General features: G+C 71.6%; 64 protein-coding genes (1 of these 64 running past the window's edge). 47 read left to right on the top strand and 17 right to left on the bottom strand.

Annotation, left to right across the window (positions count from 1 at the left end; all coding sequences use genetic code 11):
• The 10 genes from ACWEJX_RS20835 to ACWEJX_RS20790 all read right to left on the bottom strand — a co-directional run.
• Window positions 1-102, bottom strand: partial view of a DUF6247 family protein gene (locus ACWEJX_RS20835; protein ID WP_401639830.1) — the start only. The gene continues 204 nt to the left of window position 1, outside the view; the window shows 102 of its 306 coding nt (coding positions 1-102); the start codon lies at window positions 100-102; its stop codon lies off the left edge, out of view.
• Between the two features lie 77 nt (window positions 103-179).
• The gene (locus ACWEJX_RS20830) at window positions 180-746 is read right to left on the bottom strand and encodes a hypothetical protein (protein ID WP_451608890.1); all 567 of its coding nucleotides are present in this window, start codon (window positions 744-746) and stop codon (window positions 180-182) included.
• 14 nt (window positions 747-760) lie between these two features.
• Complete coding sequence (gene tpg, locus ACWEJX_RS20825; protein WP_451608889.1) at window positions 761-1,318, bottom strand: telomere-protecting terminal protein Tpg; 558 nt, start codon at window positions 1,316-1,318, stop codon at window positions 761-763.
• A 3-nt stretch (window positions 1,319-1,321) separates the two neighbouring features.
• Entirely contained in the window at window positions 1,322-3,448 is a 2,127-nt protein-coding gene (gene tap, locus ACWEJX_RS20820; RefSeq protein WP_451608888.1) for a telomere-associated protein Tap, read from the bottom strand.
• Window positions 3,449-3,647: 199 nt separating this feature from the next.
• The gene (locus ACWEJX_RS20815; protein WP_451608887.1) at window positions 3,648-4,466 is read right to left on the bottom strand and encodes a DUF721 domain-containing protein; all 819 of its coding nucleotides are present in this window, start codon (window positions 4,464-4,466) and stop codon (window positions 3,648-3,650) included.
• Window positions 4,463-7,096 carry a hypothetical protein gene (locus ACWEJX_RS20810; RefSeq protein WP_451608886.1) on the bottom strand — a complete coding sequence of 878 codons (2,634 nt, stop codon included), beginning with the start codon at window positions 7,094-7,096 and terminating at the stop codon, window positions 4,463-4,465. Before ACWEJX_RS20810 ends, ACWEJX_RS20815 begins: the two co-directional genes overlap by 4 nt.
• Window positions 7,097-8,103: 1,007 nt before the next feature.
• Window positions 8,104-8,565: a deaminase gene (locus ACWEJX_RS20805; RefSeq protein WP_386807564.1), complete on the bottom strand. Its 462-nt coding sequence runs from the start codon at window positions 8,563-8,565 to the stop codon at window positions 8,104-8,106.
• A complete protein-coding gene (locus tag ACWEJX_RS20800) occupies window positions 8,565-9,257 on the bottom strand; it encodes a RibD family protein (RefSeq protein ID WP_386807565.1) in 693 nt (230 codons plus the stop codon). Before ACWEJX_RS20800 ends, ACWEJX_RS20805 begins: the two co-directional genes overlap by 1 nt.
• Window positions 9,250-10,683, bottom strand: a complete 1,434-nt coding sequence (locus ACWEJX_RS20795; protein ID WP_386807566.1) for a helix-turn-helix domain-containing protein — start codon at window positions 10,681-10,683, stop codon at window positions 9,250-9,252. The genes ACWEJX_RS20800 and ACWEJX_RS20795 overlap by 8 nt, the downstream gene beginning before the upstream one ends.
• A 121-nt stretch (window positions 10,684-10,804) precedes the next feature.
• A complete protein-coding gene (locus ACWEJX_RS20790; RefSeq protein WP_386807567.1) occupies window positions 10,805-12,124 on the bottom strand; it encodes a GNAT family N-acetyltransferase in 1,320 nt (439 codons plus the stop codon).
• A 344-nt stretch (window positions 12,125-12,468) separates the two neighbouring features.
• On the opposite strand from ACWEJX_RS20790, the gene ACWEJX_RS20785 reads away from it, so the two are divergent.
• The 30 genes from ACWEJX_RS20785 to ACWEJX_RS20640 all read left to right on the top strand — a co-directional run bounded on the left by ACWEJX_RS20785 (window position 12,469) and on the right by ACWEJX_RS20640 (window position 34,712).
• On the top strand, window positions 12,469-13,287 hold the full coding sequence (locus ACWEJX_RS20785) for a hypothetical protein (RefSeq protein ID WP_386807568.1): 819 nt from the start codon (window positions 12,469-12,471) through the stop codon (window positions 13,285-13,287).
• A 144-nt stretch (window positions 13,288-13,431) separates the two neighbouring features.
• Window positions 13,432-13,608 carry a hypothetical protein gene (locus tag ACWEJX_RS20780; protein WP_386807569.1) on the top strand — a complete coding sequence of 59 codons (177 nt, stop codon included), beginning with the start codon at window positions 13,432-13,434 and terminating at the stop codon, window positions 13,606-13,608.
• A gap of 271 nt (window positions 13,609-13,879) precedes the next feature.
• Window positions 13,880-14,179 (top strand): WhiB family transcriptional regulator, encoded by a 300-nt coding sequence (locus ACWEJX_RS20775; protein ID WP_386807571.1) that lies wholly within the window; start codon window positions 13,880-13,882, stop codon window positions 14,177-14,179.
• 148 nt (window positions 14,180-14,327) lie between these two features.
• Window positions 14,328-14,525, top strand: a complete 198-nt coding sequence (locus ACWEJX_RS20770; protein ID WP_239225703.1) for a hypothetical protein — start codon at window positions 14,328-14,330, stop codon at window positions 14,523-14,525.
• A 207-nt stretch (window positions 14,526-14,732) separates the two neighbouring features.
• Window positions 14,733-14,993 (top strand): hypothetical protein, encoded by a 261-nt coding sequence (locus tag ACWEJX_RS20765; protein WP_239225702.1) that lies wholly within the window; start codon window positions 14,733-14,735, stop codon window positions 14,991-14,993.
• Complete coding sequence (locus ACWEJX_RS20760) at window positions 14,990-16,753, top strand: DUF2637 domain-containing protein (protein ID WP_386807573.1); 1,764 nt, start codon at window positions 14,990-14,992, stop codon at window positions 16,751-16,753. The genes ACWEJX_RS20765 and ACWEJX_RS20760 overlap by 4 nt, the downstream gene beginning before the upstream one ends.
• 356 nt (window positions 16,754-17,109) lie before the next feature.
• Window positions 17,110-19,218, top strand: a complete 2,109-nt coding sequence (locus ACWEJX_RS20755) for a hypothetical protein (RefSeq protein WP_386807575.1) — start codon at window positions 17,110-17,112, stop codon at window positions 19,216-19,218.
• A 143-nt stretch (window positions 19,219-19,361) separates the two neighbouring features.
• Window positions 19,362-21,788 (top strand): DNA translocase FtsK, encoded by a 2,427-nt coding sequence (locus ACWEJX_RS20750; RefSeq protein ID WP_386807577.1) that lies wholly within the window; start codon window positions 19,362-19,364, stop codon window positions 21,786-21,788.
• Window positions 21,789-21,790: 2 nt separating this feature from the next.
• Complete coding sequence (locus ACWEJX_RS20745; RefSeq protein ID WP_386807579.1) at window positions 21,791-22,093, top strand: hypothetical protein; 303 nt, start codon at window positions 21,791-21,793, stop codon at window positions 22,091-22,093.
• Between the two features lie 114 nt (window positions 22,094-22,207).
• Window positions 22,208-22,846: a hypothetical protein gene (locus tag ACWEJX_RS20740; RefSeq protein WP_386807580.1), complete on the top strand. Its 639-nt coding sequence runs from the start codon at window positions 22,208-22,210 to the stop codon at window positions 22,844-22,846.
• Between the two features lie 105 nt (window positions 22,847-22,951).
• Window positions 22,952-23,698, top strand: coding sequence for a hypothetical protein (locus tag ACWEJX_RS20735; protein WP_451608885.1), 747 nt, complete (start codon window positions 22,952-22,954; stop codon window positions 23,696-23,698).
• 275 nt (window positions 23,699-23,973) lie between these two features.
• Window positions 23,974-24,402, top strand: coding sequence for an RRQRL motif-containing zinc-binding protein (locus tag ACWEJX_RS20730; RefSeq protein WP_111339996.1), 429 nt, complete (start codon window positions 23,974-23,976; stop codon window positions 24,400-24,402).
• A 19-nt stretch (window positions 24,403-24,421) separates the two neighbouring features.
• The gene (locus tag ACWEJX_RS20725; RefSeq protein WP_111339995.1) at window positions 24,422-24,667 is read left to right on the top strand and encodes a hypothetical protein; all 246 of its coding nucleotides are present in this window, start codon (window positions 24,422-24,424) and stop codon (window positions 24,665-24,667) included.
• Entirely contained in the window at window positions 24,664-24,954 is a 291-nt protein-coding gene (locus ACWEJX_RS20720) for a hypothetical protein (protein WP_386807583.1), read from the top strand. Before ACWEJX_RS20725 ends, ACWEJX_RS20720 begins: the two co-directional genes overlap by 4 nt.
• A 122-nt stretch (window positions 24,955-25,076) precedes the next feature.
• The gene (locus ACWEJX_RS20715) at window positions 25,077-25,694 is read left to right on the top strand and encodes a hypothetical protein (protein ID WP_111339988.1); all 618 of its coding nucleotides are present in this window, start codon (window positions 25,077-25,079) and stop codon (window positions 25,692-25,694) included.
• A complete protein-coding gene (locus ACWEJX_RS20710; protein ID WP_111339987.1) occupies window positions 25,691-26,044 on the top strand; it encodes a hypothetical protein in 354 nt (117 codons plus the stop codon). Before ACWEJX_RS20715 ends, ACWEJX_RS20710 begins: the two co-directional genes overlap by 4 nt.
• Window positions 26,041-27,042, top strand: coding sequence for an AAA family ATPase (locus ACWEJX_RS20705; RefSeq protein WP_451608884.1), 1,002 nt, complete (start codon window positions 26,041-26,043; stop codon window positions 27,040-27,042). Before ACWEJX_RS20710 ends, ACWEJX_RS20705 begins: the two co-directional genes overlap by 4 nt.
• Window positions 27,039-27,233 carry a hypothetical protein gene (locus ACWEJX_RS20700; protein ID WP_030423206.1) on the top strand — a complete coding sequence of 65 codons (195 nt, stop codon included), beginning with the start codon at window positions 27,039-27,041 and terminating at the stop codon, window positions 27,231-27,233. The genes ACWEJX_RS20705 and ACWEJX_RS20700 overlap by 4 nt, the downstream gene beginning before the upstream one ends.
• Before the next feature lie 37 nt (window positions 27,234-27,270).
• Complete coding sequence (locus tag ACWEJX_RS20695) at window positions 27,271-28,044, top strand: hypothetical protein (RefSeq protein WP_451608883.1); 774 nt, start codon at window positions 27,271-27,273, stop codon at window positions 28,042-28,044.
• 122 nt (window positions 28,045-28,166) lie between these two features.
• Window positions 28,167-29,024 carry a DUF4097 family beta strand repeat-containing protein gene (locus ACWEJX_RS20690; RefSeq protein WP_451608882.1) on the top strand — a complete coding sequence of 286 codons (858 nt, stop codon included), beginning with the start codon at window positions 28,167-28,169 and terminating at the stop codon, window positions 29,022-29,024.
• Between the two features lie 121 nt (window positions 29,025-29,145).
• A complete protein-coding gene (locus tag ACWEJX_RS20685; RefSeq protein ID WP_111339983.1) occupies window positions 29,146-29,391 on the top strand; it encodes a hypothetical protein in 246 nt (81 codons plus the stop codon).
• A gap of 164 nt (window positions 29,392-29,555) precedes the next feature.
• A complete protein-coding gene (locus tag ACWEJX_RS20680; RefSeq protein ID WP_111339982.1) occupies window positions 29,556-29,861 on the top strand; it encodes a hypothetical protein in 306 nt (101 codons plus the stop codon).
• A 92-nt stretch (window positions 29,862-29,953) separates the two neighbouring features.
• Entirely contained in the window at window positions 29,954-30,637 is a 684-nt protein-coding gene (locus ACWEJX_RS20675) for a GGDEF domain-containing protein (RefSeq protein WP_451608881.1), read from the top strand.
• Entirely contained in the window at window positions 30,634-31,074 is a 441-nt protein-coding gene (locus ACWEJX_RS20670; RefSeq protein WP_451608880.1) for a hypothetical protein, read from the top strand. The genes ACWEJX_RS20675 and ACWEJX_RS20670 overlap by 4 nt, the downstream gene beginning before the upstream one ends.
• Window positions 31,075-31,128: 54 nt before the next feature.
• A complete protein-coding gene (locus ACWEJX_RS20665; RefSeq protein WP_451608879.1) occupies window positions 31,129-31,335 on the top strand; it encodes a hypothetical protein in 207 nt (68 codons plus the stop codon).
• Window positions 31,332-31,817 carry a hypothetical protein gene (locus ACWEJX_RS20660; RefSeq protein ID WP_451608878.1) on the top strand — a complete coding sequence of 162 codons (486 nt, stop codon included), beginning with the start codon at window positions 31,332-31,334 and terminating at the stop codon, window positions 31,815-31,817. Before ACWEJX_RS20665 ends, ACWEJX_RS20660 begins: the two co-directional genes overlap by 4 nt.
• Window positions 31,814-31,999, top strand: a complete 186-nt coding sequence (locus tag ACWEJX_RS20655) for a hypothetical protein (protein ID WP_111339977.1) — start codon at window positions 31,814-31,816, stop codon at window positions 31,997-31,999. Before ACWEJX_RS20660 ends, ACWEJX_RS20655 begins: the two co-directional genes overlap by 4 nt.
• Before the next feature lie 82 nt (window positions 32,000-32,081).
• Entirely contained in the window at window positions 32,082-32,318 is a 237-nt protein-coding gene (locus tag ACWEJX_RS20650) for a hypothetical protein (RefSeq protein WP_111339976.1), read from the top strand.
• A 388-nt stretch (window positions 32,319-32,706) separates the two neighbouring features.
• A complete protein-coding gene (locus ACWEJX_RS20645) occupies window positions 32,707-33,639 on the top strand; it encodes a ParA family protein (protein WP_451608877.1) in 933 nt (310 codons plus the stop codon).
• Complete coding sequence (locus ACWEJX_RS20640) at window positions 33,639-34,712, top strand: hypothetical protein (protein WP_451608876.1); 1,074 nt, start codon at window positions 33,639-33,641, stop codon at window positions 34,710-34,712. The genes ACWEJX_RS20645 and ACWEJX_RS20640 overlap by 1 nt, the downstream gene beginning before the upstream one ends.
• A gap of 104 nt (window positions 34,713-34,816) precedes the next feature.
• On the opposite strand, the gene ACWEJX_RS20635 is transcribed toward ACWEJX_RS20640, so the two are convergent.
• On the bottom strand, window positions 34,817-35,122 hold the full coding sequence (locus ACWEJX_RS20635; protein WP_451608875.1) for a hypothetical protein: 306 nt from the start codon (window positions 35,120-35,122) through the stop codon (window positions 34,817-34,819).
• A 407-nt stretch (window positions 35,123-35,529) separates the two neighbouring features.
• On the opposite strand from ACWEJX_RS20635, the gene mobF reads away from it, so the two are divergent.
• From mobF to ACWEJX_RS20590, 9 genes are all read left to right on the top strand, one after another.
• Window positions 35,530-37,371, top strand: a complete 1,842-nt coding sequence (gene mobF / locus ACWEJX_RS20630) for a MobF family relaxase (protein WP_451608874.1) — start codon at window positions 35,530-35,532, stop codon at window positions 37,369-37,371.
• Window positions 37,372-37,475: 104 nt separating this feature from the next.
• The gene (locus ACWEJX_RS20625) at window positions 37,476-38,060 is read left to right on the top strand and encodes a hypothetical protein (RefSeq protein ID WP_451608873.1); all 585 of its coding nucleotides are present in this window, start codon (window positions 37,476-37,478) and stop codon (window positions 38,058-38,060) included.
• A 55-nt stretch (window positions 38,061-38,115) separates the two neighbouring features.
• Window positions 38,116-38,847: a hypothetical protein gene (locus ACWEJX_RS20620; RefSeq protein ID WP_451608872.1), complete on the top strand. Its 732-nt coding sequence runs from the start codon at window positions 38,116-38,118 to the stop codon at window positions 38,845-38,847.
• Window positions 38,848-39,043: 196 nt separating this feature from the next.
• The gene (locus tag ACWEJX_RS20615; protein WP_386807621.1) at window positions 39,044-39,241 is read left to right on the top strand and encodes a hypothetical protein; all 198 of its coding nucleotides are present in this window, start codon (window positions 39,044-39,046) and stop codon (window positions 39,239-39,241) included.
• 811 nt (window positions 39,242-40,052) lie between these two features.
• A complete protein-coding gene (locus ACWEJX_RS20610; protein WP_451608871.1) occupies window positions 40,053-40,481 on the top strand; it encodes a hypothetical protein in 429 nt (142 codons plus the stop codon).
• A gap of 457 nt (window positions 40,482-40,938) precedes the next feature.
• The gene (locus ACWEJX_RS20605; RefSeq protein WP_451608870.1) at window positions 40,939-42,168 is read left to right on the top strand and encodes a replication-relaxation family protein; all 1,230 of its coding nucleotides are present in this window, start codon (window positions 40,939-40,941) and stop codon (window positions 42,166-42,168) included.
• 50 nt (window positions 42,169-42,218) lie between these two features.
• Window positions 42,219-42,848: a hypothetical protein gene (locus ACWEJX_RS20600; RefSeq protein ID WP_451608869.1), complete on the top strand. Its 630-nt coding sequence runs from the start codon at window positions 42,219-42,221 to the stop codon at window positions 42,846-42,848.
• 81 nt (window positions 42,849-42,929) lie between these two features.
• A complete protein-coding gene (locus ACWEJX_RS20595) occupies window positions 42,930-43,457 on the top strand; it encodes a hypothetical protein (protein ID WP_386807629.1) in 528 nt (175 codons plus the stop codon).
• 94 nt (window positions 43,458-43,551) lie between these two features.
• Window positions 43,552-43,848, top strand: coding sequence for a hypothetical protein (locus ACWEJX_RS20590; RefSeq protein WP_386807631.1), 297 nt, complete (start codon window positions 43,552-43,554; stop codon window positions 43,846-43,848).
• Here ACWEJX_RS20590 and ACWEJX_RS20585 read toward each other — a convergent pair.
• Window positions 43,827-44,093 carry a hypothetical protein gene (locus ACWEJX_RS20585; RefSeq protein ID WP_451608868.1) on the bottom strand — a complete coding sequence of 89 codons (267 nt, stop codon included), beginning with the start codon at window positions 44,091-44,093 and terminating at the stop codon, window positions 43,827-43,829. The two genes, ACWEJX_RS20590 and ACWEJX_RS20585, sit on opposite strands and share 22 nt — an antisense overlap.
• Before the next feature lie 132 nt (window positions 44,094-44,225).
• Between ACWEJX_RS20585 and ACWEJX_RS20580 the strand changes: the two genes are divergently transcribed.
• Entirely contained in the window at window positions 44,226-44,633 is a 408-nt protein-coding gene (locus tag ACWEJX_RS20580; protein ID WP_323452020.1) for a hypothetical protein, read from the top strand.
• A gap of 3 nt (window positions 44,634-44,636) precedes the next feature.
• On the opposite strand, the gene ACWEJX_RS20575 is transcribed toward ACWEJX_RS20580, so the two are convergent.
• Both ACWEJX_RS20575 and ACWEJX_RS20570 read right to left on the bottom strand, forming a co-directional pair.
• Complete coding sequence (locus tag ACWEJX_RS20575) at window positions 44,637-44,918, bottom strand: hypothetical protein (RefSeq protein ID WP_111339965.1); 282 nt, start codon at window positions 44,916-44,918, stop codon at window positions 44,637-44,639.
• Between the two features lie 104 nt (window positions 44,919-45,022).
• Window positions 45,023-45,283: a hypothetical protein gene (locus ACWEJX_RS20570; RefSeq protein WP_158564905.1), complete on the bottom strand. Its 261-nt coding sequence runs from the start codon at window positions 45,281-45,283 to the stop codon at window positions 45,023-45,025.
• A gap of 210 nt (window positions 45,284-45,493) precedes the next feature.
• Between ACWEJX_RS20570 and ACWEJX_RS20565 the strand changes: the two genes are divergently transcribed.
• Together ACWEJX_RS20565 and ACWEJX_RS20560 are read left to right on the top strand one after the other, a co-directional pair.
• Complete coding sequence (locus tag ACWEJX_RS20565) at window positions 45,494-47,422, top strand: pRL2-11 (RefSeq protein ID WP_451608867.1); 1,929 nt, start codon at window positions 45,494-45,496, stop codon at window positions 47,420-47,422.
• A gap of 135 nt (window positions 47,423-47,557) precedes the next feature.
• Window positions 47,558-48,370, top strand: coding sequence for a hypothetical protein (locus ACWEJX_RS20560; RefSeq protein WP_451608866.1), 813 nt, complete (start codon window positions 47,558-47,560; stop codon window positions 48,368-48,370).
• A 99-nt stretch (window positions 48,371-48,469) separates the two neighbouring features.
• Here the strand turns inward: ACWEJX_RS20560 and ACWEJX_RS20555 are convergent, their stop codons facing one another.
• Entirely contained in the window at window positions 48,470-49,036 is a 567-nt protein-coding gene (locus ACWEJX_RS20555; protein ID WP_451608865.1) for a hypothetical protein, read from the bottom strand.
• A 191-nt stretch (window positions 49,037-49,227) separates the two neighbouring features.
• On the opposite strand from ACWEJX_RS20555, the gene ACWEJX_RS20550 reads away from it, so the two are divergent.
• From ACWEJX_RS20550 to ACWEJX_RS20530, 5 genes are all read left to right on the top strand, one after another.
• Window positions 49,228-49,506 carry a hypothetical protein gene (locus ACWEJX_RS20550; protein ID WP_030699965.1) on the top strand — a complete coding sequence of 93 codons (279 nt, stop codon included), beginning with the start codon at window positions 49,228-49,230 and terminating at the stop codon, window positions 49,504-49,506.
• Entirely contained in the window at window positions 49,463-50,017 is a 555-nt protein-coding gene (locus ACWEJX_RS20545) for a DUF6879 family protein (protein ID WP_451608864.1), read from the top strand. The genes ACWEJX_RS20550 and ACWEJX_RS20545 overlap by 44 nt, the downstream gene beginning before the upstream one ends.
• A gap of 10 nt (window positions 50,018-50,027) precedes the next feature.
• Window positions 50,028-50,876 (top strand): helix-turn-helix domain-containing protein, encoded by an 849-nt coding sequence (locus ACWEJX_RS20540; protein WP_451608863.1) that lies wholly within the window; start codon window positions 50,028-50,030, stop codon window positions 50,874-50,876.
• Between the two features lie 98 nt (window positions 50,877-50,974).
• The gene (locus ACWEJX_RS20535) at window positions 50,975-51,163 is read left to right on the top strand and encodes a hypothetical protein (protein WP_451608862.1); all 189 of its coding nucleotides are present in this window, start codon (window positions 50,975-50,977) and stop codon (window positions 51,161-51,163) included.
• The gene (locus tag ACWEJX_RS20530) at window positions 51,160-51,546 is read left to right on the top strand and encodes a restriction endonuclease (RefSeq protein WP_451608861.1); all 387 of its coding nucleotides are present in this window, start codon (window positions 51,160-51,162) and stop codon (window positions 51,544-51,546) included. The genes ACWEJX_RS20535 and ACWEJX_RS20530 overlap by 4 nt, the downstream gene beginning before the upstream one ends.
• A gap of 188 nt (window positions 51,547-51,734) precedes the next feature.
• On the opposite strand, the gene ACWEJX_RS20525 is transcribed toward ACWEJX_RS20530, so the two are convergent.
• Window positions 51,735-52,121: a hypothetical protein gene (locus ACWEJX_RS20525; protein ID WP_451608860.1), complete on the bottom strand. Its 387-nt coding sequence runs from the start codon at window positions 52,119-52,121 to the stop codon at window positions 51,735-51,737.
• Window positions 52,121-54,532 (bottom strand): Helicase associated domain protein, encoded by a 2,412-nt coding sequence (locus ACWEJX_RS20520; protein ID WP_451608859.1) that lies wholly within the window; start codon window positions 54,530-54,532, stop codon window positions 52,121-52,123. The genes ACWEJX_RS20525 and ACWEJX_RS20520 overlap by 1 nt, the downstream gene beginning before the upstream one ends.
• Between the last annotated feature and the right edge of the window lie 619 nt (window positions 54,533-55,151).

Genomic DNA, 55,151 nt, shown 5'->3' with positions numbered 1-55,151 from the left:
GTCCGCGCGCTTGTCGGCGCGCAGCTGGGCGAGGAGTTCGGCCGGCGCCCCGGGCGCGGGGGCGTAGGCGGTGACGGGTGCGTGGTCGGGCTGCGCGCTCATCGTGTCCTCCTGGCGGGTCCTCCCCTCACCGTACGCGCGCCGGGTGGCCGTGGATGCGGTCATGGGCGGATCCCCTTCTACCGGGTCAGGGTGCGGGCGACGGCCTGGGCGTGCTCGCGCAGCGGCAGGTCCTGCTTGCCCCAGGTGGCGGCCACGTAGTTGAGGAGTTCGGCCGTGGCGCGCTCGGAGTCGCTCGGGTCGCTGGTGAGCAGCTTGTCGGCGGCGAAGGCGACGTCGACGGCCGGGGTGGACAGGTCCTCCGGGGCGAGGGCGTTGCCGCGGTCGACGTCCAGGACCAGGAGGTGGCGCACCTGGTTGCGGGACTGGATGGTGATGGTGTCCTCGCGCGGCGAGTCCGCGTCCGCGACGGTGAAGCCGGGGTGGTTGAGGATCGCCGCGGCGATGGCCTCGGTGAGCACCGGCTCGGGCAGCAGGTCGTTGTCGGTGGGCTCCGCCTCCTTGAAGGTCAGCGTGTAGTTGATGCCGGCCTCGGTGGTGAACCACACCGTGTCGCCGCCCGGGTCGGCGTCCGCGGCCGCGAAGTGCGGGCTGCGGCGCAGCGCGTCGGCGACCCGGACCGGGTCGTGGTCGGCGTCGAACAGCGGGCTCTTGTCGCGGTCGATGGGCGGAAAATTGGCGGTCACGTATTCGCTCCTAGTCAGTAATCCAGATCGAGGTAATCGATGTCGTTGATTTCCACGTCCGACAGTCCCATAGCGCGACCGCCGCCGTCCTGGAAATACACTTCCTTAAACCCTTCGGCGATGATTCCGCGCATCTGCTGGTCGCTGGCCCCCGCGTCGCGGGCGTCGAAGAGGCGCTGCGCGTACTCCGGGGGGAGGTGCACGGTGAGTCGCCGGAACCGGCCGTCGTCGGTCGTGCCGACCGGTGCGGTGTAGCCGAACCGGGCCCGGGTCTCCACCGTGATCCCGCCCGTGGTGGCGGCCTGCTTCTGCCGGCGCTTGCGCACCAGCGGCTGCCACCGCTGCCGTACGGCGTCGTCGATCTTCGCGGCGACGTCGGCGCGGGCGTGCTTGCGGGCGCCGCGCCGGTAGCGGTTGACGGAGTCGGCGGTGACCCCGAGCTCCTGGGCGACGGCCTTCGCGCTGCCGAACTGTTTGATCAGGAACCCGACCTGCCCCTTGAGGGTCTTGGGCGGGTCCTTGGTGAACGCCTCGCGGTCGGCCCGCTCGATCGCGTCGTCGATCTCCCCCACCGGCTACTCCCCTTCGTCCAGGACGGCGTCGCCGCCCTTGATGTGGCGGGCCGGGTTGAGGCCCTTCTCCATGAGGTCGACCGCCCACAGCATCTGCTGGACGCCCTCCAGCTTCGCCAGGCCGGGCGTGGGCCCGAGGCGGAATCCGCCGGGCTGCGGCTTGCCGGACGCGGCGTAGGGGAGGAAGTCGAGCGGGGAGGTCCCCGGGCTCGGGTAGACGACGCAGTCGGACAGCACGGCCAGCGGGTACAGGCCGGTCATGTCCGCCATGTTGCGGAGCTTGCGGTGCATGTTGACCCGGGCCTTGCTGATGACGGCGGCCCGGATGTCGGGGCGCCAGGTCGGCCGGGAGAGGGCCGGCCACGTCTCGCCCTCCTTGTAGTGCTTGCCCTGGGGGCGCTCGCGGAGCTTGCCGACGCCGCCCTTGACCGTGGCCTTGATCGCGGAGAGGACGGCGGCCAGGCCCGGGTCCTTCTCCTTGTGGTGCTCCATCGCCGCGAGGAACTCGGTGTCGGACAGGTCCCGGGTGACGCCCATGTCGGCGAGGGTGTCGACGTAGGCGTTCTTGAGGCGGTCGTGCCACGGGTCGAGGTACGCGCCGGTTTCGCGGCGCAGGTACGCCTCGATCGGGTGCACGTCGTAGCCGAGCTCCTGGGCGTAGGCGAGGGTGTGCGTCTGATACCAGGCCGGGCCGATCGGCCGGGAGCCGTCCGGCGTGAACGGGCTGGGCAGGCGCGGGTCCAGCTCGATGTGGGAGAGGTCGGCCAGCCAGCTTCCTGGGATCTTGGGGTTGAACTTCGGGGCGTGGAAGTGGTCAGGGGCGGAGAGGCCGACGACCAGGCGGGCCGCGGCGGCGAGGAACGCCGTGTTCAGGTCGAGGCCGACCGCCCACGGCAGGGTGCACTCCTCATCCGAGAGCGTGTCCACGTCCCGCACCCACTGGTACGCCTCCTCGTTGAGGAAGCCGCCGGTCCAGCCGGAGTTCACGACGACGGGGTGCTCCGGGGTGGCCTCCGGCGGTGCCGGGTCCATCGGCTCGGTGCCGAGGCTGCCCGCGTTGTGGCCGGACACCCAGTTCCCGGTCGCCGGGTCCTGCACGGCCTTGGTCGGCGGGCGCAGCGCGGTCATCAGCTCCAGGCCGGAGACGGCGGTGGAGCCGCGCGGGGTGATGACCCGCTGGGCGTACACGCCGAGGACGCGGGCGATGTCGGCCGGCTCCATGTCGGCGACGCCGGGCCAGGACCGCTCATCGAGGGCGTCCCAGGACAGGATCGCCAGCTGCACGCACTGGCGGTCGCGGCCCTGCGCCTTGCGGTAGATCCGCGCCCACGGTCCGAAGCCCCGCTGGGTGAGCTGCCACTTGGCCTTCGCGACCTGCTTGACGACCGGGTGGTCCTCCGGCAGGCGCAGCGAGCGGCGCTGCTCGTGGCCCTCCAGGCGCTCGGGCAGCCCCAGCTTCACGGCGGCCGCGGCGGTGAGGACGATCAGCGGGTCGCTGTCGTTGCCGTACCGGTTGAGCTTGGCGGCGCCGAGACCGGACTCGCGCAGCGTCCACTCCACCAGCTCCGGCACGGTGGTCGCCGGGCAGTCCAGCACGACGCCGCCCGCCGCGTACGCGGAGCCGTCGCCGTCCAGGACGGCCAGCGGGCCGTGCGGGAAGCGAGGGTCGACCGCGGGCTTCGCGGCCTTCTTCGCGGCCGGACGCCGGGACGACGTCGCCGGGCGCGCGGCCGGACGGGCAGGACGCTCGGGTACCGGCTTCACCGCAACGCCGATGTCGGGCTCAGCCTCGTCCTGCTCCACGGTGGGCACGCGGGTGAACGTCTGCGGCACCTCGGGCTGAGGCGCGACGGCCGGGGCCGGGGCGGCGGGAGCCGCGTGGGCGGGGTACTTCGCCGCCCATCCCTTGAGGAGCCGCTGGTACGCCTCCAGGCGCGGCGACTTCGGCTCGGAGCGGCCGTTCTCGTAGTTCTTGACCGTCTGCACGGTCGACTTCAGCGCGGTCGCGAGGCGGGCCTGGGTGATGCCGGCGGCCTCGCGAAGGCGGGCGCGCTCCGCCGGGGGCGGGAGCTGCGGCTCCTCCTCCAGCAGCGCGTCGATGTTCGCGAACAGCTCCTCTTCGGATGCCATGTCGATCTCCTTTCGTGCCCTCACCCTAGCACTGTTTACCCTAGCCTTTAACCCACTTTTTTAACCCGTTCGGATTCATTGATCGGGCGGGAAATGGACGGCTCGAAGGGTCTGCCGCAGGCCCTGGCTCACACCTGACAGCCTCATCGCGCACCGCCTCCACCTGGGGAAACGCCGTGTGAGGCTGACAGCCGGAGTGTCATGCTGTCTGCTCCAGGGGGCGCGGTACGTCCACGGTGCGCCCGGCCTTCTCGGCTCGGGCCCGGCGCAGCGCGGCGGCCTCGGTCGCGGCGGCCTGGCGGCGGCGCTGGAGGCGGGCCTGCTCGATCGGGGCCGGAGCATCGTCGGCGGCGACGTCGGGCTCGGGGAACGCCCGGCGCGACAGCTCGCGCATCGCGGCGGTCTGCCGCTCCACCGCCTCCGCGATCCCCGGGTCCACCCGGGACGGCGGCGCGGCCTGGCGGTGCGCCTCGATCGCGCGCCGGTACCCGTCCGGCGGCGGTCGGCGCTCCACCGGGACGGCGGGCAGGTCGGGCGCGGCCGGGGCGGCGGCCGCCGTGATGGTGGCGGTCCTCGCGGGCGCGGGCGCCAGGACGTGCAGGGCGCGGACGTTCGCGCCGGGCACCCGCTCGTTGGCCGCCGCGATCAGCTTCGGGGCGCTCCAGCGCAGCTTCGTGCCGACGGCCGGGGCGTCGGGGACGACGTCCAGGCGGCCGGTGTCCGCGTCGAACGCCGTCGCCTGCACGCGCCCGGCGAGCTCGGGCACGGCCGCGGCGAGGATGGCGTCGAAGTCGGCGAGGACGGAGCCGCCGGCGGCCGGGGCGACCATGCCGCGCTCGGTCATCATCATGCCGATCGCCGCACCGAGCCCGAGCGGCTCACGGCCGTCACGGCGTACGACGGTGGTGGTGCGCCGCTTGGGCTTCTTCGTCTGGGTGGCGCCGTTCTTCTTCGCCGCCTCCCGGGCCGCGACCAGGGCCTGGCGGGCGAGGTCGACGCCGCTCAGCTCGCCGGTCATGCGATCACCGCCCCGGTGGCGTCGCCGTCCAGCGGGCGCGCGGCGAGGCCGGGCAGTCGCTCCGTCCACGACGCGGTCCTCCGGGCCGGGGCGGCGGGCCGCTCGTGCAGCTGCTTCAGCCGCGCCGCCAGAAGGTGCTCGGCTACCCGCTCCCGAGCGGTGTCGGCGGCGTTCGTCGCGGCGGCGACCGCGTCCGCGCCGGTCGGGTTGTGCTGGAACCAGGGGCGGCCCAGCTCGGACCGGTACGCCCGCCGGGCCTCGGCTTCGGCCTCCGCAGTGCGGCCCAGCATCGCCAGGGCGTCGTCCTGGTACTCGCCGACGGCCTGCTGCGCGACCTGGAACGCGGTGAACGCGTACGCGTCCGCAGCGGCCTGCGGATCGGCCTCCAGGGTGGCCACGTCGGTGATCTCCAGGAACTCCTGCCACGCGGCGGCGGTGCTGTCCTCGATGGCCGTGCGGGCCCCGGCGACGGCCGCCGCGACGCTGGCCGGGTCGCTCAGGTCGGCGGAACCGGCCGCCACGAGAAGGCCGGCCTCACCGATCAGGGCCTCGGTCTGACGGCGGTGGTCGCACGCCTCGCACAGCCCGGCCGACCGGCCGCGCCCGCAGTCCTCGCACGCCAGCGCCTGCCGGACCGCGTCGGCGGCGGCCGCGGCCTGCCGCTCGCGTTCCGCCTGCTCAGCGGCTGCCGCACGGGCTGCCTCGCGCCGGGCCCGCTCCGCGCGGGCCTGCTCCTGGCGCCAGGCGAGGTCTTCGGCCTCGATGGCGGCCCGCTCGCGCAGCCGCTCCTCGAGGACGCGGCGGCGCTCGACGTCGGACAGGTCGGGCAGCTCCCGGTCGATGTCCGCGCCGATCCGGGCACGCCAGGCACGGCGCAGGTGGATGACGTTGCCGCAGTTCTCGCAGTCCTCGCCGGTGTCGAGCCGGACCCCGTCGTCGCACTTGAGGTGCGAGCAGGCCCGGCGCTGGGGCAGGCCCCGGTGGATCAGCCACGGGAACGGCTTGTCGACCATCGCCTCGCCGCCGGTCTCCGCCAGCCGGTCGATCAGCCGGTCGGCCAGCAGCCGCGGCGCACCCTCCGGCGCCACACCCAGGCCCGCCAGCTGCGCCAGCTCCGCCTTCGCGGCGGCCTCCACCTGGTCCTGCTGCCACCCCGACAGCCGCTCCCACAGCCAGGAGACCGGTCCCAGCGCTACCCGCAGACGAAGAGCAGCCGGGAGGGCCACCCGCCTCTGCTGCTGCGCCTTTTCCCACCCTCCGGCCTTCGGCCGGCCACCGACACCGGCCCCGGCAGCACGCTGCCCCACCCGCTCATCGACCGGGGACTCCTTCGGCTTTTCCCCGCGCAGCGGGCCGCCCTCAGCCACCGGCGACGCCGACCCGGTAGCGGCGGTCTCGCCGTTGACGGCCTGGTCCTCGCGCACGCACACGCGCTCCGGCAGATCACCGGACCCCCCACGGCCTTCGCCGGAAAAACCACAATCAAGCTGCGGAGAAACGACGGGAGTAACCACAGAAGCGTGGTCTGCGTGGAGCTCTGCACCATCGGGACGCTCCTGATCCACAGCATCCCCGGCACCCTCAGCACCACCGATCCCAGGCGTACCAAGGGCACCAGTAGCACCGGCCGGACCATGATCTCCGCACGCACCATCAGGACGCGCCGAAAACACCGCACCGGCGCTCTCAGCCGCCTCCACAGAGGCCAGCGTGCGGCCATACGCGCGGGCGACCGGCAACAGCATGACCCGGCCCCGGCCGTTCATCCGCGTCGGCGTGGCCTTGCGCTGCCGCGCCACGACACCGGCCTCCGTCAGCCTCGCCAGGACCTTCCGGGCCCCCGACGGCGAGCAGCCCAGCAGCCGGGCCAGCGTCGCCGCCCCGCGCCCCTCGCGCTTCTTCACCGAGCCGCCGACCAGCTGCAGCCAGCCCGACGCCCGCGTGTTCAGCACCATCAGCAGCAGCCCGAGCCGGTCGGTCGCCGCGCCCTTGCCCGTCCGGCCGGCGAGCAGCCCCGGCGGCGTCGGCTCCTTGTCCTTCGGCGTCCAGCCGTGCCCGAACAGCGCCTCCAGGAGACGCAGCAGCGTCGCCAGCTCCGCCTTCGTCAGCACCAGCGGATGCCCCGCTCCCCCGCCGTGGTGAGCCCGCCACAGCGGCATGACCAGGCAGTCCAGCCCGGTCGGGTGCCCCTTCCCGTCCCTCACCACCTGCGTGTGCACCGCGTCCGAACCGCGGAGCACCGGCAGCACCTTGTGGTGGACCGTCGACTCCTTCACGCCCATCCACCGGCCGAGCTCCGCACCCCAGATCGAGGTCTGGAGGTCGTCGTCCTCGCCCTTCGGCGCCCGCGACTTCGCGTAGAGCACCACGGCCGCCAGCTTCGGCGCGTCCTTCAACCCGGCGATCGACGGGTCGGCGAGCAGCGCCTGGACCGCGTCGCGCAGCCGCAGCCGCATCGTGCGACCGAGGCGCAGCGGGTCCTCCGGGCCGTCGCCGTCCGGCTTCCCGGCGGCTGGCACCGACCGCAGCGCGTTCCGCTGCCCGGGAAGCAAGGAGCCGTCGACGGAGTTGCCGAAGTCCTCCCACAGGGGGTGGTCCAGCACGGCGGCCGACGCCGCTCCCGCGCTCACAGGGACATCCCCGAGGTCAGGCGGTCAGCCGACCGGGCGTAAACGGTGTGACAGTTGGGGGGTGTGATGTACGTCACAATTCCGCCAGGGGGGACACCGCAACCTGCGGTAATCACCCCAGACGGGGTACTGACCTGGTCGTGGTCGACCTGACAAGACGACCGAAGCTCCTGCATTATGGCGAGACCAACCTTCATATGGATCAACGCGGACGGGCCCCTTGGCGGGGGCGCGATCGCAACGGCTCATGTGGTGGGCGGGGCAGTACGAAGGCCCAGAAGCGATCTCCTTTCGTTTGGTGGCGTTTTCGAACTGGTGTTTCGAAGCCCTTGGCGGGGCCTCGGAACGAACCGCGAAGTCCCCTGGCGGGGAGCTCGCGGGTACTGCACTGCTGGACCTGGGAAGGGCCCTTGTGGTCCTGGCTAGGGACCGGTGTTGCAAATGGCCCTGATGAGGGGCCGAGTGGGAGATAAGCGGCTTGATAGGCCGCGGCTCAGGACCGGCGGGAACCGGGATCTGAGCGGACCGCTCTGGTGGGGGATTGCCGCCAGGCGGTAGACGGGCCGCGCGAGGCCGAAGGGGATGGCTAGTCCGCCTCTTCTTGGCGCGCGCGGCCGATGGCCGCTAGGTCATCCCAACCCCCCGAATGCGGAGGCTGGCGTCAGTGTGTCCAGGCGCGCACCCGATGGCGTGATCGCGATGGAGGAACGGCGTAGCGGTGCGTGTAGTTCCGCAGACGCGGGTAGTCTTCATTTCGCGATCACCTCCTTTCCAGGTGTCGCCCAACGAGGCGTTGCCCCGTTCGAGGCCCCGAGGACCATGCCCGGTCCCGGGGTTCTCGTCGTTAAGGATCACATCTGCGATCACCCTAACCCGCTGTGACGACACACAGGCGGGTCGAAAACGCAACAGGCCCGAGAAGTCCCGAATGCCGGAAGAATTGCGGCGTTTGACGGAAAACTCGTTACCGGGGTGGGTCGCCCAGTGGGTAAGTCGCTGAGTCCGCATCAGGCCAGCCCGCCCAAGTGCGCGTTGACTTCCTTCGCGGACGCGGCCAGCTCGTGCAGTTCCACGACCACGACCCCGGCCTCCACCAGCTGCTCGTAGCCGATGCAGTCGTCGACGAACAGCGACGGCTCCCGCCAGGCGATGACCACCCGCGGAATGCCCACCTCGAGGATGCGCTGCGCGCACGGGGTACGCGGCGAGTGCCGCTGTGAGCAGGGCTCCAACGTGCTGTAGAGCGTCGCCCCGGCAAGGAGCTGGGGGTCCGCCTTCCCGAGCGCGGCCTCTTCCGCGTGCTCACGCGGGTCGGACTCCCGGGAGTAGCCAGCCGCGATCTCGTTGCCGTCCTCGTCGACGATGAGCGCCCCGACCGAGTAGGCACCCGCGGCCGGCGGGCACATCGCGGCGAGGGAGATGGCACGCCTCATCCACTGCATGTCCTGCCATCGGTCGGGCGCGTACATCAGGCGCGTCCCTTCGGGGCGTAGCGGACGAGGACGACGTCGTCGATCGCGCGGACCTCGAGGACCTGCATCCGCGCGGTTGACCCGCCCGGGTAGTCGGCGGCCCCGAGGAACCTGGCGGCCTCCGGCTGGCCGACCAGCAGCGGCGCGATGGCGAGGTGCACTTCGTCTGCGAGGTCCTGGGCCATGAGCTGGGTGTGGATCGTGCCGCCACCCTCCACCATCAGCTGCTTGACGCCGCGGCGCCCGAGCTCATCGAGGACCAGGCCCCAGTCGAGGTCCGGCCCGACGCTGACGACGTCGGCGAGGTCCCCGAGTGTCGCGCGCACCTTCTCCACCGCGCTGTCGACGGTGACGACCAACTTGTCGCCACCGTGGTGCCAGAACTTCAGGTCGGCGGCGAGGTCGCCGGTGCGGGTGACTGTGACCTTGAGCGGGAACTCCGGCTTGCCGTCGGCGACGCGCTGAGCACGGCGTTCGTCGCTGTTGACCAACAGGCGCGGGTTGTCCCGGCGCATGGTGTTCGCGCCGATCAGGATCGCGTCGGATTCCGCGCGGACCTGGTCGACGCGGTCGAAGTCGGCGGCGTTGGACAGGCGCAGCCGCTCGGGGCTGGTGTCGTCCAGGTAGCCGTCGACCGACATGGCGGCCGACAGCAGCACGTACGGGCGGGCAGTCATCTGCTCAGGCATCCGTTTCTGTCTCGTGGAAGAGGGTGGAGTCGAAGGCGGCGCGGAACTCGGACACGACCGGCTCGCGCTGCCAGGGGATCAGGGCCTTGTCGAGCCGGGCGAGCTCGGTGGTGATCCGGCCGGAGCCCGTGTCCTCCGCCACCGTCAGCGCGTGCATCCCGATGGCGGCGGCCTGCTCCGGGACGCGAGCGCCGGCCAGCGCCACGGCCTGCCGCGCCAGGTAGACGCCGCGGTCGCGGTGGTAGCCGTCGGGCATCATCCGGATGGCTGCGCCGAACGCGTCCGCGGCCTGGTCGTGCTTGCCGAGGGCCTCCAGGCCCTGGGCGCGATGGATCTCCACATAGGACGCGTTCAGCCACACGCCCCACGGGGTGGGGTCGGCGGCGGCGCCATCGAGGGCGTTGCGGACGTCGTCGATCGCCCGCTCGCTCTCGTCAGCGTCACCGCGCAGCGCGTGGCCGTATGCCTCGTACGTGCGCGCAACGGCGGCAAGCCGGCTGCGCGGCCGCGCCATGTTCTGGGCAGCTTCCGCGAGGTCGACCACGTCGACCAGGTCCGCGACGTCGCCGGCCAACTGCGCCTTGCGGGCCATCACGTACGTGGTCAGGTCCTGGTCACCGACCGTCTGCGACCACTGCATCGCCCGGTCCAGCCAGTACGAGGCCGACTTCGGGTCGCCCAGGTCCTGGTAGAGCCAGGACAGGAACTCGCCGTACTGCGTCTGGAGTTCCATCAGGTCGCGCCGGTCGGCGCCCTTCGCCTCGCGCCGCAGCTCCTGGATGACCTGGATGTGGTCGCGTGTCGCGCGGACCGCGTGCCAGGGCCCCAGCAGGTTGTCGTTGTCGATCAGCAGGCGGCGGGTGCGGCGCAGGTGCTCAACCGGTGTCGAGCCGTACGCCGATGCGGCCCTAGCCTTGCGAACCAGCCCCGGAACGGCACCCGAGTCCGCAAAGGCCGGCGAACCAATCCCGGCGGCGGCCGCCGCCCCGATCCCCACCCCCGTGCGCAGCAGCGCACGCCGATTCATAGCCACCCAGACCACCGACCCATCACGTAGACGACACGGGACCGAGATCCCTTCATCGTCCGACGCTGCCTGGTCCGGCATGGCCAGGGCCAGATCAACCGATGACTTGGCCACATGGACCGGCTGATTGGCCACATGCCCAGGCTCGTCTCCGATGCGCTCCCACAGCCGGAGCAGCATGCCGTTCGCGCCCAACGCACTGTCCAGCTGCGCGGCCTGCGCGCGGGTGGCCATGCGCTCAGCACGCTCGAATCGCCCCAGGTGGGAGTGGTCGACCATCGCCCGCTTGGCCAGGGCACGCAGGCTGAGACGGCGCAGATTCCGCAGCTCACGCAGCTCGTAGCCCCAGTTGTGCAGGGGCGACACCCAAGGCGTCAGCTCCCTTGGTTTCTGTGCCATCTCGCCCCAATCCTGTGGCTGATGTGGCCAGTTAGCCCGGCCACATGTCAGATCTGGAACTTGCAGCTCCCCGGGCTTAGAACCGAAGCAACGGTTTCCGAGCCCAGCGAGGGGGTGTTGCTCAGTGAGTGCTGTCGGGCAGTTCGGTCTTCAGTTCAGGTCCGTCACCGCGGCTGTAGTTGGCCGCGCGCTGGAACAGGGCACCGCTGCTGCGGTCGGCGGCTTCTACGGTCCGGACGTGCACGAATCCACGGTCGCTGTAGTACCGCTGGAGCTCGTCGTTGGAGCGCCACGCGTCCAGGCGAAGCAGCTGCTTGCCCTGGCGGAGCGCTTCCCGTCCAGCCCAGTCGAGCATGGCCGAACCAAGGTCCTGGCCTGCTACGTCGCGACGCACGACCATGCGGTGCACGTAGAGCGCGGGGTCGTCGGCCTCGGAAGGGGTCCAGAAGTCAGAGTCGGCGTGCTCGTCGACGGTGATGGTCGCGACCGGCGCACCGTCCGCTTCGACGATCCAGCACTCGCCAGCTTCGATGTTCGCCTTGATGCGTTCCTCGCGGGGCGGGTACTGCCACTGGTCGATGCCGCGCTCGTTGAGCCACGAGGCGGCGTGTTCCCAGAGCTCGATGACCGTACGCAGGTCGGTGGCGACGGCGGGACGGATCGTCAGAGCGTCCGCGACCTGGGGCCGGCTGCGCTCGTAGGTGATGACGTGCCGGTCGCCGGGCAGGACGTTGACCACCGCGCGGACGGGCCTTCCATCCTTCGTGAAGCCCGTGCACAGGTGTACGGCGACGGGCGTACCGGGGCCGAGCTGCAGGCGGTCAGCCTCTTCGGGCGTCGGCATCCGGACGTGCAGCTCATCAAGGGCGCGGACCTGCTCGTACCCGAGTTCCGCCAGGACGACGTTTGCGCCACGGGCGATGTCGTCCGGGTTCATGATCTCGCTGTTCTGGACCAGGGACAGCGGGAAGTGGCTGTCGTTGGTGTTGTACGGGATGCCGTCGACGAACCGGACGCGCCGGCGGACAACTACCAGCTCGCCCTCGTTCATCTGGAGACGCTCGCGGACGTGTCGCGAGGGCGTCTCCACCTTCACCTCGATGTGCTGGCTGGCCTCCCGGCCTTCCTCTTGCATCTGGGTGAGGAACTGGTCCATCTCCGGCGACAGCGGGCGCTTTCGGAACTCGCCCTGCGGTCGGTACACCATCGGTCGCCGACTGCGGACGAAGTAGCCGCGGGGCCGGTCGCTGATGATGAGACCTTCGTTGACCAGGACTTTCAGTCCCTGCACGGCCGTCGAACGAGTGGTGTCCCATTCGGCCGCGATCTCTGCTTCGGTCGGCAGCCGGTCACCCGGGGCCAAGGTCCCGTCGGTGATCTGAGCGCGGAGTCTGTCCGCGATGCGCTGATAGAGGGCCCGTGCCCTGCCGCTGACTGCCATGGGAGATGTCTACATGCCCGGGAATGACTAGTCAATGTAGGCGAAGGGGCTTGACCCCGTGTCGCGCACCGTGCATGCTTCACTGCGTCGGGCATTGAGTAGTCAATCTAAGTCGACTACTTGAAGCTCGTCACCAGCACCACCGCAGTAAGTCGTCTGCTCCTCACGGGGCGGCCGGGGTCGATAGCACCACCAAATCCCCCGGGTTTCTCGACTGACCTGCGTGTACGTCGCAGCGCAGATGCGCTGTCCCTTCGTCAGGACGCCGGGTCTCCCGAGCGGCCTGACGGACGGAGAGAGCACCGCGACGCACCCCCTGCCCCTCCGTACACAAGGAGCGCCGCATGTCCGTTTCGACCATGGAACCCACCGCCCGTCTCCGGAAGAGCCGGACCCGCACCAAGAAGGTCAGCTTCCGCGAGGCGCTCACCCTCTCCACCCTCCGCCCCCACCAGTACGACCTCCGTCCCCACTGCGCCTCGCTGATCTGCCCCGACTGCAACACCTGGGTGCCCATCACCGGCATCCAGGCCAAGGTCCACAAGCTGGTCCCGCACCACGCCGGCACCGCCCACGAGGACGCGCCGATCCGCTGCTCGGGCAGCAATCGACAGGTCATCGTCAACGTGAAGTTCGAGGTGTGGGAGCGGCGGCTGCAGGAAGGCGGCGCGGAGACCAACGGGCGCCGCTCGAACCGCGTCACGCGGAAGCCGAAGACCGCGGTCGCCCCGGCCGTCATGCAGATCCTGTCGCCGCTCCTGGACGCGAAGGCCGCGCTCAAGATGTACGAGGCCCACACCAGGAACTGCGCGACCTGCGCCCCGTCCGGCCGCACCCGCTGCACCGACGGCGGCAAGCTCGCTCACCTGGTCGCGCACAAGCGCCGCACCGAGCCCGCCCGCCGCGCGGCCCTCACGGTCCGCGAAGGACTGGCCGAACAGCGCGAGCAGGGTCTGTGGCTGCTGCGCGAACTCCAGTGGGCGTCGACCGCCAGCTCGGTCCGCCGGGCCGACATCCAGCGGGCCCACGACGCACTGGTCGCGATGCTCCAGTCGCTCACGCCGAAGAAGGCCGACGGCCCGCAGCTCAACGACTGGGAGCGCGCCGACCTCATGAGCGCGATCACCCTGCTCGCCACGAAGGTGGAGCAGCTCAGCAGGTAAGGCGAGCGCACGAACGTCCACGGCCCCGGCCATCCCGCACACCGCGGGGAGGCCGGGGCCGTGGCTGCTCGTACGGCAGCCAGAACGACGACAGCCCCAGGGATTAGGGCCCCGGGGCTGTCCAGGACCTGACTGGAGGACCTGATGCAGCACAGCATGACACGCGGCGCGGCGCGGCCGACCGCCGGGATCATCGACGACATCGAGCGCGAGGACGACTCCAAGGGCTACGAGCCCGAGGACTTCGTCCGGCCCGACGTCGTCCTGTGGGTCGTGACCAACCCGTCGCAGCTTCCCGCCGGTTGGGAGGTGGCGGCGTGATCACCAGCCTTACCGACGCCGAACGCGACGAGCTGTCGCGGAAGAACGCCGAACAGAACAAGCGCTCGGAGAACAACCGGCGCTGACCGCTCGAAATCCCAGCAGTGCTGAACCCGGCTCTGCCCGTCGTCCCCGCGCCTTCCCGGGCGGGGCCGGCGGAGAGCGCCGGGAGCTCCCGCTCGCTCCGGCCATCCGGCCGCCACAACACGCAACAGCCCCGGGGCGGCTACCCCGGGGCTGTCTCTCGCTCTGGACCTTCTGGGAGGCCCTGATGAATCGCGGATCCATCGTACGCACGGCGAACTACAACTCGGTCTCCACGGCCGCCGGGCCCAAGCGGCCCCGCCCGGCCTGCGAGGGCGAGGACCCCGACCTGTTCTTCCCGGTCGGTGACGGCCCGCGCGCCCTCTTCCAGGCGGCTACGGCCAAGGCCATCTGCCGTCGCTGCCCGCTCCAGGACGCCTGCCTCCAGGGCGCCTTCGAGCGCGGCGAGGAGTTCGGCGTGTGGGGCGGCACGGACGAACGCGACCGCCGCGCCATGCGTCGCCTGGTCGCCCGCACCGCCGCCTGACCGCTTCCCGCCCGGCGGGAGCGCCGGCCAACTCGCCGCCCGCCCCGCAGCACCGCCGCACATCGGCAGCCCACACCCCGGGCTGCCCCATTGATCCGCCCCCTGCTCCTGGTGACAGTCCAGGAGCCAGACCTCGAAGGAGTCCTTCATGGCCGGGATCTTCGCCCGCATGACCAGCCCGCTGCGCCGCATCGACGCCGACCCCGACGAGCTGGTCAGCGAGGCGTACTGGCTGCTCAAGGAGGCCGAGAAGAACCACGGCGTGTGGGCGGCGATGAACGCCTACACCGGCATGGCGAGCGTGAAGATCCAGCTCGCCCAGTACCTCAAGGAGCACCGCGACTGACTGCCGCGGCCCCGGCCGGAGTCGACCTCCGCGCCGGGGCCGGCGGTTCTCCCGCTCCGCCACGACCGACCAGGCCGTGGCGGAGTCGGAGAGCCGGAACGGCTCGGCAAAGCAAAGAGGCCCCGTGCGAGGGGGCCTCTCCTTTGTTCTCGCGATCCGCTGACAAGGAGCGATTCGCATGGCCAACGCTACCAGCGGGGGTGTCCGGTGAGTACAACCGCAGCCCCGGCCCCCGACAAGACGACGGACGACACGTACGTGGCGCACAGCCCGCTCGCGGCGCTGCTGGCCACGGTCATCGCTGTCGTCGCCACCGTCCTGGCCCTGTTCGACCTGTTCGCGAACGGCCTGTGGCCCACCTGCCTGCACCTGGCCGTCGGCCTCGCCGTCTTCGGCGCGGTCCGGCTGTGCGTGGGCATGGCCCTGGAACCGTTCATCCCGACCGACGACCCGGAGAGCACCACATGACCGCCGTCGACTTCCGCAAGCCCGACGTGATCCGCCCGGACGGCGACGACGACCCGCACTCCTGGGACGTCTCCGCCCCGGCCGACCACACCGACTACCCCGACCACAACGAGGACCAGGAGCAGCTGGAGCAGGACGACACCCCGGAGGTCGGCACCGAGCCGGACGACGGCGACCCGCGCGCCATGCGGCTGCTCGCCGTCATCGCCGGAGTCGGCGGCCTGGTGCTCGCCGGGATCGGCTTCACCGGCTCGTACGACACCCTGCGCAACCTCGCGGAGAGCAAGGGCTTCGGCCTCTTCTCCTACGCGTTCCCCATCGGGATCGACGCGGGCATCCTCGTGCTCCTGGCGCTCGATCTCTACATGATGCGCAAGCGGATGCCGCTGCCGATCCTGCGCTGGGCCGCCCACGGGCTGACCGCCGCCACGGTGGCGTTCAACGCCGCCGCCCCGAAGGGGCCCTGGACGGCCGACCCGCTCGCGGCCTCCATGCACGGCGTCATCCCGGTGCTGTTCATCATCGCGGTGGAGGCCGCCCGCCACTACATCGGCCGGATGGCCGACCTGCTGGCCGGCGAAGCCCCGCTCGGGTCGGTCCCGCTGACCCGGTGGATCCTCGCCCCGCTGACCACGCCCCGCCTGGCCCGCCGGATGCGGCTCTACAACCTCCCCTACAAGGAGGTCGCCGCTCAGTTCCAGCAGCTGCGGATCTACCGCGAGGGCCTGCGCCAGAAGTACGACGACGACGAGCGGGGCTGGCGGAAGGCAGCGACGGCCAACGAGATGCTGCCGTTCAAGTTGGCGCCCTTCGGGTTCAGCGTGGAGCGTGCCCTCGCGGTGCCGCTGGAGGAGGAGACCAAGCGGATCGAGAGGGAGGCGCAAGCCGCCGTTCAGCGTGCCGAGGCCGAGATTCAGCGAGTGAAGACCGATGTTCAACTCGGAGCCGCTCGCATTCAGGCGGAGGTCGACAAGATCCGCGCCGAGGGTCAGCTGAAGATCGCGAAAGCCGAAGCGGAACGCGAGGCTCAGGCGGAGATTCAGCGCGCCGAAGCCGATGCTCAACTCCGTGAGGCCAAGCGCCAGCACGCGCTCAAGCTCGCGGAGGACCAGGCAGCGGCCGAAGCGCAGGAGCTCGCCGATGAGACCGAGAAGCGCCGCACCCTCGCCCAGATCGAACGGGAGAAGGTGCAGGCCAGTTGGGGTCTGGAGAAGCAGCAGATGGCCACGGAGGCCACCGAGGCAGAGCGCCGGATCCAGGCGGATGCCGCCGCCCGAGCCCAGCGCGACGAAGCCGCCCGCAAGGCCGGCCTCGCGGAGCAGCAGCAGCGTCTGGCGCGGGCCCTGGCCGAAGAGAAGAAGGCCCTCGAAGAGGCCGCTGAACACGAACGGAAGGAGGCTGAACACCGCGCCGCGACGGTGAACAAGGACCTGGAGGCGCAGCGCGACGCCGAGGAGATTGCCCTCTCCAAGGCTCGCGAGGAGGCCGCGGTCGAAGAGGCCGCGGAACGCCGTGCGCGGGCCGCTGAACACGAGGCGGCGGCGGTCGAAGCCGCCGCACGGGCCCGCATGAACCAGGTCGACTGGGACGTGCAGAGGGTCGTCGCGATGATCCAGACCCGGGGCGAGAGCGCGGTCACCGTCCGCGTCATCGCCGACGAGTTGGGCATCTCCACCGGCTCCGCGCAGGACCGCAAGACCCGCGCCGTCGACCTCCTCAACGGCGGCGGCACCGAGGCTCCGGAGCAGGCAGCAGCCTGAAACGGAACCTGATCGAAGGTCTTCCTGGCCCACACGGTCGCCCCTCGCAACGCCCCTCCGGCACACCGCCGGACGGGGTGGCTGCGGGGGTCGGCCGCGGCCGCCAGGCCGACCGCTTCACCCGCTCCACCCAGCACGATCCGGCCCGACCAGCGGCCCGGAAAGCACCTTTTGCACCCCCGACCCCGCCGTTTACGGAAAGTAGCGGCGAGGCGAGGCGAAGCGAGGCGAGGCGAGGGGGAACCCCCCTCCCAGCCCCCTGCTGAGCCCTCCAACCGGGGGTGACGGGGGGTCTCTGCCCTCACCTCGCGTCGCCTCGCCTCTCCTCTCCGCTACACATTGTGAGGAGATTCGCCGTGGCAGACACCGCGACCGCGCCCCCGGACACCACCGCCGGCGGCACCACCACCGAGGACACCGACACCGCCGAATACACCGTCGTCACCGAGCCTTCGGAGACCACGGACCCGGCCCCGGAGCAGAAGAAGACCAGCCGCGGACGCCCCCAGGCGCTGCCGCTCATCGTCCACGGCACGAACGCAACCGGAATCGCCACGGGCATCGCCTACGGCGTCGCCGGAGTGCCCGGACTCATCGCCGCGGGCGCGGCCGGAGTGGCTGTCGCCGCTGCCGCGCTGGCCGGTCGCAAGAAGCGCTCGAAGGTCTCCGCCGCCCGCAAGGCCGCCGCCGCGAACCGTTCCGGAGGCGGCTCCGGCCGGGCTGGCGGGGGCGCGGGCAAGGGCGGTCTGCTCGGACGCGGCGGAGGTCGCGGCCGGTCGGGCGGCGGCGGCGCCGGGGGCGGCCGGATGAACAACCGCAGCGGCCGGTTGAACGGCACCGGCGGCAAGATGAACGGCACCGGGAAGGGCGCTGAACGGCGTCCCGGCGGCGGCCGTCACGCCGCAGGCGGCGGCACCGGTGGGTCCGGGTCGGGGAAGAACGGGCGCGGCCTGGGCGGTCTGCTCGGCAAGGGCGGCGGCCGCGGCAAGGGCGGCCTGGGCGGCGGAGCCACCAGCCCCGGCGCCAACACCCCCAAGGGCACCGGCGGTGGCAAGAACGGCCCCGGTGGGAGCAGCGGCGGCGGGAAGGCCGGCGCCGGTCAGCAGTCCCGCACCGGCAAGGCGTGGCAGACCCTCAAGGGCTGGGGCAACAAGATGCGCCGCAAGGGCGGCGGCTCGGGCACCGGCAGCTCCGGGAGCGCCGGTTCCTCCGGCGGCTCCAGCGGCTCCGGCTCCGGGTCGGGCTCCAGCGGCAAGGGCACCACCCCGGCGAAGTCCCGCCTCGGACGCGCGATGCAGAAGATGCGCGGCTGGGCGGGCAAGCTGCGCCGCTCCAAGAAGGGCAAGGGCGGCACGTCCGGCGGCTCCAGCGGTTCCGGCACGAAGGCCGGTTCGACATCGGGCCGCCTCTACCGGATGCGCCGCACCGCCGCCCGCAAGCTCGGGCACTGGGCACGCTGCGCCGGAGCCGGGTTCCTCGCCGGACTCGCCGGGCTCCTCACGCTGCCGCTGGGAATCCTGTGGGGCACCTGGCGCCTGCTCACCAAGCACCGCGACCCGCTCGCCGGGTTCGCCTTCCCCGTCCGGATCGCCGGACGGATCTGGCGGTTCTTCTTCCGCCGCTCCAAGGCCCGCCACGACAAGGAAGCCAAGGCGGACCAGCTCAACCTCACCGTCAACGATCCCCGGAAGGACACCGACCCCATGACCGGACCCTCTCTCGCCGCCGGCACCACCGTGCTGGACGGCAACAACTCCAAGTTCGCCCTCGCCATGCGGGCGACGCACTCCGCGTACACCGGCTACAGCCCGACCAGCATGATGGAGGTCGCTGCCGAGTACGCGGGCCTGCCCAACGGCATCCGGGCCGCGGCGATGGCCGTACAGCAGATGGCCGTCAACTCCGACCAGAAGTACCCGTGCAGCAAGCGGGCCATCGCCAAGCTGACCGAGGCGTACCAGCGGATGGTCAACGCTGCCTCCCGTGCGGAGAACATGGTCGCCCTGTTCCGCTTCGCCCACGCCTTCGACATCGAGCGGATCGTCGCTCCGAGGACGAACGAGTGGATGTGGAACGTCACCCCGAACGGGTCGTCCGCGTCCGAGGCCGCGATGTTCCAGCCGGGCCGGATCGAGTCCGGGTGCGTCCTGATGGCCGTGCTCTACCGGACCTTCGACCCGGTCCACATGCTCCAGGTCGGCTCCGAGTACCAGGGCATCGGCTACGGGCTGAACGCCCTGGCCGACGCGATCGAGGCGCTGCACCAGCGCACCCGCGACCTGTACCCGGTCGACGACCGCGTCACCGACGAGCTCGGCACCCTGGTCCAGATGATCCGGGCGGCGGCCGACGACGCCGACATGGCCGCGAAGCTGTTCCTCGAGGACCACCGCCTGGAGATCAGCCACAACACCAACCCCCGCAAGGGCCCGGCCGCCGAGTCCATGTGGAACACCCCCCGCTGACCCTTCGACCCCCAGCACGACCCGCACCACCAGGAGCCGGTGGCCGACCCCGAAACCCGGGGCCGGCCACCGGCTCCCTTGCTGCCTATCCACCTTGTTGCTGCCCCCGCCCCGCCTTCCTGACCAGGACGGAGAACCTCCCCATGTCGATGCGTCACTGGGACTGGTCGCTGCCCAGCGGCCACACCACCTTCCTCGGATACGCCAGCGAGACCGCCGCTTCGATGGTGATGCTCGCCCCGATCACCGGACTGCCCTGGCAGGCCGCCGCCGTCACCCTCGGGGGCGCGGCCGCCGCCGGTGCCGTCCACGACCTGCGCGAGGGCACCACGGCCGGCACCCTCACCACCCGTGCCCTGTCCTGGGTCACCGCGGCCGGGTGGGCGTCCTGGGCGCTGGCGACCGCGCCCCTGACCTCCACCGGCTGGGCGACCGGCCTGGGCCTGGCCGCCGTCGGCATCGCCGCGAACGCGTCCGCGACCCGCTCGGAGTCCACCCGCTCTGAGCGCAAGCGGCTGCTCAAGCTGCGCCGCGAGTCGGTCGGCATCCTGCGCGACTGGGAAGACCGCATGAAGCGCGTCGCCCGGGTGGAGAACTGCGTCGGCAAGGACGTGCAGCACTGGCCCGGGAAGGTCGGCTACACCGTCGAGATCGACCTGCCCTCCGGCGGGACCACGGCCGACGACCTGAACGGCTACGGCCCGAAGTTCGCCGCCGACCTGCGCCTCGCCGACGGCTGCGGCGTCGAGATCTTCCCCGGCGCCAACCGCGGCACGATCCTGATCGAGGTCACCCTCAAGGACGTCATCAGCGAGGACATCCCCTACCCGGAGGACTTCTCCGAGCTGACGCTGACCGAGCGGTTCCCCTTCGGTCTGCACCGCAACGGCCAGGAGGCCATGGGCAGTCTCTGCAACGACTGCGGCATCCTCATCGGCGAGACGGACGCGGGCAAGACGAACACGCTGCGCGTCGTCACCGGCCAGCTCGCCCGGATGCCCGACGCGCTGATCTGGGCCATCGACATCACCGGTGGTGGCGTCGCCCTCCCGTGGATCACCCCGTGGGCCACCGAGGGCCTCGCGTCCGCGCCGGTCGTCGACTGGATCGCGCACACCGAGGACGAAGCCCGGCTCATGCTCAAGATGGCCGGGGAGATCATCGCGGCCCGCAAGGCCGGATACCAGCAGCTGATGCGGGAGAAGAAGACCGACAACAAGCTGCCGATCTCCCACGAGATCCCGGGCATCGTCATCATCACCGACGAGACCGCCTCCCTCCCCTTCGACGTCAAGGAGATGCTCGACAAGGTCGCCGAAGAGGGCCGCGCGATGCGCGTGCGCAACCTCGTCTGCGGCCTGCGCGCCACGCAGGACGTCGTCACCGCCACCATGAAGATCCAGGCGAAGTGGCGCGTCGGCATGACCGTTTCCGACGCCGAAGAGCTCGCGTACCTCTTCCCCGGCTACATCAAGATCGACCCGAAGGACGCGCCCGTCGCGGGCGCCGGGTGGACGATGCACACCCGCCTCGGGCCCAAGAAGCCCACGGCGATGAAGGTGTGGCGCCTGGTCGACGAGCTCACCGACAAGATCTGCGCCGCGACCGCCGCCCGGCGGCCCAAGCTGGATGAGCTGTCCGCGTCGGTGGAGAGCGGCGCGTTCTACCCGCAGCGGTGGGCGCGCACGCTGCCGGACCTCTACAAGGGCCAGCAGCTCACCGAGTCCGCGCAGCACGCGATCGACAATGCCGGGGAGATCATCGACGCCTCCACCCTGCTCGCCTCCGCCCCGGCCCCGGCCGGATCGGCCGGCACCACCCCGGCGGCCCCGGCCGCCTCGGTGCCGCAGGGGTTCGAGGGCTTCGGCGGCGCGGCGGAGCTGTTCGCCGCCGTCAACGCCAGCCTCGACCCGACTGCCGGACCGATCGCGGTTCCCGCCGGACCGGCTCCGGCTGCCGCTCCGGCAGCGGCCCCGCTCCCCCGCCCGACCCGCCCGGTCGACCCGCGCGAGAAGGGCTGGGAGCTCCTGGTCGCCGCCGGCGAAACCGGCTACACGCCCAAGCTCCTGCACGAGGCGCTCCAGCAGCTCCTGGGCGACGCCACCCCGGCGCCGCGCACGGTCGGCGGCTGGCTCAGCAAGTGGGCGGAGGAAGGCAGGGCCATCAAGGACGACTCCGGGCAGTACGCCCGGTACATCGCCCGCGAGGCCGCCGCCCAGCAGCCCAGCACCGCCCCCGCCGAGCCGGCCGGGACGACGCTGCCCGAGGGCCTGGACGGCGCCCTGGTCCTCGAGGCCGTCGAACTGGTCGTGTCCACCCAGTTCGGGTCGACGTCGATGCTCCAGCGCAAGCTGCGCATCGGCTTCGCCCTGGCGGAGAGGCTGATGGACTACCTCCACCAGCTGGGCATCGTCGGCCCCTCCGACGGCTCCAAGGCCCGCGAAATCCAGGTCTCGACTGACGACCTGGAGGTGGTAAAGATGAGGCTGGCCGACGAACTCGGCTTCACCGCGCGCGACTTGGGCGCGATGGGTCTCGCGGCCGCCGCCGCTTCGCACACCAAGGAGTGACCATGGAGACAGCGGATGAGGAGATCGAGCGCCTGGAGGCCGAACGGCACTCCTACAGCGAGACCTTCAAGAACACATCCGAGGCCGACACCGTCACCCGCGCACACCTCCAGTCGGAGATGGACCGGCGCACCGCCCGGATCCAGGAGCTCCAGCAGCACCAGCCGCTGGGGTTCTTCGCCCGCTGGGGCCTGCGCGCCGCCGCCATCGCGGCCGTCTGGGGCGCCTTCGAGTTCGGCCCGTGGTGGGTGAAGGCCGGCTTCGGTCTCCTCGCGGCGTTCCTCGCCTTCTACAGCCTCGGCTGACCTCCCCGCCCCACCTCACGGCCCGACCCGGGCCACCCAGGACCCGCCCAGCCATCCCGGCCGGGCGGGTCCTTCGCGTTCCCCACCACCCTCTCCCCCGTCAAGGAGCACCTCGTGGAACCCCGCGACCTCACCCTCACCGACTACCAGCACACCCCGCCGCACCCCGGCCCTCCCGCCGCCGGCCTCCCGGTCGACGGACTGGAGCAGATCTGGGCACTGTTCCCCGAGGCCCGCCCCGGCGCCCGTCCCGGAGACCTTCCGGCCGCGCCCGCCCACGCCGCTGTCGGACTCCCCACCGACGAGGCGTACATGGCACGCGTCTACGACCTGGTCCGCCGGGAGGAAGCCCTCCAGTACCTCCGCGCGCAGTACCAGCAGGCGGCCCTCGCCCCGGTCCCCACCTACCCGCAGGTCATGGCTCCGGCGCCGACGCACCTGCTTCCGCCCGCCGCTCCGGCCGCGCCGCAGCGAGCGGTTCCCGCGTTCGTGTGGAAGTACAGCGCCATCGCCCTGTCGACCGGCGGCGGCATCGCGCTCGCCGGGGTCGGCGTCGGTGCTGCCGCTCCGACCCTCGCGCAGCTGCCCGCCATCCTCACCGCGACCGGCCAGGCCGTGATGAGCGTGGCCGGCCTGTTCGTGCTGATCTTCCTCGCGCTCGCCGTACGCGGAGCCTCGCGCGGCAACGGCGGGGGCGGCACCACGGTCAACATCCGCAAGGCGGTCTTCCGGCGCAACAAGTTCCACGGATGAGCCGGGCTGCCTGCCTCGCCCCCGCCCCGCCCGCTCCTGGGCGCCGGGGACGGGACAGGCCGCCCGGCCCGCACCACCACCGTCTCGACAAGGAGCAGCATCACCTTGGCACCCAACGACCCGACCCCGGCCGCCGACAACGACCGCACGAAGTCGACGTCGACGAAGAAGGAGTCCCGCCTCTCCGAAGCCCGCACCTGGTGGAACGAGGCATGGGACGAGGGCGGCACCCTCCACGAGCTGTGGGAGGACGTCCGGCGCGCACCCGACGCCGGATGGCACGGCATGGCCAACTGGATCAAGGCCGTCGCCGCCATCGCCGTGTTCTCGTTCGTCGTCCTGCTCTTCAACGGCGCCGTCGACGTCCTGCTGGACGCCGCGCACCGCATCCTCACCGCCGTGCCGAACGTCCAGGTCGGCGACAACACCTCCACCGGCGTGTGGGCCACGATCGACAACCCGATCCGCTCATACATCGCCGCCCACTCCGCCAGCCTGCCGATCAGCGCCTCCACCGTCTACACCCTGTGGCAGGTCACTGGCCTGTTCTCCCTGATCGCCGGGTTCATCACCCGCAGCAACGGGATCCGGCTGACGTGGCTGGCATGGGGGTGCGCGGGCATCGCGATGGTCTGGACGACGACCCCGGACACCTCGCGCACCGTCGCCACCGCCATCGCCGTCCTCGCCTGGACGTTCGCGTCGGCCTTCGCCCTGCGCGGGCTGAACCTGCGGCCGCGGGTCTTCTCCACCGTGCACACCGCCCCGCAGATCACGGTCCAACCGCAGATCCACATCCCGGCCCAGCCCGACGGCCCCGCCCCGGACAACGTCCGCCAGCTGGGCCGCTGATCCGGTCGCTCCGCCTGGCCACCGGCCGCCGCCGCCCGTACCCCGGGCGGCCGGCTGCCGGTGACCGGACAGGCCGACCGGCCTGAGCTCCACCCGCGCCCGCCACCCCGCCACCAGGGGCGGCGGGCGCTTGAACGTCCACGCCACCGACGACATGGAGGGTTCATCGTGCTCATCCCCCGGCCCCGCCGCAGGATCGGCCGCCCCCGCCCCACCATCCCCGGCCCCCGCTACCCCGCGCCCCAGCGCCGACTCCCCGGTACCTGGAGCAGGTGATGGCCGACCAGGACCAGGACCTGGTCGACGTCGACCCGAACGATCCCGGCGATGGCTCCTTACCGGTCTTCCGGTGGAAGCAGGCCGGGCGCGAGAACCTCGCGACGCGCCGCCAGTTGCGGGAGATGGGCCTGCGCCCCGGCGGCCAGGAGCCCGTCGCACGGATCGAATGCCGTGGCGGCAAGCGCTTCGCGTGGCTGTACCGGATCGACCTGGCGAAGCCGAAGTTCGCGATGACGCTCGCGAAGGAAGCCGCGCTCGACAAGGCGATGGCTGCTCGCCAGACGTGTCCCGGCCCCTGCGGCCGGCGCTATTTCCACTGCCTCCCGCTGAAAACCCTGGGGTCCTGCCTGGAGTGCTACGACGGCACGCCCGCCGACCCCGCCTCCTACATCGCTCCCCCGGCCAAGCACCTGCTGGCCGCCTGATCCGAGAGGACACCAGCCCATGAGCACCGCCACCCTCGCCGCCTTCACCGAGCCGGACCGCCCCAAGAACCTGCTGATCAGGTTCATCACCGTCGGCGGCTCGTACGTGGACGTCACCGGCCCCGGCGAGCACTCCGACAAGAACCGCTGGCACTGCCACGGCTGCGGCGACTCCTCCGACCGGCCCGAGGAGGACTTCCTGTTCTGCATCCGGCCGGACGCCAACAGCCACGCCGCCGCCTGCCGCGCCATCCCGCTGAAGTGAGCGCCCGCCACCTGCGCGGCGCCCTGCTGCTGGCCGCCGCCGTCCCGCTCGCCGCGGCGACGGCCGCCGCCGCGCTCAGGGCCAGCCACCTCAAGCTCTACGCCGACCGGCACCGCATCGAGATCACCGCCCGGCCCCGGCCGGGCTGCCCGCGCTGCCACGGCGAGGGCGGCTGGTGGATCGGCGGCGCCTTCCCGGAGATGGAGGCGTGCGGCTGCTGGTCCGACCGACGCGAGCTGCGCATCCGGCTCCTGCCCGTCCCGGCCTGGAACGAGCCTCCGTTCTGAGCACCACCGCCCCCGGCCGGAGACCGGCCGGGGGCGAAGGCACCACGGGGCGTCCGCAGCATCGGCAAGAGGCCGGCCGCCCCGCACCCCACCCCGAATCCGAGATGAGGAGCACACCCAGCATGACCGATCGCCTCCGCGCCATCGAGGGCCTCGCCCTGGTCGCCGCCCTGACCGCCGTCTTCGACGGAGTCCACGCACTGGGGGACCAGTTCGTGCAGAACTCGCACGACGCGATGACCAAGGGAATGCACGGCTCCCACCTGGTCTACAAGAACGACGGCAGCCCGGTGGAAGAGAACCCGTGGCGGCACGGCAAGGAAGGCCGCACCTGCACCGCCAGCGCGTACGGCCGCCGCTCGGTGAGCCGACATGTGGCCAGCTACAGCGCCGTACAGCTCGCCTCCACCCTCGCCGTCACCCGCACCCTCGGCTACCGCGTCCCCGCCAGCGCCCTGCTCACCGGCGCCGCGATCAACGCGATCACCCACGGGATCCTGGACAGGCGCGAACCGCTGCTCTGGCTCGCGGAGAAGGCCGGCAAGTCCGGCTACATCAAGCACGCCACCGTCGTCCGCAAGGCCGGCGGCGAGGGCACCGAGTACCCCAAGGCCGTCCAGGACGTCTCCGGTCCCGGGACCGCGCTGATGGAGTTGGACCAGGCGGCGCACCGCGCGATCGGCGTGGCCGCCGCCCTGGTCACCACCTGGATCACCCTGCGCAAGGGCGACCGCCGGTGACCCCCGCCACCCGTACCCGGCTGGAGCGCGTCCGCGCTTCGGCCGGGATCGTGAAGCTCGCCGTCCAGCAGATCGAGGACGAACTGGGCGGTCCGATCGATGCCGAGTTCCTCGCCGAGACGCTGCGCGAGCTGTTCGACGAGGCCGACCCCAAGGGCGGCGTCCTCGGCTCGCTCAACCAGCTGCTGACGATGGCCGCGAGGGCCGCCGCGCTCACCGAGCTGAACGGCGAGGACTCCGAGTCCGCCGCCTGCGCGATCGAAGAGGCCGCGGCCTACATCGGCGACTCCGCCGGGATGCGCCTGCACCTGGCCACCTCCACCCTCCACCCGCAAGGAGAACGCTCGTGAAGACCACCTTCGAAGGCACCATGCAGCCGCTCGACACGACCATCCCCGACCCGGCGCTGATCGTCCTCATCGGCGCGGCGGGGAGCGGCAAGAGCACCTGGGCGAGCACCTGGCCCTCCACGCAGGTCCTGGAGCTCGACCAGTTCAGGGCGATGGTTTCGGATGAGGCCGGGGACCAGGAGGCCACCTTGTCCGCAGTCAACGTGATGCACACCGTGCTGGAGGCCCGCCTCGCCCGTAAGCGCACGACGGTGATCGACGCGACGAATACCGAGGAACGGGTGAGGGCTGGCCTTGTGCAGATGGCCCGGAACTACGGCGTGCCCACCGTCGCGTTCCTGGTCTCCACCCCGGCCTCGGTCTGTGTGGAGCGCCAGGCCGACCGGAGCCCGGACCGCGCCGTGCCCGAGGGCGTCGTACGCCGCCAGCACGCCGAAGCCGTCGCCGCCTTCCCCCAGCTGCGCGGCGAGGGCTTCGACCACGTCGTGTTCGCCGACAACATCCACCGCCTTCAGCCGCTTCTGCAGCGCGCCAGCGACACCCGCCGCCGCGAGCTCGGCTGGGACGGCGGCGACGGCCTGGGCGGCCTGCTCCTGGTCCGCCGCACGTTCGGCGCGGAGGTGGTGCCGCTGTGGCGGTGGCGGGACAACTCGCCGCTCGCCGGCGGCGACCGCGTCGGCGAGATCCGCCTCGGGCCCGACCGCCTGGTCCTCGCCCTGCGCACCGACGTCGACGGCGAGGGCGACGTGGGCTTCGACCTGCTGGTCGGCTGCCCGTACGACGACGACTGCGACGCCCCGGCGTGGCAGCCGGTCTTCTCGGTCACCGACCTGTGGAAGGCGCACACCAGCGACACCGGGCTGCACCCGGACGCAGTCTGCTCCGTCCACGGCGGCCCCGACGACGTCGACCAGGAGGCCGACGACCACGACCAGGACGACGACCCCGAGGGCCGCGCGGACCTGGAAGAGCAGTTCGCGGCCGCGGTCCGCGAGTGAGCCGCGCCGCCGACGGTCCGCACCCGCACCCGCTCACCCCGGCCGAACTTCCGGCCGGGGATGAGTGGGCCCACGGCTGCCCTGACTGTCACCTCCCGATCCAGGGCGGAAGCGCCGGCCTCGCCGCGCACCGCCGCACCGTCCACACCAGCGCGGGCGACCCGCGCCGCCAGATCAACATCCAGTTATGAGCGGCCCGGCCGCTCCCACCCCTTCACGGAGGCCCGCATGGCCCGCAAGCCCGTCACCTGGTACATCGCCACCCCCGCCGACGGCATCATCGAGATGTCCCGCGAGGTCGGCACCCCGGTGAACCTCTCCGCCAACGTCGGCAAGGTCATCGACCACCCCAACCCCTGCCGCAACAAGTGGTACGACGAGAGCCGCTTCTCCTACTTCCGCATGGTCAAGCGCGTCGGCGAGGCGCTGGAGGACACCGGCATCTGGCCCGTCACCTGGCCCGTCCGGCTGTGGATCGTGGAGCCGTTGGGCGAGACCGGCAACTGGAGCCAGCGCTACTACCCCTACCGGCTGCTCTCCCACCAGATCCGCGTCCTCGAGGAGACCGACGCCCACCCCGCGCTCGGGCCCTGCGGCCGCGACGTCCTGAACGTCATCCAGCAGGAGATCCCCGAGCGGGCCGTGCGCTGGGCGTCGGACTGGGACGCCGATCCCGAGGGCATGCGCGACCGGAAGTGGGACTGGGAGCAGTGCGGCGGCCCCACCTGCGGCAGCGGCCGGTGGGCGGACTCCGTCGCCATGTCGACCTCGCACGCGCGCCGCGAGTCGGCCGCCCAGACCTGGATCGAGCACCTCGCACGGAACGCCGTCGACCAGGCCCTCGCCGTCACCGACGCCAGCATGATGGCGCGCTGCTACGCCTACAGCCGCGCCACCGGCTGCGCGGTCGCCGCCCAGCACCAGGCCCGCTTCGAGCCGTACGTCCTGGACGCTCTGCGCGGCGTCGGCCTCGACTCCCCCGCCCCGGCCGTGGCCGCCTGACCTGCACCAACAGAAAAAGGCATCCTCAAAAGATGCCAAGCCCTAGAAATGCATCCTTCGAGGATGCATTATGGATGTGCGGGGGTCACCCGGCCCCCGCCTCTCCGACCAAGGAGCCCACCTTGAGCACCTCCCAGACCTTCACCGCCACCGCCGCCGGCGCCGTGTGGACCGACATCATCAGCCACGTCGGCACGGTCAACGTCACCATCGACCCGACCATCAAGCACGCCGTCATCACGGTGAGCACGGGCGACGACGACGGCCCGCTGGCCGACGCGGTGCGCGGTGCGACCAAGCGGGAGAGCCGCTACCAGAACCTCGACTGCGTCACCGTCTGCGTCCCCGAGGTCCAGGGCAACACGATGACGATGGGCAACTCCACCTTCAGCTTCAACGGCGGCAACATGGTCGTCGGCCAGAACTTCGGCGTCGTCCGCGGCTCCGTGACCGGCATGACCATCAGCAACGGCGACGTCATCATCGGCGGCCGCAAGGTCGTCTCGAACGGCCGCGTCGTCGCCGAGCAGGGCACCGTCGTCAGCGGCGGCGGGATGGGCACCATCACCGTCGACGTGAAGCTGCCCTGCGACCAGTCCTCGGTCCGGTTGGAGACCACCAGCGCCGACATCACCGTCCACGGCGACCTCCAGGTCCTGGACGTCCACTCCGTCTCCGGTGACATCGAGGCCCGCGGCGTCCACACCCTGCGCGGCAACACCACCAGCGGCGACTTCGAGGTGGACCGGGTCGACGCCCGCGTCGACGTCAACTCCGTCTCCGGCGACATCGAGATCGGCGCCTACAACGGCACCGAGTTCCGCGCCAACACCGTCTCCGGCGACGTCCACGTCAGCGCGACCCCGGCCGCCACCGGCTCGATCGACGCCAACACGGTCTCCGGCGACGTCACCACGCGCGGCACGGACCACCTCCGCGAGCGCGTCGGCACCGTCTCCGGCAAGCACCGCCGCCGGTGACGTCGCCCCGGGGTGGCCGCCACAGTCGCCAAACTTCACCGGCCACCCCGGGCCTCCCAACCCGCTCCAAGAGGAGCAGGGGGCAGACACATCGTCCCTCGAATCCCCGCAGGAGCACCCCATGACCCCGCGCCCCGACGATGAGGCCCGCAACGAGCTGCGCGACCTGGTCGCCCAGGCCAGCCAGCGCCGCGACGACGGCCACGAGCGCATCGAGACCGAGTTCTGGCAGGAGATCGACCGCCTGCAGAAGCGGTACCACGGCGCGCAGCAGGACATCGCCGACGCCCTGGACGTCAAGCGCAACCAAGTCTTGAGGCAGACCAAGCGCTACCGGTCCACGGACCAGCCTGCCGCCAACGACTGAACCCCCCCGGAGCCGTTCCGGCCCTGCCCACGCCGGGCCGGAACGGCTCCACCGTCTCCGCCCCACGGCGACCTGACGGGCTTCCCCGCCGCCCTGGCCTCACCTCCGAGACCAGGACGGCGCGGTGGCCCCTCACGCACCAGGCACGGAAGGAGAGGGTCGTCATGCCGAACCGCGAGGTCTACGAGGTAGACGTCCCGATACACAACACCACCAACCCGGCCCTGCGGGGGCTGCACGTCTTCACCGGCGAGGCGGACTCCCCCACCACGGCCCTGCGCCGCGCGCACGAGGTGTACGACGCCGCGCTCGCCGCACAGCAGGCCGGCCTCGACATCCCCGGCAAGCAGCCGGACAGCTGGGGAGCGCGCGGGCTGCGGCCCGGCTGGGAGCTGGACTGGCCCGCCGCGAAGGCCGGCCGCTGGCACAACCCGCTCAGCTGCACCCGCCGCAGCGACTTCGCGCTGTAGCTCCGCCCCGGGACAGGCGACAAGGCGTCCAAACCAACCGCCTGCCCCGGGCCTACCCACCCCGTACGAGACGAGAGAGGGAGATCCCAAGTATGGACCCCGTCACCCGCGTTGCGTCCCCGATCGGGCAGCGCGCCCTCATCATCACCACCCTCGCGGTCCCGCTCACCGGCTGGACCGTTCACGCGCTCACCCTTCACCGGCGCCTCGCGGCCGAACGCCGTGACCCCCTCACCGGAGCCCAGCGCCGCGCCGCGTTCGAGCGCCGCGCCCAGCGCCTGCTCGCCCGCCACCGGCAGGACTCCCTGGTCTGCCTGGTCGACCTCGACAACTTCAAGGGCCTGAACGACAGCCACGGCCACGCCGCCGGCGACAAGGTCCTCGCCGCGACCGGCGAGCGCCTCGCCCACTGGGCCGGACCGCACGGAGTCGTCGGCCGCCTGGGCGGGGATGAGTTCGCGGTCGCGACCCGTGTGGACACCCGGGCCGGAGACGAGGCGATGGAGCAGCGCCTGACGGAGCTGATGGGCGTGCTGCACGAGCCCGTGCCCACCGAGACTGGGCCCCTCGCCGTCGCCGCGTCGGTCGGCACCGCCGTCCCCGACTACCTCGGCATCCACGCCCTGCCCGCCCTGCTGCGCGGCGCGGACGTCTCGATGTACCGGACCAAGCACTCCGGCCACTACGGCTGGGCGGAGATCGAGGACCTGGAGACGCCCACCGTCAACGGCCGCCGCGCCGGCCGCCCCGGCACCGCGCTGGAGCGTGCCGCGTGACCGCCGACCTCGAAGGCGGCGACTGGATCCGCGGCATCACGATCCGCCAGCCCTGGGCCACCTGCATCCTTGCCGGGAAGACCCCGGAGAACAGGCCCGCGAACTGGCCGTGGCGCGGCTGGGTCCTCATCCACGCCGGGAAGGCGAAGCCGGACCCCGCCCTGCTGCGCGACCCGCTGGTGGCCACCGCGATCCGCGGCCGCGAGCTCCACCGCGGCGCGGTCATCGGCGTCGCCCGGCTCACCGACTGCCACCCGGACCAGGGCCCCGAGCGGTGCACCAGCCCCTGGGCGCAGAGGGACGTTCACCACCTGGTCCTCGACGACGTCCACGAGCTGCCGCTGCCCGTGCCCGCCACGGGCGCGCTCCCGGCCTGGAAGCCGACGCAGGACCTCGTGGACCAGGTCCTCCAGCAGATGCCCCACCTGCGGCCGTGACCCGCAGAAGCCGCAGCTGCCACCCCGCCTGAACCCCTCCACCCGGAGGCCCCAATGAGCAGCACACCCCAGCACGGCACCGACCACACCCTGGCCTACCCCGAACCGCCGGCCTCGCCGCTCTGGCACCGGCGCGGCACCAAGGCCCGGCCGCTCACCCCCGAGGAGCAGCAGCGCAACCGCGAACTCCTGGTTCTCGCTCAGCACACCCCCCGACCCCGCTCCCGCACCACCAAGACCCGGGCGGAGGCCCGCTCATGACCTCTCAGACGCACCTCGCCATAGACGGCTACGTCGACGCCATCCCGGCCCCCGGCACCCACTGGGGCACCGCGACGTTCGACCTGATCCACTCCCCCGCCGACGCGGACCGGATCGCACCCGACACCCCGGACACGGTGTACGCCTGCACCACCGGCGACCCGCGCATCGCCCATGCCCTGCTGAACGAGATCCAGCCCGGCGACCTCCTGCGCGTCACCGGCACCGTCGCCCAGCCGGACGACCCGACCGCCCCGGCCCTGCTCACCGTCGACGCCATGGAGGTCCTGGAAGCCGCCCCGGCCCCGGTCCTGTACGACCTGGTGCTGGAGCGATGGGGCGGCTACGCGGCCGTGTTCGACGCGGACCGCGACACCGTGCCGGTCTTCACCGCCGCCGGAGTCTGGGTCGGCGAGGCCGTCAACCCCGACGCGATCCTCGACCTGATCGACACGTACGAGAACGGCGGCGACACGCGATGACGACCGCCACTGCGCCGCGCACCGTCCTCGAACGTTTCCCCGCTGGCCACCCCCGCGGATCCTGGCCCGCCGACGACTACGCCGCCGCCCAGCGCGCCCAGGGCGTCGACGCCCAGGTCGTGATGGACCTGACCACCGACCAGTTCCTCGTGGTCAGCAGCCACGCCACCGCCAAGTCCTGACCACCCCGCAGACGGCCCGGGGCGGCCGCCGGCTACGAGCCCGGCCGCCCCGGCGCCACTCTCCACACAGAACGGAACCGCGATGCTCACACAGCTCTGGGTCGGCACCTACCACGGCGCTCACGACGGAGAACGCGTCGTCGTCACCACGACCCGAGACGACACGCAGCCGCTCCCCTACGGCCTGACGTGCACCTGCGGACTCTCCCAGCGCCACACGGACCCCGTACGCCTGGACCGTGTCGCCTGGCGCCACACCCACCCCACCCTCTGGGACCGCTGGATGCTGAAGATCCGGCAGATGCGCCGCCCCGCCTGAGCAGTCCAACACGAAGGCCCACACTCCCCGCGCCCAGCAGCGCAGGGGGTGCGGGCCTTTTTGTGTTTCGGGGCCGGCAACGAGGTGAGGCCCAGCCGCCGGCGGCTGGGCCTCTGAGGTTTTCTGACTGACCAGGCTCCGCCCGTGGGGCGATGCGCAGCCAGGATGCTGTCCGTCGGGACGGGCAGGCTCCCCGTTCTCAGGGGGGCACCTCGAACCTGACCCTGTTGTCCCATGACCAGGACGGGCAGCGCAAGCCAACCCGCCTTGTACGGCGGGGTGTTCGAATTGCCTGGTCAGCGGGTACGCCGCGTTGAACGGAAGCGCCCCGACCAGTCCAGCGACCAGGCGGGGCGATCCAGTGTTTCACCCGCTACGGTTGCGGGCTATGCGAGAAACACAAGGAGAGACCGTACAGGTTTCGCCACTGAGCGACGACCTGGCATTCCTCGACATCGTCACCGAGTGGGACGTCGACTCGTCCTTCCACGAGTGGAGGGCCGGCATCGTGGTGCCGGCGACCTTCCTGCCGGGTTCGCTGCCCCGCGTCATCGCCATCTGCAACCAGAAGGGCGGCGCGGGCAAGACCACGACCGCGCTCGAGTTCGCGATGGCCCTCGTTGCCCGCGGCCTGCGCGTACGGATCATCGACGCCGACCCGCAGGAAGCGTCCCTGTCGGTGTGGCTGCGGTACTTCCATCCCGAGGGCCTGGAGCCGGCCGACCGCAAGAACCTGATGCACCTGTACTTCGACCAGTCGGTGACGTTGCAGGAGATCACCTACGCCACCCCGTTCGAGGGCCTGTACTTCGTCCCGTCCTTCCCGGACCTGGACGACGTTGAGACCAAGCACCCGACCGGCACGGAGACGCAGCTCCAGTTCCACCTGTCCAAGGCCGACGACGGCATCGACGTCAACATCATCGACTGCGGACCGAAGCTCGGACCGCTCACCGTGTCCGCCCTCGTAGCGGCTCACGACGTCGTCATCCCGGTCCAGGGGGCCAGCGGTCTCGACGTGCGAGGCGCCGCTGCCCTCAACCGCACGATCACCTCCGTTCAGGCCCGACTGAACACCGAGCTGCGCGTCGCGGCCGTCGTGCTCACCGACTTCGAGAAGTCCACCCTCTCCCGGCAGATCGGCGGCAGGCTCGCCAAGGCGTACCCCAACGCCGTGATCCTGCCCGCCCGTACCTCGGTACGCATCGGGGAAGCCCAGCTCGCCAAGCAGCCGCTGCGGATCTTCGCGCCCGGCGCCACCACGGTCCTGGACTACGACCGAGGCGCCAGCATCCTCTTCGGGAACGGGGCGGCCGCCTGATGCCCAGCTACGACGCAACCGATGCCCTGGACGACCTCTTCGGCGAAGAGGAGGGCTACTCCTCCGGGGGCGGAGCCGCCGTGGTGACCCGGACCGAGGCGATCCTCGACGGACCGGCGCCGGCCTCCAGCATCGACGCCGTGCTCCGACTCGCCGACGGACTGCCGAGCCTCGACGACGTCCAGGCCGTCGACGACCACGACACCTCCGAGCTGACCGAGACGGAACTGGAGCAGAAGGAGCAGACCGAGGCCGTCATCAGCACGGCGCTCGCTGCGGGCGATGCCGCCGTCTGGGTCATCGCGCAGGGCCTGGAACGCGCAGCGAAGGGCCGGTGGTGGCGACGCACCCACACCAGCCTCGGCAGCTACGTGGAAGCGAAGATCGGCCGATCCGCCGTCTACGGCCGCCAGCTCCGCAAGAACGCACCGCTCGCCCTGGAGACGGCCCACAAGACCGGCACCGTCCCCAAGCCCTCGCAGGTGAAGGTCACCAGCAAGACCGAGGAGCAGTACGGCCGCGAAGCCGCCGTCACCCTCTACGAGGTCGTCCGCGACGTCAGCTCCGAACTGGGCGCCCACCCCACGGCCGACAGCCTGATGGCGGTGCACAAGAGCCTGCCCCGCCAACTGCCGGAAGAGCCCGAGCAGCAGCGGGAAGTGATCGTCCAGACCACCCGGCGCACGCTTGGGGTCGGGACCGAAACACCCGCGTTCGAATCCGAATCGAACAAGAGCGCTTCAATTGAAGCGCCTTCGTTCGAATCCGAATCGAACGCTGATGCTTCCGGTGCGACCCCCAGCGGCGCCGGAAGGGAGACGCCGGAGGGGTCCGACACCTCCGGCGGCGCTGAGGACGACATCGAGGATGCCGAGATCGTTCCCGAGCACCTGGTCACCCTCAAGGACGCGCTCAAGACGCTCAACGCCGTGAACCGAGCCGTCACCAAGGACGTCTTCGCCCAGGCCGCCGCCAGCCCCGACGACGCAGCGGAGTACGAGAAGGTCCGGCAGGCCATCATCGCGAAGACCACCGCGATCCGGAACAAGGCACTGCACGCCCCCAAGGGCTGATCCTCCCGGCGAACTCACGACGGCCCACGACCACCCCGGTCGTGGGCCGTCGGCATGAGGGGCCCGTCTTGGTTTCACGCGGGAAAGTAGCTGGGGACCTCGCGTCAGGGGCCGGTGAGGATGTCGTGGGTGCCGATGCGGCGCCAGATCACGTGCGGGGTGCCGGGACGGAGCGCCGGACCGTACTGCCACGTCGCGCGGCCTGCGGGGCCAGCGCCCATGGACCAGGTGAGTTCGTAGACGCCGGATGCGCGCTGGACACGCTTGACGCGGAGGCCGGCGCGGAATCGTCCTCCGGCACGCAGGTCCTCGACGAAGGCCGTCACGGTCTGGCGGAATCGGCGGCGTTGTTCTGGGGTGAGGCGGTCCAGGTCGGTGGTGAAGCGGGGCAGGGCTTCGTAGGTCGGCACGTCGGTCCTCCAGGAAGCACGAAGCCCCCGGCGTTGCCGGGGGCGGTGGGTGTCTCGCTCGGGTGTGGAGTCGGTGGTGACGAGTGCGGGCGGGGACGTCCTCGGCCGTCGCCGGGGGAGCGGTACGTGAAGGTGCGCTGGGTACTGCTGGAGTCGGTTACCTGGCGTTTTTGAGGCGTGTGAGGTGGGTGGGGCTGGCTGTCGCGCAGCATTTGCCTGGCCCCAGGTGGTGTTCGCCTGGCGAGCATGACGTCGCCGCAGATGCCCGCCAGGCGGGATCGGCCGTGAAGTTCCGGTGAACCCTCCCGCCTCACGGGATCGGGCTTTTTTGCAGGTCAGAGCCGGTGTTCGCTGCCGGGATGCTGAGTGTTGCGAAGGTTCAGAGGCGGAATGCGTGGCGCTACTACGTGCGTGGGGTCGCCTTCGGGGACGGCCGACGTCCGGTCGGCCAGTCCCTGAAGGGCGCCCTGGAGAAGGCCGGCCTTCCGCCCGGAGTGTGGATGGGGCGGGGCCTGGCCGCGCTCGGGATCACCGCCGGGCAGACGGTGACCGAGCGACAGATGGAGTTGGTCTTCGGGCAGCTCCGGCACCCGGACGCCGACCGGATCGAGCGCGAGCTCCTGGACGACGGTGCCGACCCGGAGGCGGCCCGCCTGGCCACCGTCCTCGGGCAGCCGATCGAAGAGATCGAGGGACGCAAGGCGACCCCCTTGTTCGCGCTCGACTACACCTTCCGGGCGCAGGCGTCCCTGATCGTGCTGTGGGCGCTGGGAGACGACCACACCCGGCGCGTCATCGAGCGGGCGCACGAGCGGGCCATCGCCACCGCGCTGCGCTGGCTCGAGGATGAGGTCGCAGAGACCCGGTGGTCGTCGGGCCGTCAGCGTGCGAAGGCACCGGCCCTGGTGGTCGCGAAGTGGCGGCACTGGGACAACCGGGACGGCTTTCCACTACTCCACGACCACTGTCTGGTCCTCAACCGGGCGCAGCGCCCGGACGGCTCCTGGTACGCGCTGGACACGGTCCGCCTCTACCAGCACGTGGTGGCGGCCGGGACGCTCTACACCCTCACGATGACGACCGAGGTGTGCGAGGAGCTCGGGCTGGCGACGGTGCCCCGGGAGGTGACGCCGGGCCTGCGCCCCGTCATGGAGATAGCCGGCGTCGACCAGGAGCTCATCGACTGGTCCTCCACCCGTCGCGAGCAGATGGCGCCGGTGCTGGAGCGCCTCACCGACGAGTACGTCCAGGAGCACAAGCGGCTGCCCGGCGAGCGCGGCCGCCACGGCCTGGGCTGGTGGGCGGCGCAGGACACCCGCCGGGCGAAGAAGACCCCCAAGCCCTTGGAGCAGCTGCGCGCGTGGTGGCGCACCTCCGCGATCCTGCGCTTCGGCAAGGACATGGTCGACGGGCTGCTGGAGCGGTGCCGTGCGGCCGGGAAGGCGATCCGGGCCCGGGTCGGCCCGGTGGTGGACACCGCGCTCGCCGCCGTCGACGTCGCCGCCATCGTCTTCACCGTCCGCAACTCCTTCGCTCGCCGCCACGTCCTGGCCGAAGCCCGTCGGCACCTGCTGGAGACCCTGCGCGGCCGTGCGTTCACACGCGGCCTGGACGACTACATCGCCGACGCGGCCCTGTCCCGGCACTCCCGTCAACTCACCGTGCCGCAGAAGGGCCGCCGGGCCCCGGCGCCGGATCAGCTCACCTACACCGCGGACTTCGCCTGGCCGCACCGTTGGTGGATCGCCGGCACCGGCGGCAAGCCGCCGCGGGAGTCGAGCCGCTACGAGCGCGCCCGGGTCGCCAGCCTCGCCCTGCAGAACGCGATCCGCGACGCCCGGATCCTTGCTTCCGTGCGGGACGGAGCGCCGGCCGCGACGGCATCGGCCGCCGCGCGCGATGAAGACCAGAACCACGACCAGGCGGCGCCGCACGCCGTCGACCACCCGGACCGGGACGCCGTCCTCACCCCGGCGCAGCAGGCCGCCGCTGTTCACGTCCATCAGCAGGCCGCGATGCCCGAGGAGTACCTGGAGGGCCGTACGACCGATCCCGCGACGTGGCTGCACACACCGAAGAACCTCGCCCGGCTGGCCGCCTTCACCCAGGCCGCCGAAGCCCGCGCCCGCATCGTCGCGGACGGACCGCAGCCGCAGCAGCCGGCCAAGGATGCCGATGACCCCGCCCGCCAGCAGCAGCACCACACAGCGCAGCCCGAGCAGGGCAGGGGAGCGGGCCGGGACCGCTGACGGGGACGCCAATCGGCCAGCGGCTGGCCGATTGGCGACTTCACCCCCGAGGCCCGGCGGACCGGACTGAGAATCGGGGCGTTGGCACCGGCACGGGAGGAACCTTGACCGACCTGCACGAACCGCTGGAACCGCTGGAGAGCTACCCCGACGAACTGCCCCCGCCCCGCCAGCGCGGCGACGTGAACCTGGTGGGCCTGCTCAGCATGGCCGACGACCTTGCCAAGACCGTGTCGGCGCTCCTCATCCGGGCGAGGTCTTCGGGCTCGGAAGTCCAGATCATGCCCCGGGAGATGATCCAGAAGAATCTGGAAAAGCACGCTGAGGAAGTCCTGGGGAAGGTCGTCTACCTCCAACGCCACGCCCACGCCGCGCTGCTCGGGCGGTGCGTGCTCGGTGCGGACTCCAAGGAGGACTGTTCCACGGAGGGCGCCGACCTCCAGCTCAACGTCTGGGACGACACCACGCGCCGGGACATCGTGGAAGACGGCACCACCGGCTGCGTCGCCCACATCATCGAAGCCGCCCGCCGGACTATGGCCGACCCCGCCAGCGAGAAGATCGTGCTCGCCTTCGTCCGCGACGCCGAAGGACTCGCCGTCTGCCGCGCCCTCGGACTCGGACCGGACGATGCCGAGCAGTTCTTGTACGGCGGCCTCACCCTGCGCCCCGAACACCGCGTCGGCTGACCCTCCCCTTCCCGCGGCCGCGCCCGGCCGCCAAGCCCCCGCATTGGAGCGCCACGTGCCCTACGAGGCCCGCGATCTGAACCTGACCGATCCGACGAAGGGCTACCTGAACTTCGTCCTCTACACCGAGCCCCAGCGCGGCGCCGCCACATCGTCGCTGAACGCCGTGCTGGACATCGAGGCCCAGCAGACCGTGACACCGCACTTCCAGGAGTGGCTGGGCAGGCTGGTGCGGTGCGAACCGAACGCGATGCACTGCACCCTCGTGCGGTCCACGGACATCCCGACCCTGTTCCACCCGTGCGTCACGGAGGACCCCAGCAGCCCGTCGGCGATCAGCGGCTCAGGCTGCATGTGCCGCCGGACCTTCTACGACCCCGAGTACGGGCTGCCCGTCGTCGGCAAGCACTTCAAGCACACGGGCGCCGACGGCACGGACCAGTGGAGCTACACGACGTACGCTCCGCTCGAACTGCGCCCGGACGACGTCTTCAGCCGCTTCCACACCGGCCGCGGTCTGTTCTGGGCCCGGACGGACAAGGGCGTCCTGTCGTTCCTTCCGCAGAGGAACGGCCTGGGCTACGAGATCGGGTACAACGGCGGCGGCCCGCACGCCCTGGCCGCCTACCTCACCCAGGTCGCCACGACCGACGGGCAGCACACGACTGCCGGCGCCCAGTACGAGGATGCGCACCCGGCGATCGTTGCCTGGACGCAGAGCAAGGCGGCGGACCGTGGCACGAACGAGCTGTCGCTCAGCGACCTCGAGGCCATGATGCAGAGCTGACCGCCGTCGCATCCGGGCGCCCCACGGACCAGCCGTCCGTGGGGCGCCCGCGTGTACGCCGGACCGGCCGCGCTCCGCCTCGCGGGACACAGGGCGAAGTCGTCGGCGCACCTGCCGGGACGCGATCGACGCGCACGTCCTGGAGGTGACGGTCAGGGGCGAGGGTGCGAGACCACACCCGACTACGGAGGCCCGCATGGTTGAACCGGTCCGGTTGTCCCTCTCGCCGGAGCAGCGTGAGCGCCTGGAGCAGCTCGCCGACGCCGCCCGGCTGCGCATGGCGCTGTACCCGTTGCCGACGTCGCCGCCCGTCCGTGGCCGCTCCCGCTCCCGGCAGTACCCCGGTGGCCGGCCGAACCTGTGGCGCACCGCGCGGGGCCGGCGCCGGGGCTGAGTGGACACGGTGGAGTCCACCGCGCACCGTGCACGGCGGGGAGTGGAGTCCACGGTGGTGCGGACCGGCCGGTCCACTCGGTGCGCTCCATCCGGTGGGGGAGTGCGGAACATCCCGGCATCCGGTGCGGTGGTGCGGTGCACCGGTGCGGCCGCCGACGATGCCGTGCACTCCCACCCGCCGCACCACCGCACCGGCGCGCCGCACCGCACGTTCCACTGCCGCGCGTCGGAGTGGCCGCCACTCCCGTCCGCTCCACTCGATGTGTGTACGGAGGGTGACGGTGCATCGGATGCGGTGCACTCGATGCACCCCCCTTGACCGGGTGTGCCGCCGGATTCCAACCAGCCCATCGGTTGGAAAGCAACCCTTGTCCACCCATGAGTTTCGGCGTGATCTTCGACGTTTCCCCTTGACACACTCCGCTACCACCAGCGAGACGCCCAGCACCGTGCCCTTGATGCCTGGTGCGGTAGGGGAGATCTCTCCCTCCCGGCGCACCGCGCACCGTCACCGTCCGTAGGGGCGGCGCGCGGTGCGGAGGATGCCGTGCATCGCCGCATCGCGGTGCGTTCCACCGGGTGGGAGTGCACGACATCGTCCGCACCGAGTGGAGAGTGGAGGCCACCGTGAAGCGCACCAGGCGTGGGTGGAGTCCACTCGGTGCGCTCCATCGGGTGGGTGGTGCGTTCCATTGCGTGCAACTCAACGCACCATGCGCGCGCCGGTCCGCACCCGCGCGCCACCGCCCCGGCCATCCGATGCGCGTGGCGCGCGCCGCCCGCCGCGTGTCGGCTTCTACGATCCGCGCGTGGGACAGACCCCGGCACAGAAGGCCGCCAAGGCGGCACGCGGGCAGCAGCCGAAGAAGAGGCCCGGCAAGGCGCAGCGCGAGGCGATCAAGCGGGCGCAGGCGGCGAAGAAGAAGGCGGGCGGCGGGAAGCCGGCCGCGAAGAAGACGGCGGCGAAGAAGGCGGTGCCGCTGCCGCGCGGATCGGTGCGGGCCGCCTACCCGGGCACCTGCCCGGCCTGCTTCAAGGACTACGCCAAGGGCGATGTCATCACGAAGGTGACCGACGGCTGGGGGCACCCCGGCTGCGCGCCCCGGCAGCTGTCGGCAGCCGAGCGCGAGTTCGCCCGGAACAAGGCCCGGATCGAGAGCGGCGAGACGTTCCGCGGCCAGAAGCCCTCGGACTGGCGGCGCGGAGCCTCGCCGTCCAGCACCCGGCCCGCCCGCTGAACTCCAGCCGGGAGATGTGGCGTCGGCCACGGACAAACCCGCACGACATGGGGGTGGTCAAGGAGGAATCGGACACCCCCTCTCGCTGATCGTTAGACGACGGTCAAGGGGTGCTTTCTCACGGTGGCCCCGGCCCGCGCGCACATCCGCGTACGGGCCGGACGACTGCCGACCCGGCCCGCAAGCCGGAGAAACCGAGGACCCCGTGCCCGCCGACCTCACTCCCGACCCCACCTTCGAGCCGCACGAGCCGGCCGACCGCAGCCCCGCTGACGGCGTCGACCAGGCCCCGCCGGCCCCCTCCACGGGCCCCTCCATCGCCCCCTCCACGGCCACTTCGCCCGCCGGGCGGATCCGCGCAGGTCAGCCCGGGAAGTCAGGGTCCGGCGACGCGTTCGACAACCCTTCTAAGTCTTTGAAGCAGACATGGAAGCCGACCCACACCAGGAAGAAGGAAGTGCTGACGGCTCTGGGGATCTTCCAGAGGGCTACCGCTGACCACCTGTGGCGGATGCTCCGGCCCGGAGACCGGCACGACCGGTGCACGAGGGACACCCTCAACGCCCTCAAGGGCGAGGGGAAGGTCCGGGTGGAGACACGACTGGAGTCGGGACACCAGCTGTGGGTGCTGACCGAGCGAGGACACAAGGAAGCCAAGCAGCTGCTCCCGAAGAGCGCGCGGATGTCCGTGCTGCGCAAGCTCCAGTACGACGACGACGGAGAGCCGGTCGACGGTGACGGCTACGACGAACACGCCGCCGCCGTCACCTCGACCGCGGCCGTGCTCACCGGAGCCGGGTACGGCACCCCGCTGTCCTGGCAGACCGAGATCGCCCACCGCCTGCCGTACGGGTACACCCAGTACGCCGACCTGACGATGCGCGCCCCGGACGCCGGGGTGCCCGCGATGCTCCTGGAGGTCGACCGCGTCAACGAGCCCGTCGACGACCTGACGGCGAAGCTGCGCCGCTACAACGACTGGTTCGAGCTCCTGGCGCCGAAGGCCGACAAGGACAGGGAGAAGGCTGCCCGGCGGCAGGGGGCGGCGGTGCACGACTTCCGGCTGTGGTCGCGGATCTACCCGGCGACCGGGCGGGAGGGCTACGTGCCGGTGGCGTTCGTGTTCACGGGCAAGACCGCCGCGCAGCGCGAGAGCCGGATGCGGCGCCTGGAGCAGGCCGCCCGCCGCTACTTCGCCGGCACCCGGTACCCGTGGGCCGGGTTCACGGCCGTCGACTACCACCAGGCGGTGCCCGTGGTCGTCACCGAGCTGGAGCGGATCACCGCCGACCCGGCCGGGGCTGCGGGTCCGGTGTGGCGGCGGCTCGGGCGCGATGAGTGGCAGACGCTGAGCGAGGCCCTGGACAACCCGGACGGCGAGCGGCTCTACCGGAGGGAAGAGGAACAGTCCCGCCGGCGGCAGGCGGAACGCAAGGCCGCGGAGCGCGAGGCGCAGCGGCCGGTGTGCACGCAGTGCGGGACGAAGTTCACCGACGAACGCTGGCAGGTAACCGCGGGGTCCTCGTGGCACGGCCAGTGGGACGGGCTGTGCGGATCGTGCGCGGAGCAGGCCGCCGACCGCGCAGAGGCTGAGCGCGTCGCGCGCCGCCAGGCGGAAGAGGCGGAACGCGCGGCGGCCGAAGCGCCGGCCGTGAAGCCCCGCGGGCTGTTCGGGCGCCGCCGGTAGCCGGGCGGCTTCCGTCTCCGGCCGGACAGGCGGCCCGGCCGGAGGCGAGGATGAGCACCGCGAACAACGACGTGAAGGAGCCGATCGACGTGTCCCTGGTGCGCAAGAACTGTGCGGTGGCCACCCAGCTGACGGTGGAGGAACACCGCGAGCTCGCCAACCTGCGCTTCGGCGCGAACGCGCTGGAGGACTTCACCTGGTGCGAGGTGGAGTCCGGTCACGAGGGCGAGTGGCACTACGCCCTCGGACAGACCGCCAGCGACGGCAACTGGTGGTTGCGCTGGCGGCCCGGGGCCCGTGAGCTGGTCAATCTTCCGCCCTGCACCGCCCGCGACACCGAGCACGCCCCGGACGACCCGACGCCGTGCCTGCTGTTCGACGGCCACGACGGCCGCCACACCTTCGAGTTCGGCATGGCGACCAACCGGCAGGGCCTGCTGCACCGGGCGCTGACGGTCGGCGACGTGCGCAAGGCGATCGAGGGCCTGGACGACGACACCGCCGTCCGGGTCGGGGCCGTCGCCACGGGCGTCCTGCCCGACCTCGAGTTCGAGGCGCTGCTCCAGGCGGTGGGCGAGGGCGGCGTCGAACGCCTCGCGCCCGGCGGGGGAGTGGAACCAGCCCTGGTGCTCCTCATCGGCCTGGGCTCGGTGGACCAGAGCGACCGCGAGGTCATCTGACCGGAGGCCGCCTTGCCCGCCCACTCCACCGGGCGGAAAGATCGACACAGACCACCGACGTCATCGAGGGGGAAGAACACGGTGAGCAACACGCTGCTGCGTCCGGACGGCTGGCTCGTGCTGGGGCTGCCCTGGCCGGAGAAGACCCAGGACGGCTGGGGCGAGTGCGCCCTTGCCATCGCCCCGCAGATGATCCCCCGCCACCTCGTCAGCAAAGGCGCCGGCATCGCGCTCGACCTCGCGACCGGCCTGGCCCGCGACCAGAACGAGGGGCCCGGCAAAGCGGTCTTCTTCTCCGACGTCACCCTCTGGCTCGACAAGCAGGGCAAGGACTGGGCGGACTTCGGAGCCGACTACGAAGCCGTCATCGACGAACTCGTCAAGGCACCGGTCCCGCAGCTCTATATGACGCTCGTGCAGAAGGCCCACGCCATCCTGTGCGACGCGAGCCGCGACGGGGTGCGCCTGTACTACCCCGGCGGCCAAGTCGAGCACGTCACCCCACAGGTCCGCGCCGACGTCCACGCCGCGATCACCACGAGCCTGGAGCGGGACTGGCCGCCCTACATCCAGGGCCTCATCGACCGCGGCGCCCTCCAGACCCAGTAGCACCGCATCGCTCCCGCCTCGGGCCCGGCCACCCCGGCCGGGCCCGACGCCGTCTCCGCCCCCCGTTGTCGGTGACGGCTGGAAGGCTGGTCGGATGAACGGTGACGAGCAGCTGCTGACCGGTCGCGTCTACGGCGCGGACCACGACGACCCGAACCCCGGCCCGCTCCCGCACCGGACCTACGCCGAACTGGTCGGCGGCCCGCTGGACGGCCTGCTGCTCGACATCCACGGCTGGCGCACCGAGGAAGTCGACGACGGCGTCGCCCTGACGACCGAGCTGTCCCGGTGGCCCGGCGGCCGCGCCCTGTACGACCCGCAGCCCGGCGAGCCCCGCACGCCTGGCCCCGGCGTCAGCTGCCGCTTCTACTACTCCGGCGACACACCCTGACCCCGGCCGCCGGCCCCGGCGCCCGGGGTGCCCTCGGTCAGCTGGGCGGCGGTGTTCTCGATCCACAGCAGCGTCCACTCGACTCCGGCCCGCCACCCGGGCTCCGCGCTGTCGCACCGGCCTTCGGCGTCGGCGCGGATGTTGGCGGCGAGGGCGCGCAGATCCTTCTGCAGTCCCTGCCGCTTGGCCGTGTCCATGGCCTGGATCATGTCGTCGGTGATGTCACCGGGTCGCAGTGCGCTCATTGCCCCACCCTGGACGACCGACCCCACGCAAGGCCACCCCTGCCTCGTGCGAAGGGCCTCGCGGCAAAGCCCTGGTCACCGCGTGATCTCCCATGACAGGCTCGTGAGCTTCCAGGCGGAGGGAACGAGAAGATGAAGAACGGCTTCGCGGAGACGCCGGGCGAACTGTGCCCGGACTGCACAGCGGGCCCCGCCCGGGAGAACGTCCGCGTCGCGGGCGGCACGCCGTACGAGATCTGGCACACCTCCGACTGCCCGGAGTGGACCGTCATGCAGATCAGCTTGGAGGCAGGCTCCCGGCGCATCAAGGAACAGGACGCGTGGGCCAAGGAGCTCTTCCCCACCGTGCACGAGCGGCTGAAGCATGCTGCCGAAAGCCTGCCGCCGGACAGCCCCGCCCAGCCGTTCGTCGACGCTCTGACCGAGCTGGTCCAGGCCCAGGCCGACACCACCGGCTTCGTGGTCCTGCACCGGTGGGTGGAGATCCTGGAGCGCCACTTCCCGCCCCAACTGCCGGACCCTGAGCACACCACCGAGTAGCGGTCAGGCGGCGTCGCCGTCGCCGGGCGGAAGCTGAGGCCGGCGGATCCGCTCACGCTCGACCTCGGCAGCGATGACCGCGCGCTGCGTCTCGCCACGCTGCTCGATGGCCGTCCGCTCCGTCGCGCCGCGCTGCTCGATGTGCGCCTTCGCCACCCGCCCGGCCACCGTGACCGCCGTGGCGACGGGCAAAGCCGTGACCAGGATGCCCGGCCAGGCGGAGCCGGTGAGGGAGTCACCCGGCTGGAATTCGGTCGGCGGAACATCAGGCTCGTCTGTACTCATAGCCCCCATCGTCCGGCCCTCGCACCCCTGTTGACCAGCACAGTCACCCGTGCGGCCCACAGGGGGCGGTCAGGGGTCGGTGATGTAGTCGGACCCGATGGACGTCACCGCTCGGGCAGCTTGCGGCGAAGACCGTCCATCGCCTTCTTCACGTCCCCGAGCTGGTCGCCGAGCACCCGCATACGCCAGTCCAGGCGCTCCATCCGGGCAGCGGCCGCCAGCGACGCGAACGTCTGCGCCATCTGCGCCGCGCCCGCCTCGCCCGCCAACGCCTTCTTGACGTACCGGGCGGCCATCGCCTCGTACTGCTTCGCGCGCTCCACCGCAGCCTTGAACTCGGGTGCGTCGTCGTCGTGTTCGGTCATGGAGCCCCTCCCAGGTTGATCTCTCCTCACCGTTGTACCGACCGCCCCGCACAGGCGGAGCCGCTGCCGATTTTCGGGCCGAAAAGTTGTCCACAGATCGCAGCTCAGGGCCCACTTTTCGCCGCGCTCTATCCACAGGCCAACGGCTTTACGGTTCGTGTCCGCTTCCGGGTGTGAGGTGCCGGGACGCACACCGAAAGGGCACGACCGATGGCACAGACGAAGTTCGACAAGCAGGTGGAGGAGACCGCCGAATCCCTCGCGTTCGGCATCGGCCGGTTCCTGGCCGGCCGACCGATGGACGGCGAGCGCAAGACCGACGCCACGTTCTGGCGCTCGGGCACCCGGGTCCTGCCGAAGGTCGAAGGCCGCGTCTCCCGGTCCTCCTACCGCGCCGGGTGGAAGCGCCTGACCTTCCGCATCAGCTCGCTGGCCGCCGTCGGCGGGGGCGGCTACCAGGCCGGGTGGGTCCATCAGGACGCCACCGTCGCCACCGCCCAGGAGATATGGGCCAACCCGGATCCCGCGCTCGCCGCGCTGGAGCAGACCGGAATCGCCGCCGTGTCGACCGCGGCCGTCGGGACCGCCGCCTACCTCGCGCTGACCCGCAAGCGCCGGGAGCTGATGCGGGAGTGGGTCCTCCCGCTGCACGAGGCCCTCGCGCTGCCGCTTCGCCTGCCGGAGCAGACCGACCCGCGCCGCTACCTCCACATCCCGCGCAACTTCTCCGAGGACGACGCGGTGATCCGCGTGGACGTGCCGGGCCGCCTGGACTTCTCCAAGGACCTGGTCGTCGACATCATCACCACCAAGCTCGCCCTGGAGGGCGTCACCTTCTCCTGGCACCTGGCGGGCCGCGAGACGTACGTGACGGTGAAGAAGACCCGCAAGCCCCCGGCGAAGGCGGCCTTCAAGGACCCGAAGATCCGCGAGATCGTGGCCGCAGCCAAGGAGTCCGCGCCCGTCATCGGGATCGGCTCCGCCGGGCGGATCGTCACCGTCGACCTGGACGCGGAGTCCCCGCACATCCTCGTCAACGCCTCCACCGGCGGCGGCAAGTCGGTGACCCTGCGGTGCATCGCCTGCCAGATGCTCCACCACGGCAGCCTCGTGTTCGTCCTGGATACCAAGCGGATCTCCCACCCGTGGGCGTCCGGCCTGCCCGGGGTCACGTACTGCCGCGACATCGCCGACATCCACGACCAGCTCATCGCCCTCGGCATCGAAGGCCGGCGCCGTACCCGCGTCGCCGACGACCTGGGCATCGACGCCGACCCGAAGGACATCGGCCCGCGGCTGCTGATCCTCCTCGAAGAGGTCAACGCGACGATGAAGCAGCTGGCCCGCTACTGGGAGAAGACCCGCGAGTCCGGCGACCCGAAGGTCTCCCCGGCCGTCGACGCGCTCAACGAGATCCTCTACATGGGCCGCCAGCTGCGCATGCACGTCCTGCTGGTCGCGCAGTCCGCCACCGCCCGCGCCCTGGGAGGCCCGGAGGCCCGCGAGCAGTTCTCCACCCGCATCCTGGCCCGCTACAGCGTCAACGCCTGGCGGATGCTCGCCCCCGAGGTCCACCCGGCGCCGAAGTCCACCAAGCACCACGGCCGCGCCCAGGTCGTTTCCGGCGGGTCCGCGCGGGAGACGCAGATCCTGTTCTTCACCGAGGCAGAAGCCCGCGAGTGGGCCACCACCGGCAAGCCGGCCCCGCCCGCAGTCGGCGCACAGCCGGGCCCGGTGCAGCTGCAGAAGCCGCCCGCCGACTCCCTCACCGACGCCTGGTCCACGCCCGCCCCCGACCTGCCGCCCGCCTCCGAACTGCCCGCCGACCGTGGCGCGCTCGCCGACGCCGGGAGCCTCACCCCGGCCCCGGCCGCCGACCCGGGCGGCCCCACGGACCAGACCCCGCCGCCGCCGACGGCCCCGGGCGACGACGACCAGGCGGTGGGGCTCCGTGAGGCCGCCGAACACCACCTGCCCGGCATCACCCTGGCCGCGCTGCGCTTCGCCCGCGCCAACGACCCGGCCTTCCCCGACCCGGTCGACAAGCGCGGCGCCGAGCTCCTCTACCGCGTCGGCGACCTCAAGAAGTGGGCCCGCAACCGGCCCCGGGCCGCCACCGGCACCACCGACCTGGACTGACGGCGGTGGGTGGCGGGTCGGAAATCCGACCCGCCACCCACCGATCCGGACCTGTCCGCTTTCCCCGACACGATCCCCCCGGCCCTGGAGAACACCCGGTTCACCAGGCACTACACAGAAGAGGAATACCCCGCCATGAGCAAGACCGCGCTCCCCACGAAGCTCAGCTTCCACGCCCCCGACCTGCGCGAGCAGATAGAGGCCCTGCCCGAAGGGACCGCGCTCATCGGCATCAGCACCCACGGCGACGCCATCGCCGTCGACCTGACCGGCGAATGCCCGCACGTCCTGGTCTGCACCTCCACCGGCGGCGGCAGCACCACCGTGCTGCGCTCCCTGACCGCCCAGTTCCTCCACCAGGGCGCCCACGCCCTGGTCATCGACCCCAAGCGGATCTCCCACCTGTGGGCCAGGGGCCTGCCGACCGTCACCCACCGCGGGAACGTCGCTGGCATCCACGACGCCCTGGTCGGCCTCGGGGAGGAACTGGCGCGCCGCCTCGACCTCAACGACAGCGAGCTGGACGCCACGCCCCGGCTCATCGTCTCGGTGGACAGCGCCTACAGCGCGCTGCGCCAGCTCACCCGCTACTGGGAGACGTTCCGCGGCAAGGACGACCCGCACACCTCCCCGGCCGTCGCCGCCCTCGAGGCCGCGCTGTGGACCGGACGCGCCGCCCGCGTCCACGTCATCCTCGACGGCACGCCCGCCCCCGGCGTCCTCGGGGCCGCGCCGCACGAGATGTTCGGCACGGTGATCCTGGCCCGGGTCTCCGCCAGCACCTGGCAGCGCCTCGCCCCGCTCGCCGGCCCCGCGCCGAAGCCGAGCAAGCACGGAGGCCGCGGCCACGTCGTCCAGCACGACGGAGTTCACGAGACGCAGGCGATCTGGATGACCGACGCCGACGTCGTCACCTGGCTCACCGACCCGGACGACACCCAGAGCTGACCGGGCGCCGGACATGCCACGGGCCCCGGGGGAATCAGCCATGACATCCCCGGGGCCCGGAATGGGTTCACGCTGTCCAACGACCGCGCGTCTCCAGCGTCACGCGGTGGCCGGCTCCGGCACTTGGAGTGCGTCCGCGACCCGACGGGCCATCGCGGCCACCTCCGGCGGGAACCGGTCCAGCGACCCGAGGTCGTTGCACAGCTTGGCCCGCAGCCCGTGCAGGCACGCCATCGTGAACAGCACCTCCGGGCTGTCCTCGGGCTGCTGCGCGCCCTCCGCCTCGCGCTGCCCGCGTCCGTACAGCATTCGCACCGTCCCGAGCTCGCTGGCGTCGGCGGGCGCCGTCTGACCGAGCAGGCCCGCCAGGTGCGCCCGGTCGTCCTCCTGCGGTCCGTCGGCTCGACTCTGCTGCTGGCTGAGCTGGAGGTAGCCGTTCAGGGTCTCCGGGTCCACGCCGTTCTGCTGGCAGTACGCGGCGATCAGCATGGCCACGCTGTTCATGGTGTCGGCCGCGTCGGTGGACCGGTAGAGCGTCATCCGCTTCCAGTCCCGGGCGACGTCCGAGGCCGCGTAGCTCATGACCTCCTGGCAGCGCTCAACCGCCTCGTACACCATCTGGTTGACCGCGCGGCGCAGCGGCTCGGGCATCGGGGTGTGTTCCATGGCCGCACGCTAGAGGCCCGCGCGCCTGGAGTCCGCCGTCGCGGCCCCGCGCTCACCCGGACGGACCAGGAGCTGTTCCGGCCCGCCGCCCGGTGCCGGGTGCTCCGGCAGCGGAGGCGCCCTTGACGCCGGTCCCGGCCTGCGGGACGGTCTGCGCAACTATGCGCAACCGAGTCACAGGGGAGTACGTGATGACGCTACGGTTCGTCGGGATCGACCCCAACACCGGCGGTGAGGGATCAGCGACGGTGTGGGTGGAAGAGGAGAGCGCGGACCTGGTCCTCCAGGGCGAGGAAGCCGACGCGCTCCTCAAGTCCCTGGTCGGCTCCACCGAGTGGGTCGCCGGCCACAAGACGGGGATCCCGCCGCACGAGCGGGTGATCCGGATTCCGTTCCACATGGTGCAGATCTTGAGGGAGGCGTGCGATGCCGCTGAACGCGCAGCAGCTGAACACCGCGACGTTCGCTGAGCTGCTCGCCGACACCCACCGCACGGCGGTCCACCTGGAGATGCGCGACCTGTACGCCGTCGGAGACGAGACGGACGACTACGCCGCCTTCCTGGCCACCGGCGTCCCCAACCTCGACCCGGCCCGCTCCTTCTGGCCCCAGTGGATGCCGCTCGTGCAAAGCGCGGTCGCCCGCGGCGTGGTGATGCGCCGCGCCCGGATCGTCTCCGAGCCGGTCACCGACTACATCCGCTACGAGCACGCCATCACCCCGCTCAACCTCCAGGCCGGGGAAGACGTGCGCTGGCTGCCCCGCCGCCGCGCCTCCGACATCGCGCTGCCCGGCAACGACTTCTGGCTCCTGGACGACCGGCTCGTGCAGTTCCACCACTTCACCGGCACCGGCGACTGGGCGACCGACGGCAAGGAACGCACCACCGACCCGGCCGCCGTCGCGCTCTGCCGCGCCGCCTTCGAGACCGTGTGGGAGCGCGGCGTCCCGCACGAGAAGTACACCGTCCCAAACCACTGAGCAGAGCACCGTGAGCGCATCCCCATCGTCCAGCGCACAGGCCGCCCGCGAGGCCCTGGCCGTGCGCCTCAGCCACCTGCGCAAGGACGCCGGCCTTTCCGGGAAGGACCTGTCCGCCCGGTGCGGCTGGCACCCGGCGAAGACCACCCGCATCCAGAAGGCCGACGCCCCGCCCTCCGACGCGGACATCCGCGCCTGGTGTTCGGCGTGCGGCGCGGACGACCAGGCCGACGACCTCATCGCCACCGCCCGCGCCGTCGACTCGATGTATCTGGAGTGGCGCCGCCTCCACAAGGACGGGATGCGCAAGGTCCAGCAGAACTGGAACACCCTGCACGAACAGACCCGCGTCTGCCGGGTCTACGTCTCCAACGTCTTCCCGGGCTTCTTCCAGACACCCGGCTTCGCCACCGCCCTCATGGAGCAGATCACCCGCTTCCAGGGCACCCCCAACGACGTCACCGAAGCGGTCGCCGCCCGCATCGCCCGCTCCCGCTTCCTCTACGAGGGCGGGCACCGCTACGTCGTGCTCATGGAGGAGTCCGTCCTCCGCTTCCGCACCGCCGACCCCGAGGCGATGCGCGGGCAGCTGCGCCACCTCCTGGCGGTGATGCCGCTCGCCTCGGTCTCGCTGGGCATCGTCCCCTTCACCGCGCAGCGCACCGTCTGGCCGCTGGAGGCGTTCTACCTCCACGACGACACCGTGGCCGTGGTGGAGACGCTGACGGCGGAGATCAAGGTGACGCAGCCGCGCGAGCTCGCCGACTACGCCAAGGCGTTCGCCGGCCTCACGGAGATGGCCGTCTACGGCGACGCCGCCCGCGACCGCATCACGGCAGCGATCGACGCCCTGGGGTGAACTTCCGCAATTTCCCGCAATCTCGTTGAGGACGGAGCCGGAGCCTCCGTAGCGTCGAACGACACCGACGCGACCACTCAGCACACGGAGGCGGTGCCATGAGCGCATCCACACCCGCCGGACCCGCACCCGACGGCCCCGGCCTCCAGCGGCCCGACTTCGGCCGGCCTTCCTCCGCGCTGCTGGAGCGCGCCGTACGCGGCTACGCCCGCTTCCTCGCCGACCCGGACCCGGACGCCGACAGGGGCGACCACGGCCAGGCCGACGACGCGGCGGGCGTGCGGTGAGCGGGGCCTACGCCGTGCTCCACGACCCCGAGGGCCTGCTGGACGCCGAACTGCCCCTGGACCGTGCCCCGCACGAGGCCCTCGTCACCGCCGTCCTCGCGTGGAAGGACCCGGACCTCGCGCCCCGCGACTACGAGCAGATCGCCCTCCAGCTCATCGGCCACGCCCGCGCGGTCGCCACCGACGTCCGGCGTCTCGCCGCCGCCCTGCCCAAGAGCGACGGCCGCGGCGCCCTCGCCGAACTCATCCTCCGCGAAGCCGACGGCCGCCTGTCCGCCCCGCTCAACGGCACCGCCCGCTGCGTCCAGAACCGCGCCCGCCTCGTACAGGCCCTCTACACCCGGCTGGACCGCCTCACCGAACCCGCCCCGGCCACCACGTAGTTCGCCGGGGGAGCACCCCGAAGATCCCAGTCCCTACACGCACACCAGTGCGATGCCGCAGCTCAGGACCCCCGGGCATCGCACCCCAGTGCGTGTAGGACCTGGGAGCGGCCCCGCTGGCCCCGGACAGCGAAGGACCCCGAGCACCCGTGCGCTCGGGGTCCTGTCGCCGCTCTCACCGCTGCCGCTTACCAGTCGTCAGGTGCGCTGCCCACCCACGCGATCGGCCGGCCTTCGCCGTTGCGACCCCAGTGCGGTTCCTCCATCGAGGTCTCGTGCCCGTCGGGCAGCACGCAGATCCGCCCCCAGCGCCCGTGCTTGCCCGCACAGAGCCCGGCGAGCCCGTCCGCGTCACCCGCAGCCACGGCCTGGTCGTAGCGGTCCTGGAACGCCTGGAGACGGGCGCCCAGCTCCATGCCCATCTCCGTCTCCGCCGCCTCCACCCGCTCCCGCGCCTCCTGGACGCCGGGGTCGGACAGCACGGCCGAGATGACGTCCTCCGCCTCCGTGAAGGCCCTGGTGCGAGCGTGCCGACGTACGGCGTCCTGCACGCGCTGTTCCTCCGCTGCGCTCATTACGCCGCTCCTTCCGTGGCCGCCCACTCCAGCCCGAGGCCGGCCAGCGTCCGCAGCTTGTCGGCGGTCAGCTTGGTCCGGCGGCTCTTGGAGTTGGACAGGAACACACCGAGCCGCACCTCCGTCCCGTCCGGCAACGCCTCTACGTGGGCCCTGGGGACCGTCACAGAGCCCGTACGGGCCTTGTACTGCGTCAGGGCCGCAACGCCCCGCTCGAAGGCGCTCACGGGCGCCGTGGACGGCTCCGTCGGCGCGGCCTGCTCCACCGGGGCCGGAGCGGCGAGCGGGGTGACGCCTACGGCCTCTAGGCGCTCGCGTTGCCCGTCGGCCAGGGCCGCCCACACCTCGGGCTTCCGCTGCCGCGCCAGCCACTTGCCGACGTCCATCCCGTGCACGGTGAAGCCGGGCAGGACCTCCGCCGGGCCTTCCTCGTCACGCACCAGCTCGCGCAGCGCGGCGTAGTGCCGCTGCCACTCGGTGGGCCACGACGGGTTCCAGTCCTCGTCCACGGCCGCCAACGCGGCCTCCCACTCCGGGTGTTCGGCCAGCGCACCGGGACGGCGCAGGTTGGACAGCCACTGGCCGACCGGCTTGTCGAGCGCGGCCGCCGACCGGGGCGCGCACAGCGTCCAGTGCTCCGCGAAGTACACCCGGGCCGCCGCCAGGTTCTCCTGGAACCGCGCGTCGGCCGCCGACCAGGCCATGCCCAGCTTCTCCAGCCGCGCCGCCCGCCGGCCGTTCATCTGCCCGGCCCCGTACGCCCGGCGCTGCTCCGCGACCCACTGACCGAGCGGGAACGCGCCCTCCTTGTGCTCGTACGGCACCCGGGCGTGGCCCTCGCGCTCCGCGTACTCCTTGAGCTTCGCCCAGCCGCGCGCCCAGTCCTGCCGCTCCGTGTCGATCACGTTGAAGGACACCCAGTTCGCGACCATCACCGGATCACGCGGCGCCGCAAAACGGAGCAGGAGACGGGTTTCTTCCTCGTTATCGGCGGGCGCGGCACCGATGTATTCGGAGGGCTGCACGTCGGCCTTCTGAGGCTCCTGCGGAATCGCCAGCAATTCCACGGCCTCTTCATCGTGAGCCCGCAGACCCTCAAGGACTTTCACCAACGGCTTGTACGAACCCGAGGTGAACATGTCCTCCGGGCTTTCGTCAGGCTGGAGGAAAACCGGCACGATCAAAGAGGCGAGCTTTCCCTGTCCGGGCTTCTGGCGCAGCGCCCGGCCGATGGCCTGGACGATGTCGTGCGGGGCGCCCTTGGGGTCCAGGAGCGCCACCGAGTCCACGGCCCGGATGTCCACGCCCTCCCCGAGGACGCGGCAGTTCGACAGGACCGCGCGTCGGGCGGTGGAGCCGAACTTGCCCAGCACGTCCCGCCGGCGCTCCGGGACGTGCTCGCCGCACAGCCAGTCCGCCCAGATCTCCGCCGGGTACTTCTCGGGCTGGTCAGCGTGCAGCCGCTTGGCCACGCGCTCCAGGCCCTCCGCGTACGCCGCGGCCTCTATGGTCCGGTGGTGGAAGGTGATGCAGGTCTGGAGGTTGTGCTGCTCCATCGTGTGCAGCAGCGCGGCCTGGAGCGCCCCCAGGCGCTGCCCGCGGACCTCCTCGGTGTGCCGCTCCTCGCCCATCAGCCGCTCCGGGGTGACGACCGGGTCCTGGAGCTCCAGGACGATGATCTGGTACCGCGCCAGCAGCTTCCGCGACACCGCCGACGCCAACGAGAGCTTGTAGAGGACCGGCCCGAAGACCTTCTCGTCGTCCATGGAGGCCGCCATCTCACGCGGCAGCGGGTCACGCACCCCCTCGGCGACCTCGCGGCTCAGGCGCTCTTCCCAAATCCGGGGCGTCGCCGTCAGGTACAGCCGGCGGTGCGCCGGGATCTTCGTCTGGTCGTGGATGTCCGCCCACGCCTTACCCATCGACCCGCTGGTCCGGTGCGCCTCATCGACCACCGCCAGGTCCACCGGGTCGAGCTTCTGCCCATAGGCGCCTTCGAACGCCTCCACGAGCACGCCCAGGGACGCGTAGGTGGCGTAGATGGTGACCGGCCCGGCGCTGTGCCACAGCGCCAGCTGCACGGGGTTGGTGGTGCTCCGGACGCCCAGGTGCCACAGCTCCGGGTCGTCCAGCGGCGAGCACACCATGACGGCCGGCCCCTTGTGCCCAGCCTCGCTCCACGCCTTCACGGTCTGCGCCAGGAGATCGAGGGTCGGCACCACCACGAGAATGCGGCCCTTGGGCACGATCCGTTTTGCGGATGCCGCCGCGATGATGGTCTTTCCTGTTCCGCACGCGGCGTGCACCTGCCCGCGCAAGCCATTCCAGGGAATGCCGCCCGGCGGGATATCGAGGCCGCGCACGATGGCGGCTACGGCCTCAATCTGGTGTTCACGCAGTTTCACGGCCATTCCCGTGTTCTCCTTTTCGCGGAATGCGGCGCGTAATTGGAATGAGGGTCCGGCGCGATGAGTGGCGGGCCGGGGTGGTGGTGTCTGGTCCCAGACTCTACACACTCGGTACTCTTGATGCATCACCCACGCGACAGCTTCCCCCTTGAGGCTGATACTTGGCCGAATATCGCCCCGTGCGCGCGGTTCATAGGGTATGCTGGCAGGGCATTGGTGAACGTAAGCGGCCGGTTTAGAGAGTGGGGGAGTGGTCAGGGTGGAGCGCAGCGGAGCCCGTCACTGCGGTGGGGCCGGCACCCCGTCAGGCCGACGGTCCGTCACTTCCGTTGCTGGGGTGGTTAGCAGGAACCCCAAGCCCTACACAGTCCCGCGCGTGATGCACCCCCTCGTAGCCAGCCCCGGTGATCGCGCTTGCGCGGTCGCCTCCAATTCGCGCTTGCGCGAATTACATTCCGTTAGGAATTCCGTTTACGGAATTCCATTCCCCCGCTTGCGGGGGAATCCGAATTGCGCTTGCGCAATTCGCGCCCTTGCCATCGCCCCGCAGATGATCCCCCGCCACCTCGTCAGCAAAGGCGCCGGCATCGCGCTCGACCTCGCGACCGGCCTGGCCCGCGAC

Source organism: Streptomyces sp. NPDC004788 (assembly GCF_053601115.1).
The sequence above is the reverse complement of the archived record's forward strand: the minus strand, read 5'-3'. Positions and strand labels throughout refer to the sequence as shown.

Bases quoted from the DNA above. Each gene is read 5' to 3' on its own strand.
- tap (WP_451608888.1), bottom strand. From the start codon at position 3,448: ATGGCATCCGAAGAGGAGCTGTTCGCGAACATCGACGCGCTGCTGGAG.
- ACWEJX_RS20815 (WP_451608887.1), bottom strand. From the start codon at position 4,466: ATGACCGGCGAGCTGAGCGGCGTCGACCTCGCCCGCCAGGCCCTGGTC.
- ACWEJX_RS20805 (WP_386807564.1), bottom strand. From the start codon at position 8,565: ATGTACGCGCCCGACCGATGGCAGGACATGCAGTGGATGAGGCGTGCC.
- ACWEJX_RS20800 (WP_386807565.1), bottom strand. From the start codon at position 9,257: ATGCCTGAGCAGATGACTGCCCGCCCGTACGTGCTGCTGTCGGCCGCC.
- ACWEJX_RS20795 (WP_386807566.1), bottom strand. From the start codon at position 10,683: ATGGCACAGAAACCAAGGGAGCTGACGCCTTGGGTGTCGCCCCTGCAC.
- ACWEJX_RS20790 (WP_386807567.1), bottom strand. From the start codon at position 12,124: ATGGCAGTCAGCGGCAGGGCACGGGCCCTCTATCAGCGCATCGCGGAC.
- ACWEJX_RS20785 (WP_386807568.1), top strand. From the start codon at position 12,469: ATGTCCGTTTCGACCATGGAACCCACCGCCCGTCTCCGGAAGAGCCGG.
- ACWEJX_RS20780 (WP_386807569.1), top strand. From the start codon at position 13,432: ATGCAGCACAGCATGACACGCGGCGCGGCGCGGCCGACCGCCGGGATC.
- ACWEJX_RS20775 (WP_386807571.1), top strand. From the start codon at position 13,880: ATGAATCGCGGATCCATCGTACGCACGGCGAACTACAACTCGGTCTCC.
- ACWEJX_RS20770 (WP_239225703.1), top strand. From the start codon at position 14,328: ATGGCCGGGATCTTCGCCCGCATGACCAGCCCGCTGCGCCGCATCGAC.
- ACWEJX_RS20760 (WP_386807573.1), top strand. From the start codon at position 14,990: ATGACCGCCGTCGACTTCCGCAAGCCCGACGTGATCCGCCCGGACGGC.
- ACWEJX_RS20750 (WP_386807577.1), top strand. From the start codon at position 19,362: ATGTCGATGCGTCACTGGGACTGGTCGCTGCCCAGCGGCCACACCACC.
- ACWEJX_RS20745 (WP_386807579.1), top strand. From the start codon at position 21,791: ATGGAGACAGCGGATGAGGAGATCGAGCGCCTGGAGGCCGAACGGCAC.
- ACWEJX_RS20730 (WP_111339996.1), top strand. From the start codon at position 23,974: ATGGCCGACCAGGACCAGGACCTGGTCGACGTCGACCCGAACGATCCC.
- ACWEJX_RS20725 (WP_111339995.1), top strand. From the start codon at position 24,422: ATGAGCACCGCCACCCTCGCCGCCTTCACCGAGCCGGACCGCCCCAAG.
- ACWEJX_RS20715 (WP_111339988.1), top strand. From the start codon at position 25,077: ATGACCGATCGCCTCCGCGCCATCGAGGGCCTCGCCCTGGTCGCCGCC.
- ACWEJX_RS20695 (WP_451608883.1), top strand. From the start codon at position 27,271: ATGGCCCGCAAGCCCGTCACCTGGTACATCGCCACCCCCGCCGACGGC.
- ACWEJX_RS20685 (WP_111339983.1), top strand. From the start codon at position 29,146: ATGACCCCGCGCCCCGACGATGAGGCCCGCAACGAGCTGCGCGACCTG.
- ACWEJX_RS20680 (WP_111339982.1), top strand. From the start codon at position 29,556: ATGCCGAACCGCGAGGTCTACGAGGTAGACGTCCCGATACACAACACC.
- ACWEJX_RS20675 (WP_451608881.1), top strand. From the start codon at position 29,954: ATGGACCCCGTCACCCGCGTTGCGTCCCCGATCGGGCAGCGCGCCCTC.
- ACWEJX_RS20665 (WP_451608879.1), top strand. From the start codon at position 31,129: ATGAGCAGCACACCCCAGCACGGCACCGACCACACCCTGGCCTACCCC.
- ACWEJX_RS20660 (WP_451608878.1), top strand. From the start codon at position 31,332: ATGACCTCTCAGACGCACCTCGCCATAGACGGCTACGTCGACGCCATC.
- ACWEJX_RS20655 (WP_111339977.1), top strand. From the start codon at position 31,814: ATGACGACCGCCACTGCGCCGCGCACCGTCCTCGAACGTTTCCCCGCT.
- ACWEJX_RS20650 (WP_111339976.1), top strand. From the start codon at position 32,082: ATGCTCACACAGCTCTGGGTCGGCACCTACCACGGCGCTCACGACGGA.
- ACWEJX_RS20645 (WP_451608877.1), top strand. From the start codon at position 32,707: ATGCGAGAAACACAAGGAGAGACCGTACAGGTTTCGCCACTGAGCGAC.
- ACWEJX_RS20640 (WP_451608876.1), top strand. From the start codon at position 33,639: ATGCCCAGCTACGACGCAACCGATGCCCTGGACGACCTCTTCGGCGAA.
- ACWEJX_RS20615 (WP_386807621.1), top strand. From the start codon at position 39,044: ATGGTTGAACCGGTCCGGTTGTCCCTCTCGCCGGAGCAGCGTGAGCGC.
- ACWEJX_RS20600 (WP_451608869.1), top strand. From the start codon at position 42,219: ATGAGCACCGCGAACAACGACGTGAAGGAGCCGATCGACGTGTCCCTG.
- ACWEJX_RS20590 (WP_386807631.1), top strand. From the start codon at position 43,552: ATGAACGGTGACGAGCAGCTGCTGACCGGTCGCGTCTACGGCGCGGAC.
- ACWEJX_RS20585 (WP_451608868.1), bottom strand. From the start codon at position 44,093: ATGAGCGCACTGCGACCCGGTGACATCACCGACGACATGATCCAGGCC.
- ACWEJX_RS20580 (WP_323452020.1), top strand. From the start codon at position 44,226: ATGAAGAACGGCTTCGCGGAGACGCCGGGCGAACTGTGCCCGGACTGC.
- ACWEJX_RS20575 (WP_111339965.1), bottom strand. From the start codon at position 44,918: ATGAGTACAGACGAGCCTGATGTTCCGCCGACCGAATTCCAGCCGGGT.
- ACWEJX_RS20570 (WP_158564905.1), bottom strand. From the start codon at position 45,283: ATGACCGAACACGACGACGACGCACCCGAGTTCAAGGCTGCGGTGGAG.
- ACWEJX_RS20565 (WP_451608867.1), top strand. From the start codon at position 45,494: ATGGCACAGACGAAGTTCGACAAGCAGGTGGAGGAGACCGCCGAATCC.
- ACWEJX_RS20560 (WP_451608866.1), top strand. From the start codon at position 47,558: ATGAGCAAGACCGCGCTCCCCACGAAGCTCAGCTTCCACGCCCCCGAC.
- ACWEJX_RS20555 (WP_451608865.1), bottom strand. From the start codon at position 49,036: ATGGAACACACCCCGATGCCCGAGCCGCTGCGCCGCGCGGTCAACCAG.
- ACWEJX_RS20550 (WP_030699965.1), top strand. From the start codon at position 49,228: ATGACGCTACGGTTCGTCGGGATCGACCCCAACACCGGCGGTGAGGGA.
- ACWEJX_RS20545 (WP_451608864.1), top strand. From the start codon at position 49,463: ATGCCGCTGAACGCGCAGCAGCTGAACACCGCGACGTTCGCTGAGCTG.
- ACWEJX_RS20535 (WP_451608862.1), top strand. From the start codon at position 50,975: ATGAGCGCATCCACACCCGCCGGACCCGCACCCGACGGCCCCGGCCTC.
- ACWEJX_RS20525 (WP_451608860.1), bottom strand. From the start codon at position 52,121: ATGAGCGCAGCGGAGGAACAGCGCGTGCAGGACGCCGTACGTCGGCAC.
- ACWEJX_RS20520 (WP_451608859.1), bottom strand. From the start codon at position 54,532: ATGGCCGTGAAACTGCGTGAACACCAGATTGAGGCCGTAGCCGCCATC.